This is a genomic window from Curtobacterium sp. MCBD17_003 (genome assembly GCF_003234885.2).
GTDB lineage: Bacteria > Actinomycetota > Actinomycetes > Actinomycetales > Microbacteriaceae > Curtobacterium.
This window is the reverse complement of sequence record NZ_CP126275.1, coordinates 618920-675189: the sequence shown is the minus strand read 5'-3', so window position 1 is coordinate 675189 and position 56270 is coordinate 618920. Positions and strand designations below refer to the sequence as shown.

Sequence of the window (56270 nt, the reverse complement as noted above, 5' to 3'; positions counted from 1 at the left end):
CACGAAGGTCGGTGGCGTCCGCGCGTCGACCCGGGTCTCCATGGACAGCTCGCGCCGGAGCCGCCACGACGGTGCATCGCCGAGCAGGTTCCGCATCGGCCGGGTCCGCGTCGGGTGCTCCATCGAGACGACCGGGTAGTTGAGGACGCAGAACGCGGGCCGGTCGTCGTCGGGGTCATCGATCCCGTTCGCCAGGCACGCGGCGAGGTGCCCGCCGGCGCTCGAACCGACGACACCGACGCGCGCCGGGTCCACGTCGATCGGCGCCGCGCCCGACCGCAGCCAGCGGAACGCCGCCCGTGCCGCGTCCAGGGGTTCGGGGTGCCGGTGCGGGGCGACCGGGTAGCGCAGCACGACCCCGTGCACGCCGATCCCGGCGAACCACTCAGCGAGCAGCTCCGAACTCGGGCGGCCGTGTTCCTCGTACCCACCACCGGGCAGCACGAGGACCGTCGGACGGGGGCCGGGCAGATCCGCGGGTCGGTAGGTGAGCCCGGCGGGTTCGGAGACCATGCGGCGGAGCCTACCTGCGCATGGGCACAGATCGCGGGGCCTCCGTCCACAGGTCGCCCGGAGCTCGATCAGGTCGGAGCGACGGGGAATACCCTGGCCTGATCGTCGCGTTGTCGCCTGAGTTGCGTGACCTGTAACTTTGCACGCGACGCAAACTTCTCGGCAACGGCGGCCCGATCGATTCGAGCACCGAGCGCCGCCGAACATCCCAGACCCCGCACCAGACGGAGAACCAGCACAATGACCCAGACCGCGACGCAACGGGCCGGCACCTCGTCGTCCCCCACCACGTCATCGAACGCGGTGATGTCGCACCGGCAGATCCTGCTCGTGATCTACGGCCTCATGGCCGGCATGTTCCTGGGCGCCCTGGACCAGACGATCGTCGGGACCGCGATCCGCACCATCGGTGACGACCTGCACGGGCTGAACGAGCAGGCGTGGGTGACGACCGCGTACCTCATCGCGTCGACGATCATGACCCCGATCTACGGCAAGCTGTCCGACCTCTTCGGGCGGCGACCGCTGTTCCTCATCGCCATCGCGATCTTCATCATCGGCTCGTTCGCCGCGTCGTTCTCGACGTCGATGGTCATGCTCGCCGCGTTCCGTGGCGTGCAGGGCCTCGGTGCCGGTGGCCTCATGTCGCTGCCGCTCGCGATCATGGGCGACATGTTGGCCCCGCGTCAGCGCGCCAAGTACCAGGGGTACTTCCTCGCGGTGTTCGGCGTCTCGTCGGTCATCGGCCCGCTCGTCGGTGGTCTGTTCTCCGGCGCCGCGCAGATCCTGTTCATCACGGGCTGGCGCTGGGTGTTCCTCATCAACGTGCCGATCGGCATCGCGGCGCTGATCATGGTCATCGTCTTCCTGCATCTGCCGCGGGTCGGTGACAAGCGCAAGGTCCGCATCGACTACTGGGGTGCCGCGCTCGTCGTGGTGACCCTCGCGCCGCTCCTGCTCGTCGCCGAGCAGGGTCGCGACTGGGGTTGGACCTCGGTCGGATCGTGGACCTGCTACGTCATCGGCGGGCTCGGCCTGCTGGCGTTCATCCTCGTCGAGCGCGCGATGCGCGACGACGCGATCATCCCGATGAAGCTGTTCCGCTCGCGGGTGTTCTCGATGTCGACGATCCTGGGTGTCCTCGTGGGGTTCGGCATGTTCGGCGCGCTGCTGACGCTCCCGCTGTACCTGCAGATCGTCAAGGGCCTGACCCCGACCGAGTCCGGGTTCGCCACCCTCCCGATGGTCCTCGGACTGATGATCGCCTCGATCACCTCCGGCCAGATCATCTCGCGGACCGGCAAGTACCGGATCTTCCCGGTGACGGGCACCGCGGTGACCTCGATCGGCTACATCGTCCTGACGTTCATCACCGTCGACAAGCCGCTGTGGTTCCTGCTCATCGCCATGTTCTTCATCGGCCTCGGGCTCGGCCAGCTCATGCAGACCCTGACGCTCGCGTCGCAGAACTCGGTCGGTCCGCGTGACATCGGCGTCGCCACGAGCGCGTCGACGTTCTTCCGGCAGATCGGTGGAACGCTCGGCACGGCGATCCTGCTGTCGGTGCTCTTCGCGAGCATGCCGACGAACATCTCGACCGCCATGGAGAACAAGAGCACCCTGACGAACGGCCTCGACGCAGCCCTCACGCCGTCGGTGGCCAACGCGTCGAAGAACGCCGGCGTCATGAAGCAGATCTGGAACCCGATCGTGACCCCGGTCAAGAAGAAGATCCAGAGCCAGCTCGACCAGGGCGCGACCCAGGCGAAGGGCCAAGCCGACCAGGCCGTCACGAAGCAGGTCACGACGGCCGTCCAGCAGCAGGTCAGCGCCGGCAAGGTCCCGGCGGCCGCCGCGCAGTCGGTGATCCAGCAGCAGGTCGCCGCCGCGCGGCCTGCCGCGGAGCGCAAGGCACTGCGGGCCGCGGCCGCACGGGCGCACGCCTCCGTCCGCAACGGCGGGCTCCGGATCGACTACGCGAACGCCTCGCAGCGGAAGCACATCGTCACCGCGGTCGCGCCGACCATCATCAAGCAGGTCAAGAAGGGCTCGTCGAACGCGAAGAGCACGACGAGTGACACGAGCGACACGTCGTTCCTCAACGGCGCCGACCCGCGCTTGACCAGGGCGTTCCTGACCGGCTTCAACAACTCCGCCGTGCAGATCTACTACGTCGGCCTCGGCGTGCTCCTGCTCGCGTTCATCCTGACGTGGTTCTTCCGCACGCCGCCGCTCCGCAAGGTCTCGGCCCTGCAGGAGCAGGCGAACGACGCTGCGGGGTCCGTGCCGAGTGGCGCTGCCGGACACAACGGCGGGAGCGACGACCTCGACGTCGGCGCTCAGGGTTCGGCCGCGTCGATGGGTTCGCTCGTGTCCCCCGACACCGGCGCGGTCGACACCGTGCCGACCTCACCGGACGTGTCGCTCGACAGCGGTGAGACCCGCGCGCCGCTCGCGGATGCGCCGACGCACGGCGCGCACTCCGCCGCCGCCACGGTCGACTCCCCGAGTCGTGTGCACACCGAGTCGGACGCGCCCAAGCACGCCGCACCGGTCCTCGAGGCCGAGCGGGGCAGGGTAGCCGCCCCCGCCGCCTCGCCGACCGACGGCACCACCGACGTCGGCCACGCCGAGCGGCACGGCAAGCACAGCGCCTGACGTCGCACCTCGACGACCACGAACGCCCCGGAGACCACTCCGGGGCGTTCGTGCGTCTCGGAGCGTTCGTGCGTCTCGGAGCGGAAGCTCCGAGCGGCGCCCGGGATTCGCCGACAACGGGGAACTCCGCGGGGACGCCCGCGGTCAGACGGCCGGGTCCTCGACGTCCGCGGCGGGCGGCTCGGCCGTGGTGAACACCGCCGCGGGCAGACGTCGCCGCATCACGGCGATCGCCTCGGGGTTGTCGTCGACGAGCAGGAACCGCCGTCCGAGCGCCGCCGCGACGGCCCCGGTCGTCCCGCTGCCGGCGAAGAAGTCGAGCACGAGGTCCCCGGGCCGACTCGACGCCTGGACGATCCGGCGGAGCACCCCCTCGGGCTTCTGCGTCGGGTACCCGGTCTTCTCGCGACCCGTCGGCGACACGATCGTGTGCCACCACACGTCGGTGGGGAGCTTGCCGCGTTCGCGCTTCTCGGGCGTGACGAGGCCGGGCGCCATGTAGGGCTCGCGGTCGACCGCCTCGGAGTCGAAGTGGTACCGCTCCGGGTCCTTGACGTAGACGAGGATCGTGTCGTGCTTCGTCGGCCAGCGGGTCCGGGACTTGGCGCCGTAGTCGTAGGCCCAGATGATCTCGTTGAGGAACGCGTCGCGGCCGAACAGCGCGTCGAGCAGGACCTTGGCGTAGTGCGCCTCGCGGTAGTCGAGGTGGACGTACAGCGTGCCGTCGTCGGCGAGCACCCGCCAGGCCTCCGCGAGCCGCGGCTCGAGGAACGACCAGTAGTCCTCGAACCGGTCGTCGTACCGCATGAGGTCACCCCGGACGCGTTCGTACGACCGCCCCTGGAACCCCCGGACGGGGCCGTCGACGGCGCGGACCGCCGTCGACGCACGACGCGTCTGGGTCCGTCCGGTGTTGAACGGCGGGTCCAGGTAGACGAGCGTCGCGAGCCCGTCGGGCAGCGTCGCGAGGACGTCGAGGTTGTCGCCGTGCACCACCCGGTCGGGCTCGACCGCGGGGCGGGGCTCGACGTCGGTGACGGGGACGGGGTGCACCCGCTCATCATGACGCGCTCCGCGGGCCGGGAGGCACGCCCCGCGCCGCTCGCGTGCGTCGCGTCCGGCATAGGCTGACGGGATGCACGGCGAGTACAAGGTCCCCGGAGGCAAGCTCGTCGTCGTCGACCTCGAGGTCGTCGACGGCCGGATCGACGGGTTCCGTCTGGCGGGGGACTTCTTCCTCGAACCGGACGACGCCCTCCCCCGCATCGACGCGGCGGTGAACGGCCTGCCGGTCGAGACCGACGCCGCGGGCATCGCGGCCGCCGTCCGGGCCGCCCTGCCCGAGGGCGCCGTCCTGCTCGGGTTCACCCCGGAGGCGGTGGCCACGGCCGTGCGTCGGTCCCTGGCCCGGGCCTCGACCTGGCAGGACCACGACTGGGAGATCATCCACGAGGGCCCCATCCCGCCGAACGAGCACCTGGCGCTCGACCAGGTCCTCACCGAGGAGGTCGGTGCCGGACGCCGCGGTCCGACCCTGCGGATCTGGGAATGGGACCAGCCCGCCGTCGTGATCGGCAGCTTCCAGTCCCTGCGCAACGAGGTCGACCCGGCCGGCGCGGCGCGGTACGGCGTCGAGGTCGTCCGCCGCATCTCCGGCGGGGGCGCGATGTTCATGGACGCGGGCGCGATCATCAGTTACTCGCTCTACGTGCCGGCGGACCTCGTGCAGGGCATGAGCTTCGCCGACTCCTACGCGTACCTCGACGAGTGGGTGATCGAGGCGCTGAAGTCCCTGGGCATCGAGGCCTGGTACCAGCCCCTCAACGACATCACCTCGGCGAAGGGCAAGATCGGCGGTGCCGCGCAGAAGCGGCTCGGCACGGGCGCGATCCTGCACCACGCGACGATGAGCTACGACATGGACGGCGAGAAGATGGTCCAGGTCCTGCGCATCGGCCGCGAGAAGATGAGCGACAAGGGCACCACGAGCGCTGCGAAGCGGGTCGATCCCCTGCGGTCGCAGACGGGTTTGTCACGCGCCGAGATCATCGACCGACTCATCGCGACGTTCACCCGGCTGTACGGCGCGCACGAGGGCCACGTCACGCCGGAGGAACGTGCCCGCGCCCAGGAGCTCGTCGCGACGAAGTTCGCCACTCGCGAGTGGCTCGAGCGCGTCCCCTGATGCAGGGCGTGGCGTCCGGGAGGAGGGGACTCCCGGACGCCACGCGAGCATCGTCGACGCCGGACCAGAGACGGGGACTCGAGGATCATGAGAATCACCCGCGCGGCTGATCCCCCGCGCGGACGACCCACGTAGCCTCGGTGCTCGTGAACTGGTTGATCGTGCTCGGCGCGATGGCGGCGGCCGTGCTCGCGACGTGGGTCGCGGACCGACTCGGCTGGGTCGACCTGTCGAACAAGGCGAGCCGGGGCGGCTCGTCCGGTGGTGCCATCGCGATGATGGACGAGGTGTTCGCGCCGACCCGTCACGAGACGCAGGCCGAGTTCGATCGGCAGTCGCGCCTCCCGGTCGAGGCGCCGACGCCGGCGGACGACGACCACGACCTGCTGAGCGGCCACGTGCTCATCCGGGTGCCCACGGTCCGTGCGGACCGCGGGCCGGCTCGTGCCGGGGCGCACGAGCGCAGCTTCTAGACCGCCAGGAGCTCCTGGTAGTCCGGGTGCTTCTCGATCCAGGCGTGTACGTAGGAGCACTGCGCGACCACCGACCGGTCGGATCCCGCACGGACGTCGTCGAGCGCTCCGCGGACCAGGATGGACGCATTGCCGCCGCCACGGTGCTCGGGGTCGACCTCGGTGTGCACGAAGCGGATGACGTCGCCGTCGATCTCGTACGCGGCGAAGCCGATGACGGCACCGTCCTCGACGAGTGAGTACTGGTTCTGGTCGGCGTCGTTCCGCACTTCGGTCGTCATCCGGCCGAGGCTACGCCCCCGCCCCGGACGTCCGCAGTGCGGGTGTGAGCGTTCAGCCAGGCGACCAGGTCGGCGATGACCTCGTCCCGGTTCGTCTCGTTGTAGACCTCGTGTCGCGCGCCCTCGTACACGTGCACCCACACGTCGGTGAGGCCGGCGCGGCCACGGTACGCGCGGGCCAGTCGGTGCACGGAGCGCGGGCCGCCGAGCGGGTCGTCGGACCCGACCTGCAGGAGCAGCGGCAGGTCGTGCGGGATCCGACGCCGCGGGACGCCGAGCAGCCGGAGGGTGTCGGCGATCCCGAACAGCCCGATGACGTCCGCCTCGGCCGCGAGCGGGTCACCCGCCATCGCCTCGATGATCGCGCGGTCGCGGGTCAGCCACTCGTACTTCGTCGGCCCGAGGTGCGCGTGCCGCTTGTTGAGGTCGCCGCCGTTCATCCAACCGGGCACACGGTAGGCGGACCCGGACAGCACGAGGCCGTCGTACTCGCCGCTGGCGGTGTTGACGATCTTCTGCGCCATGATCGATCCCCACGAGTGGCCGAGCAGGACGATCGGGAGGCCCGGGTGCGCCTGCCGCGCGACCTGCGTCATCTGCTGGACGGCGGCCACGGCGGCGCGGAGACCGCCGGGTCCGAGCCGGCCGAGCTGCGTCCGGTCGTCACCGTGCTGTCGGAGGCCCGTCCGCCCGTGCCCGCGGTGGTCGTTGACGACGACGGTCCACCCCGCGGCGACGAGGTCCCGGGCGAGCGACGCGTACCGCCCGCCGTGCTCCCCCACCCCGTGGGCGATCTGCACGACGCCGTGCGGGTCCGCCGCGCTCCAGGTGTCGTAGACGACGTCGATCCCCCACGCGTCCCTGAACGTCGCCTCGATCGGCGCGCTCGGACCGGGCGGTGTCGGCTGCGATGCGGTCACCGCACCATCTTGCCGCGCCGACGCCCGAGTTCACCCGCTGTTCACCTCGGCGCGTGCGGCACTCGCCTAGCGTGGCGCCCGTGTCGGCAGTCCCGCTGCCGATGCCCTCACGACAGGAGGCAGCATGGACGTCCTCGTCACCGTGGTCCTCGTGATCGTCGTCGCCCTGGTGTTCGACTTCACGAACGGGTTCCACGACACCGCCAACGCGATGGCCACGTCCGTCGCGACCGGTGCCCTCAGACCGCGCACCGCGGTGCTCATCTCGGCGTCGCTCAACCTCGTCGGCGCGTTCCTGTCCACGGAGGTCGCCTCGACGGTGTCGCAGGGGATCATCAACGAGGGCCAGAGCGGCATCGAGATCACACCCGTCATGATCTTCGCCGGCCTCGTCGGCGCGGTGCTCTGGAACCTCGCCACGTGGTACCTCGGCCTGCCGTCGAGCTCGACCCACGCGTTGTTCGGCGGTCTCATCGGGGCCGCGGTCATCGGCGCCGGGTTCCAGTCGGTGAGCTGGACCACCGTGGTGTCGAAGGTCGTCCTGCCGGCCCTGTTCTCCCCCGTGATCGCGGGCGTCATCGCACTCGTCGCGACGTTCGTGGCCTACCGCTTCACCCGGAACGCGACGACGCACGGTGCTGCGACGGGGTTCCGGCACGGGCAGACGATCTCGGCGTCGCTGGTGTCCCTGGCCCACGGGACGAACGACGCGCAGAAGACGATGGGCGTCATCACGCTCACGCTCATCGCGGCGCACTACCAGGAGTCCGGGACCGGCCCCGAGCTGTGGGTGATCCTCGCCTGCGGCCTGGCGATCGGCCTCGGCACCTACACCGGCGGCTGGCGGATCATGCGGACGGTCGGCAAGCGGATCTGGGACGTCCAGTCGCCCCAGGGGTTCGCCGCCGAGACGAGTTCGGCCGCGACGATCCTCATCTCGAGCCACCTCGGGTTCGCCCTGTCGACGACGCACGTGACGAGCGGGTCCGTCGTCGGGTCGGGCCTCGGCAAGCGGCTCGCCGACGTGCACTGGGGCGTGGTCGGGAGGATCGCCTCGGCCTGGGTGATCACGCTGCCCGCCGCTGCGGTGGCCGGTGGCATCGCGACCTGGATCGCGTCGTCCTCGGCGATCGGGCTCGTCATCGTGGCGTTGCTCGCGGTCGCCGGTGGCGGGACCTTCGTCATGCTCGCCCGACGCAAGCCGATCACCCACGAGAACGTCAACGACGAGCCGGCCCCGGAGCGCGAGCCGGTCGCCGCCGGAGCGGAGGCCTGACATGGGGTCCACCATCGACTGGAGCGCCATCGGCGAGGTGTTCGGCGTCGGGTTCGTCGCCGCGGTGGGCATCGTCGTCGTCTACACCCTGGGCCTCCGCCTGCTCGGGGTCGGCCAGCCGCAGGACCCGCGCGGTGAGGCGACGACCTCCGACCAGGAGGCCCCGCGTTCGGGCCGCACGCCGCCCGCGGCGATCGCCGGTGCGGGACTGTGCTTCGCGGTCGTCGCCGCCGCGGTGCTGTTCGGGATCTGGCTGACCGTCCCCCAGTTCCACTGACGGCCGCCCCGGCCAGGGCTGGCCGGCCCGGCCAGGGCTGGCCAACCCGGCCAGGGCTGGCCGGTCCTCCAGGTCCGGCCGGTCCTCCAGATCCTTCGAGATCGCAGAAGATGCCGCTTTGGCCCCCTCCGAAGCGGCATCTTCTGCGATCTCGACGCAATGGGGGCGACCCCATGGCGACCGGTGGGCGCGGGCGACCGCGCGGGCACGCGGCTGCGCCCTCCGCGGAACCAGTTCGTTCGCCGAACTAATTTGATAGGCTAACGATGTGTCCGTCGAAGTCCCCGCTCGCCCCGACCGGGCGACACCGCACGCATCGCTGAGCAGCGACCTGCGGATGACCGTCAACCGCCTGTCCCGGACCCTCCGCGCCCAGAAGGCCGACGCCTCCGTCCCGGATGCCCAGTTCTCCGCCCTCGCGCAACTGCACCGGAACGGTCCTCGCTCCCTGGCCGACCTCAGCGATGCCGAGGGCATCACGCCCCCCTCGATGACGAAGACCGTGAACGCCCTCATCGAACGTGGGCTGGTCCGGAAGACCGAGGACGCCGTCGACAAGCGCAAGGTCCTGATCAGCGCCACCGATGCCGGTGCCGCCTTCGTCCGGGAGACCCGTCGTCGCCGCGACGCCTGGCTCGCGCCCCGCATCGCCAAGCTCACACCCGCCGAACGGCGCACCCTCGCCGACGCCACCGACATCCTGAGGAGGCTCACCCAGCAGTGACCGCCATGTTCAGTTCCCTCTCGGGACGCAACTACCGCATCTGGTTCTCCGGCGCCCTCGTGTCGAACGTCGGCACGTGGATGCAGCGCACCGCGCAGGACTGGATCGTCCTGACGCAGTTCACCCACGACAGCGCCGTCGCCGTCGGTATCACGATGGCGTTCCAGTTCGGGCCGCAGCTCGTGCTCATGCCGATCACCGGACTCGTCGCCGACCGGTTCGACCGCCGGCGCACCCTGATGGTCACGCAGGCCCTCATGGGAGCGCTCGGTCTCGCACTCGGGATCATGGTGGTCACGGGCGCTGCCTCGCTCCTGTCGGTCTACGGGTTCGCACTCGCGCTCGGCATCGTCGCCGCCTTCGACACCCCCGTGCGCCAGGCCTTCGTGTCGGACGTCGTCCAGGGCGAGAACGTCGCGAACGCCGTCGCACTCAACTCCGCCTCGTTCAACGGTGCCCGACTCATCGGCCCCGCGATCGCCGGCGTGCTCATCACCGCCATCGGTTCCGGTTGGGTGTTCGTGATCAACGCGGCGTCGTTCCTGGCGGTGCTCATCGCGCTGCGGTTCGTCGACCCGGCACAGCTCGCTCGGCGCATCCGGCCGAAGCGCGGCAAGGGTCAGATCCGCGCGGGGTTCACCTACGTCCGCACCCGCCCCGACATCGTCGTGGTGCTCTGCATGATCTTCGTGGTGGGGACGTTCGGCCTCAACTTCCCGATCTTCACGTCCACCATGGCGCGCGTGGAGTTCCACCGCGGCGCGGGCGAGTTCGGCCTGCTCAACTCGGTCATGGCGATCGGTTCGGTGCTCGGTGCACTCCTGTCGGCCCGTCGCGAACGTCCGCGCCTGCGCCTGCTCGTCGTCGCGTCCACGGGATTCGGGCTCGCATGCGCCGTCGCCGCGGTCATGCCCACGTACGCCACGTTCGCGATCCTGCTCGTGTTCGTCGGGCTCTCCGCCATGACGTTCATGACCACCGCCAACGCCCTCGTCCAGACGACGACCGAACCGGCGATGCGCGGCCGGGTGATGGCGCTGTACATGGCGATCTTCGCGGGTGGCACACCCATCGGGGCGCCGATCGTCGGCGCCGTGGCCGACTCCTGGGGTCCCCGGTGGGCGCTCGGCGTCGGGGCCCTGTCGGGGTTCGTCGCCCTCGCGATCGCGCTCGTCTGGTTGTCCCGGTTCCAGCACCTCCGACTCCGGTACGACGCGGACAGTCGGCTCCACCTGGCCGTGACGAGCTCGATCCCGGTGGTCGGCGGGCGTCGGGCGCGCGCGGCGATGCAGGCCGAGTTCGCCTCGGAGGAAGCCGTCGCGAACCGCACCAGCTCCGCCTGAGGTCAGCGGCCTCCGGCCCAGGACGGGGCCGCGTCCGTCGGGAAGTACCGGGCACGGATCGCGTCGGACACCTCCGTCGTCGCCTGCCGCACCTGTTCCATGCGGCTCGGCAGGTCCTCGAGGATCGCGGCCACGGGCGCGGCCTCGAGCGACGACCGGATCCCACCGAGGAGGCGCTGGGCATCGTCCTCCGTACCGGCCCGCTCCGTCGCCGGCTCGACCTCGCGGAGGCACTGCTCGGCGCGGCGCACCGAGAACAGGACGGAGCGCGGGAACGACGGGTCGAGCAGGAGGAACTCGGCAGCAGTCCGCGCCGACGGCACACCGCGGTGCGTGTGCAGGTACGGCTCGTAGGCGCCGCACGAGCGGAGGATCGTGGTCCAGCTCGGCCCGGCGACCTCGGTGAGCATGCGGCTGGCGAGCAAGCGCGCGGTCAGGTCGGCCCGCTCGATCGAGCGTCCGAGGGTGAAGAAGTTCCAGGTCTCGTCGTGGCTCGTGGTGGACTCGATGATCCCCACCGCGAGCGCACTCCGCTCCCGCACCCACCCGAAGAACTCGTGCACCTTGTCGCTCGCGACCTTGCGGGGCATGCGCGCCCGCGTCGTGTTGAGGCACTCCCACAGCTCGGTCGACACGAACTCGCGGGCGCGGCGTGCGTCCTCGCGGGCCGCGCCCAGGGCGCACGCGATCGAGGCGGCGTTGTGCCGGTCGACGGCGAGCATGCCGAGCACGTCCGCACGGGTGAGTCGCTCGTCGTCGGGCACCGATGCCCCCAGGACGCCGAGCAGACTGCGGCAGGCGAGGTCCTCCTCGATCCACGGCTCCTCGTCGAGCAGTTGCAGGTGGACGTCGAGGAGCCGGGCGGTCCCGTCCGCGCGTTCGACGGAGCGGCCGATCCCGAAGACGCTCTCGGCGGTGCGGCTCAGCACGTCGCCTCCTCGGACGTTCCGGACCCGTCGGCCGCAGCGGACGGAGCGGCCATGCCGAGAACATAACGACTCGTGATTGCCGCGGTGTTTCATGCCCGGGTCACGGATGTTGCGGATGCGTGAGCGCGTCCGCGATGTCCGGAGGCGCGCCGGGCAGCAGCGACGTGCACGGACCGGACGCGCCGGTCGCAACGGGAGTGGGCGGGGAATGCTGTGCCGCCTATGAGGGTTACATCGGCACGCGAACAAGGAGCCAAGATGACCACCACGACGACACCGCGACCACGATTGCCGCTCAACACGTTCGGGATCTCGTTCGGCACGGCAGGTATCGCCGGTACCTGGACCACGGCCGGCGACCTGCTCGGAGCGCCGGCCGCCATCGGCGAAGTCCTGTGGGCCGCCGCGGCGGTCGCCTGGGTCGTGACCATCGTCCGGTACCTGCGCCGACCGGGCGGGATCCGAGCCGTCGTCGCCGACCTCCCCCACCCGGTCCTCGGTCCGTTCGCCGCGCTCGTGCCCGCGGTGGGGTCGCTGCTCGCGGTGCACGTGTCGACGTGGGCGCCGACGGTCGGGGCGGTCGGCGTCTGGGCGATGCTCGCGCTGACCACGGCATTCGGTGCGTGGTTCGTGACCGACCTGCTCACCACGCCTCGCGACCCGGGAACGCTCCACGGCGGGTACCTGCTCCCGACCGTCGCCAGCTCGCTGCTCGGCGCGCAGGCGCTCGCGACCATCGGTCACCCGGCACTCGCGACGGGCTTCTTCGCGACCGGCGTGCTGTTCTGGCTCCTCGTCGGCGCCGTGCTCCTCGTTCGGTTCGCGACCGGACCGGCGATCCCGGCCGCACTCCTGCCCACGCTCGCGATCGTCTCCGCACCGCCGGCGGTCGCGGGCAACGCCTGGTGGGTGCTGACGGGAGGCGCCCCGTCCGTCGTGCACACCGCCCTCGCCGGCATCATGGTCGCCTTCCTGCTCCCGCACGCCTTCCTCGTCCGTCGCTACCTCAGGTCCGGGTTCGCGATCGGCTTCTGGGCGATGACCTTCACGACAGCCGCGAGCGCCACCTACGGGATCCGGCTGCTCACGTCCGCGGGCCTCGGGACGCTCGGCATCGCGTCGGCCTGGGTCGTCGTGGCGCTCGCGACGGTGATCGTGGGCAGCATCGCCGTGCGGTCCATGGGGCTGTTCCTCCAGCGACCCCATGATGCAGCTGCAGCTGCGGTGCCCGCGGCCGATCGGCGACCCGGCAAATCCCTCGACTGACTAGCTGCTAGATGATCTAGCATGTCCTCCATGTCCGAGCCAACGACGCAGGCCCGGGGCTTCTGGGACAGTGCCTCCCCGGCATCGGTGACCGACGTCCTCGAGGCGCTCCGTCAGCTCCGCGAGGCCGAGCAGCGCGCCCACCGCCGAGCGTGTGCGTCCCTCCACGTGGGCGAGAACGGCCTGCACGCGTTGCGCTTCCTGCTCGAGGCCGGTGCCGTCGGGCAGGACGTCAACGCGAAGGACCTCGCGGTCCGGCTCGGGGTGACCGCGGCCTCCACCTCGGTGCTGGTCGAGCGCCTCGTCCGGAGCGGGTACGTCGAGCGTCACCCGGACCCACAGGACCGCCGTGGCGTGCTCCTCACGGCCACCGGCCCGGCCGCCCACCGCGCCCGTCGCGTGATCGCGGAACTCGACGCGACACGGGGTCGAGCGGTGGCGGACCTGCCTGCCGGAGCCGCTGACGTGGTCCTGCGGTTCCTCACCGAGATGGCCGATGCGGTGGGCGCCGAAGATTCCGTACCCGCGGGTATGGACAATTCTAGTTAGGCCATCTAGATTGTGACCCGCGAGGCAAGAGGTGCGGCGCCGTTCGGGTCGGAGCCGGACCTCTCTCCTCCCTTGGACGGTGCGGCCTCGTTCGGGTCGATGGCCGCACCGTCCCCCTTCTCCTCGCCGCTCACGGGACTCGGTCCGTCCTGCCACGCTCCCGACCGGTGTCCATCCGCCCGGCGGTATCGTCGGCACATGGGGCACGACCAGGCGGACGAGGGATCGGACCCCGAGCGCGTGCCCGACCCGCATCAGGAGCGGACGGCGGAGCACGAGCGCAGCGTGCACCCCGAGGACACCATGCCCCTCGCCGAGCTCGATGCACACGCCCGCGCCGAGGCGGCACTCCGGCGCATCGCGGCCGGCAGCGACCCGGGGCGCGAGGCCTTCGACCTCGCGAACACCCTCAACGACGAGACCGTCGCGCGCGTGCGCGCTCGACTCACCCGCTGGTTCCGGCGACACTGACGCGGTCACCGCCGCACCGCCGCGAACGGCCTGGGGGCGCGCGCACCGCCGGGCCGACCCCGTCCGGTCCGGTCCGACCCGGCCCGCCGCGTCCTTGTGGGTCGGCGACGCTCGCGATCAGTCGGCCGCGCCCTGCGGCCGGAACCCCGTGACGACGGCGGCGATGTCGTCCCCACCGTGCCCCGCGGCGCTCGCCTGCCCGTAGACGGTCACGAGGGCGTCGAGCAGCGTCGTGCTGACGCCGGACTCGTTCGCCGCGTCGACCATCAGGCCGATGTCCTTCCGGAGTCCGTCGAGCGCGAACTGCGGGTCGAACCGGTCGGCGATCATCGCGGCGCCCTTGGTGTGCGCGTACTGCGAGTCGGAGGCGCTGCCGTCGATCGCCTGCAGGAAGAGGTCGGGGTCGAGTCCGAGTGCGGTGGTGAGCGTGAGCGACTGCGCCGTCGCGGCCGTGATCGAGGCGATCCAGGCGTTCGCGGCGAGCTTCAGTGCGGTCCCGGCCCCGACCGCGTCCCCGGCGACGACGATCTTGACGCTGATGGCCTCGAGCACCGGCCGGACGCGGTCGAGGAACTCCTGCGGACCGGCGGCGAGCATGGTGAGCTTGCCCTGCTCCGCCGGTCCCTTCGTCCCGAGCATCATCGCCTCGACCAGGGTGATCCCGTGCTCGGCGGCGACGCGCACCACGCGCTCCGTGCCCTCGAGGCCGATGGTCGAACTCTGGACCCAGATGGCCGACTCGGGGGCCGCGTCCGCCGCCTGCCCGAGGACCTCGAGCACGGCGTCGATGTCGAACAGCGTCAGCAGGACGACCTGCGCCGATGCCACGGCGTCAGCGGGCGAGGTCGCGACCGTGGCGCCCTGTTCGCCGAGGGGCTGCGCACGCTGGGCGGAACGGTTCCACACGGTCACGTCGTGCCCCTCGCGCAGGAGCGACCCCGCGACGCCGGCACCCATCGCACCCGTCCCCAACACCGTCACCCGCATGCGCGCCTCCTCCGTCCGGTGCCCGGCTCGGTCGCCGCGGCAGCGCCGCCGACGCTACGCCGAGGAGCCCGCGAGGACGGCGAGTCAGGCTGCGTTCGCCACGACCTCGAGCACACCCTGGCCGTAGGCCTCGAGCTTCGCGGCTCCGACGCCGCTGATCTGCGCGAGCTGCTCGAGCGTCGCCGGTCGCGTCGCCGCGATACCGCGCAGGGTGGCGTCGCCGAACACGACGTACGCCGGCACGCCCTGTTCTCGCGCGCGGGTGCTCCGCCACGCGCGCAGGGCCTCGAACAGGCCGGTGGCCTCGCTCGGGAGGTCCGTGGGCGCCGCCCGACGCCGGGTCGCCCGCACGGGACGGGGCTGTTCGCGCCGGAGCCGGACCTGGACACGACCGGCCAGGACGTCGGCGCTCATCGGGGTGAGCACGAGGGTGCCGTACCCGTCGCCCGAGACACCGACGAACCCCTGCGCCAGGAGCTGCCGCACGACGCCGCGCCACTCGCCCTCGGACAGGTCCTGCCCGATCCCGAAGGTCGCGAGGGACTCGTGGCGCAGCTCCTGCACCCGCGGCGACTGCTTGCCGACCAGGATGTCGACGATGTGCCCCGCGCCGTACCGCTGGCCGCGCTCACGGTCGAGCCGGACCACGGTGGACAGGAGCTTCTGCGCGGGCACGGTGCCGTCCCAGGCCTCGGGCGGGGCGATGCACGTGTCGCAGTTGCCGCACGGCGTGGACTCCTGCCCGAAGTACGCCAGGAGTCGCACGCGGCGGCACTCGACCGTCTCGCAGAGGGCGAGCATGGCGTCGAGGTGCATGCTGAGCCGTCGGCGGTGGGCGGCGTCGCCCTCGGACTGGTCGATCATCCGACGCTGCTGCACCACGTCGTTGAGTCCGTACGCCAGCCACGCGGTCGACGGCAGGCCGTCACGTCCGGCACGGCCGGTCTCCTGGTAGTAGCCCTCGAGCGACTTGGGCAGGTCGAGGTGGGCCACGAACCGGACGTCGGGCTTGTCGATGCCCATGCCGAACGCGATCGTCGCGACCATGACGACGCCGTCCTCGCGCAGGAACGTCGCCTGGTTCCGGGCGCGCACCCCGGCGTCGAGTCCGGCGTGGTACGGCAGCGCCGGCACCCCGCGTTCCACGAGCGCTGCGGCGGTCCGCTCCACCGACGCCCGGGACAGGCAGTAGACGATGCCAGCGTCCCCGGCGTGCTCGGTGGTGATGAACTTGAGCAACTGCTGCAACGCGGCTGCCTTGGGCTCGATCCGGTACTGGATGTTCGGGCGGTCGAAGTCCGCCACGAAGTGCGCGGCGTCGTCGAGGCCGAGCCGCGCGGAGATCTCGCGGTGCGTCTGCGGCGTCGCGGTGGCCGTGAGCGCGATCCGGGGCACGCTCGGCCACCGTTCGTGCAGGACGCTGAGTTCGAGGTAATCCGGCCGGAAGTCGTGCCCCCACTGGGCGACACAGTGGGCTTCGTCGATGGCGAAGAGGCTGATCGCCGCGCGGTCGAGCAACGCCCGCGTCGACTCGAGCCGGAGTCGCTCGGGCGCCAGGTAGAGCAGGTCGACCCGACCGTCCACGAGGTCGCGTTCGACCCGGGCACGTTCGTCGGGCGTCTGCGTGGAGTTGAGGAACGCCGCGCGCACGCCGTTCGCGGCGAGGGCGTCGACCTGGTCCTGCATGAGCGCGATGAGCGGGGACACGACGACGCCGACGCCGTCGCGCACGAGGGCGGGCACCTGGTAGCACAGCGACTTGCCGCCGCCGGTCGGCATGAGCACGAGCGCGTCGCCGCCACCGACCACCTGGTCGATGATCGCCGCCTGCTGCCCGCGGAAGGCGTCGTACCCCCAGACGCGCTGCAGGACCTCGAGCGGCGCCGACCGCGCACTCGACGCGTCCCGGGCACCGGAGACCCCGGGCGCGCGGACGGACGAGGGACTGCTCATGCCGGCAGCCTACGGGCGTCCGCCGACACGGTCCTCCCGGTCCGTCCCGGTGTGGGCGATCACGCTCGCGTCCGAGGTGGGGAGGACGTCCGCGGTGGTGGGCACGGCCTCCCAACCGGGCTCGACGGTGCTGCTCCAGATCGGCGTCCGCCCGCGGAACCGCGGACCCTCCGCGCCCGGGCGTCGACGGTCCAGCCGCGACCGCCGCGCGAGCAGCTCGACGAGCAGCGCGTAGATCCCCATGGTGACGATGGTGACGATCGCGCCTCCGGCCGAGCCGTCGGAGGACGCGGTGTCGAGCCGCGACCACCCCGGGGCCTGCAGCAGGAAGATGACCACGTTGTTGAGCGCGTGGGCGAGGATCCCCGACTCGAGGCCACCCGTCCGCCAGGCGAGGATCGCCGCGATGGCGCCGAACGACCCCACGTCGACGATCCCCCACACGTCGTACCCGTTCGGCAGGTGCAGCAGGGCGAAGCAGATCGTCGACACGAGGACGGCCGGGATCGGGTTCCGCACCCACGAGCCGATCGTCTGCATGAGGAACCCGCGGAAGATGTACTCCTCGGCCGCGGCCTGGAACGGCACGAGCACGACGACCATGACCACGGTCACGATGAGCGTCGTCGAGGACACCGTCTGGTGCCCGAGCTGCCGTGTGCCGAAGGTGAGGAAGCCGGCGCCGGGCGTGTGGAACATCGACCAGCCCTGGATGCCGACCGTGAGGACCGCGAGCACGAGGAGCGGGAGCAGACAGCGCGCCATCCACCCCCAGCGCACGCGGAACCGCACCGAGGACAGCTGACCCCACGGTCCGAGCCCGGCGATCCGGACCGCCGCCATGATCGCCGGCAACAGCAACACGAGGGAGGCGAGCGTCAGCCCGAGCACGAGCGGATCCGTCGACGACAGCGCGTCGTGCTGGATCTCGTGCGCGAACCGCTGGAGGCCCGACACACCCGATCGCGCCAGGATCGGCACGAAGAACCCGATCGCGATGAGCACCTGGCTGACGAGGTAGAACCCGAGGAACACGGCGAGCGCCACCAGGGGTCGCCACCACCGCCAGCGCGAGTGGACGCGGAACAGGCGGTGGTAGGGGACGCTCACGCCGGAAGGCTACCGGGCCGACCTCGCCGGACACTCCGCTCCGGCGGCGGGACCCGCGTCCGCGTCCGCCCGGAGCCTGCCGGGAGGCCCGTGGTACGCATGACGTGTGCGTTACGTCATCATCGGGGCCGGATCGATCGGCGGCGCCCTGGCGGCCCGCCTCGCCCGCCACAGCCCGAACCCGCCCGTCCTCGTCGCCCGCGGGGCCCGGGCCGCGGCCCTGCGCGACCGCGGGATCCGGCTGCGGACACCCGACGAGGACGTCACCGTCCGGGTCGCGGTCGTCGAGGCCCCGGACGAGGCCGCGCTCCGCGACGACGACGTGCTCGTCCTGACGACGAAGACGCAGCAGGCGGACGAGGCGCTCCGGACCTGGGCGGACGCGCCCGTGCACGACGCCGGCGGCACGGTCGTCGGTACCGCGGGCGACCTGCTCCCCGTCTGCACCGCACTCAACGGCGTCGAGTCCGAACGCATCGCCCTCCGGTACTTCGAACGCGTGTACGGCGTCTGCGTCTGGCTCCCCGCGGTGAGCCTCGACCCCGCCGAGGTCGTCGTGAGCATCGCGCCGACGATCGGCATCCTCACCATCGGCGCGTACCCGGTCCGCCCGGTCGACGACGACCCGGTCGTGGCGGCGTTCGCGGCGGACTTCCGCGCGAGCGGCGTCGACGTGTACCCGGAGGCCGACGTGATGGGGTGGAAGTACCAGAAGCTGCTGTCGAACCTGGCGAACGGCCTCCAGGCCCTGCTCGGTCCGGACGGGGCGTCCTGGCGGGACCTCGCGTCAGCGCTCCGCGAGGAAGCCCTCGGGGTCTACGCCGCCGCCGGTGTCCAGGCGGTGTCCGACGCGACCGAGAAGGCCCGACGGGGCGACACGTTCCGCTCCCGCCCCGTCCCCGGCGTCGAGCACGAACTCGGCGGGTCGTCCTGGCAATCGCTCGTGCGCGGGTCCGGCTCGATCGAGACCGACTACCTCAACGGCGAGATCGCGCTGCTCGCGCGGTCGGCCGGCACGCACGCACCGCGGAACGCGCTCGTGCAGCACCTGGCACGCGTCGCCGCCCGCGACCACCTCCAGCCCGGAGCCGTCACACCCGACGAGATCCGCAGCCGGTTCGCGACACTGGCGGCGGGGGTGGCGGCGTGAGCGCGCTGGACGGCATCCAGGTCCGGCCCGGCACCGCGATCGAGGCGGACGCGTGCGTCGACCTCTGGTTGGCGGCGCTCACCGATCGCGACGACGAGGACCAGGGCGCGCCCGTGCGGGAACGCGCCCGGTCCAAGTTCGCCCTGCCGGGGGCGGAGCTCCTCGTCGCGACCCGCACCGGTGACGGCGGCGCCGGGTCGGAGATCGTCGGCTTCGCGGTGACGAGTGACCGGGGCGACGCGGTGGTCGGGCTCGAGCTGTTCGCCACGCGGCCGGACGCCAGGGGTCTGGGCGTCGGACGGGCCCTGCTCGAGCGCGTCCTCGCCGAGGCCGAGGCCAGCGGCGCGGTGCTCGTCGAGCTCGAGAGCCGGGTGACCAACGCCCGGGCCATCGCGGTGTACGAGGCAGCGGGGTTCCGGCCGGAGGGCGACCCCGTGCCGCATCCACTCGGGGGCGACCCCGTCGTCCGGTACGCGTTGCCGGTCGTCGGGGCCTGAGCTCCGCGCGGGTCACACCGTCGTCCGCACCGTCGACCCTCCGCCCGGTGCTCGCCGGACCTCGATCCGGTCGGGGATCCGCTGCTTGAGTTCCTCGACGTGGCTGACGATGCCGACCTGGCGTCCGCCGGCCGTCAGACGCGTCAGCTGCCCGACGACGCCGTCGAGCGTCTCCGGGTCGAGCGTGCCGAACCCCTCGTCCACGAACAGGGTGCCGAGCTCGACACCGCCGGCCTCGGCCTGGACGACGTCGGCGAGGCCGAGCGCCAGACACAGCGACGTCGTGAACGTCTCGCCACCCGACAGGCTCCGCGGGTCGCGCGTCCGTCCGGTCTCGTGGTCGCGCACCGCCAGGGCCAGACCCGTGCGACGGGCGCGCGAGGACGTCTCGCGCTCGTCTGAGGCCTCGAGCGCGAACCGGCCCCCGAGCATCGCGCCGAGTCGACTGTTCGCGGCGGCGACGACGTCCTCGAACCGCCGCATGAGCACGTACGTGCCGAGCGTGATGCCCGTCGGGTTGACGCTCGACGCCGCGGTCGCGATGTCGGCGAGGCGGACCACCGCGCGGCTCTCGGCCGAGGTCTCCTGTCGTGCCCGCACCGCCCGGTTGAGGTCGCCGCGTCGAGCCGAGGTCGCGGCCGCACGGGCCTCCGCGGTCGCCGCCGCACCGGTGGCGGCCTGGAGGGCCTCCTCGGCTCCGTCGGCACGCGTCCGGACGGCCTCCAACTCGGCTCCGTCGACGGCGTCGTGCTCGGCCGCGGCGACGTCCGCCTCGGCGAGGCCGGCCTGCACGACCGCGTGCTCGCGTTCGGCTCCCGCGACCTCGGACCGGAGCCGCGCCGCCTCGTCCGGCCCGAGCCCGGCGGCGCGGGCGGCGTCGGCGTCGGCGAACCCCGCGTCCCCCAGCGCGCGCTCGACCTCCGCTGCGCGGGCCAGCACGTCACGGTCGTCGCTCCGCAGGGCGTCGGCCGCGGCGGCGACGGCTGCGCAAGCGGCCGCGTCACGATCGAGCGCGGCGACGGCCTGGTCGAGCGAGCCGGTGCCGACACCGCCGGCGTCGACCACCGAGGCACGGCAGCGCTCCACGGTGGCCTCGTCGGCGGCGAGCGCGGCGGCATCGGCGGCGTGGCCGGCGCGCCCGGCCGCCACCTGCGCGGCCAGCGTGCTGCGTTCCTCGGCCAGGGCGCGGGTGTCGCGGTCGAACGCCTCGAGTCGCTCCTCGGCCCGGGCGACCTCGGCCGCGGCAGCGTGCGCACGCGCGATCCGGTCGCGCAGCGCCGACGCGGTCGCGGCGACGGACTCGGGCGTCGCCGCACCGATGGCGGTGGTGAGCCGGTCGCACTCACGCCGCGCGACGGCCTGCCGAGCGGCGGCGGCGCGTTGGTCGACGTCGGCGGTGGCGCGGGCGTCGGCGGCGGCCTCGATGTCGTCGTCCGTCGGGTGGCCGTCGAGCGGCGCCGCGACCGCCGGGTGGTCGACGGAACCACACACCGGGCAGGGCTCTCCCGGCGTCAGGACGCCGGCGAGCTCACCCGCGAGGCCCGCCGCCCGTCGTGTCCGCAGGTCGGCCTCGTGCGTGATGGCCGCCTGCGCCCGGAGCGACGCGGCGGCGAGGTCGGCGTCGGCGGCGGTCGCGTCGGCCGCGGCGCGGTCCCGGTCGTCGAGCAGGGCCCGCACGGCGTCGAGGTCGGCCAGCGCGCGCTCCGCGACGGGTCCGTCGGCGGCCCGGTCGGCGGCCGCACGGGAGGTCGTGACGAGCGCGAGCCGTTCGGCGGGCCGGGCGTCGAGGAGGGGTTCGAGCGCGGCGCGGCGCTCCTCGGCGCGGGCGAGCTCGGTGCGGGCCGAGGCGAGGGCGGCGCGCCGGGCCGGCAGATCGCGCTCGAGCGCGACGGCGTGCCGCGCGCCCGCGACGACGTCGCGGAGCGCGGCGGCGTGCGCGGCGAGCGCGGTGGTGTCGACCGCCGGCATCGACTCGAGGTCCTCGAACACGCTGCCGCCCGCGTCCAGCGGCGCGCCGCCGGCTCCGGCGCCCACCCCGACGGTGTGTCGTGTGAGGGCGTCCCGGTGCTCGGCGACGACCCGCGCGAGGTCCGCGCCGCGACGCTCCGCACGCGTCCGGGCGGTGTCGAGGCCGACGACCAGGCCGAGCACGCGACCGGCCCGTTCCGCGAGCTCGAGCCGGGCCCGGGCACCGGCGACCTGCTCCGCGCGGTCCGACAGCGCGGCCTGTCGGCGGAGCAGGTCCGCCCGGCGCCGGAGTGACCGCGCCCGGCGTTCCGCGTCCGCCAGGTCGGCGCGAGCGCGCGCGGCGGCACCCGCCGCGGCGTCCCGGGCCGTGGTCGCCTCGTGCGTGGCGGCGGTGACCTCGGCGACCACGGCATCGGCCGCGAGTTCGTCGACGGTCTCGAGGCCCGCCGCCTCGGCGAGGCGGTTGAGCGCGTCGTGCACGGCGGCGTCCGCACGCTCGACCGCCGCGGCGGCCGCACGGCGGCGAGCGACGAGTTCCTCGGTCGTGCGCTCGTACACGTCCGTGCCGAACAGCGACTGCAGCAGTGCACGACGGTCCTCACCGGGAGCGCGCAGGAAGCGGGCGAACTCCCCCTGCGGCAGCACGACGGTCTGCACGAACTGGGCGCGGTCGAGCCCGATGATGCGCTGGACCTCGGCGCCGACCTCTTGCGTCGCGATCGACAGGGGTTCCCCGACGGCGTCCCCGGGCGCGGCCAGCCGCCACAGGCGGGCTGACGCGTTCTGCCGCGTCGTGCCGCCTCCGCTCTTCTTCGGGCGGTCGTGGGCGGGGGTGCGCCGGACCCGGTGGACCCCTGCCGCGGTCTCGAACACGAGCTCGACGAACGGCTCGACCCCGGCGTCGGCGTGGTGGCTGTGGAGGCGGTCCTTGCTCGCACCCTCGCCCGCGAGCGACCCGTAGAGGGCGAACACGACGGCGTCGATGATCGTCGACTTGCCTGCGCCCGTCGGCCCTTCCAGCAGGAACACACCCGAGGCCCCGAGCGCCGCGAAGTCGACGTCGACCGTCTCGGCGTACGGACCGATGGCGGCGAGACGAAGGTGGTGCAGGTACATCAGCGCTCCCCTCCGGCGGCGAGGGCGGCCTCGTACGCGTCGCGCAACACGGCGGTCTCGGCCTCGGTCGCCGGGCCACCGGTCGCGAACGCCACGAAGTCGGCCGCGACCTCGACCGGGTCCGACGCGGCGGTGACGGTCGCGGCGGTGCGATCGGTGGTACCGCCCGCGGGCTCGTGGAGGATCGACAGGGCGTGGGGGAACCGGTCCTTCACCCGCGCGTACATGCGATCCGGATGCACGGTGTCGGTGACGCTCACACGGACCCAGGCATCGGCGTGCTCGGCGGCCGCCCCCTGCTCGATCTCGGCCATCGTCGCCCGGACGTCGACGAGCCGCCGCGGCACGGGTGCGGGGAGCAACTCGACGGACACCCCGCCGTCCGCACCGAGCTCCACGAGGGCCACCGACTTGCGCTGGTGCCGCTCGCCGAACGAGAACGCGAGCGGTGAACCGGCGTACCGGATGCGGTCGCCGTCGCCGACCCGCTGCGGGCCGTGCAGGTGCCCGAGAGCGACGTAGTCGATGCCGTCGAACACGCCCGCGGGCACGCGGTCGACACCGCCCACGCGGATGTCCTGCTCGCTCTCGCTCGGTGCGCCGCCGCCGACGAACGCGTGCGCGACCACGACGCTCCGGACACCGGGACGGCGACCGAGGTCGGCGCGGACCCGGTCGAGTGCGGCACGGACGACGGCCTCGTGCGAGCGCGCGAGCGGCGCGTCGGGATCGGCCGCGAGCGCATGGCGCACCATGTCCGGCGCGAGGTAGGGCACCCCGTAGACGGCGACCGTGCCGTGGTCGTCGTCCAGGAGGACCGGCTCGTGCAGCCGCTCGACCTCGGCGAGGATCCGGACCCGTTCCGCCATCACGCCGGCGCCGAAGCCGAGGCGCACGGCGGAGTCGTGGTTGCCGGGCGTCACGACGACGGGGGCGAGGGCGCTCAGTCGCTCCAGCACGCGGGACAGCATGCGGACGGCCGGTACGGGTGGGACCGCCCGGTCGTAGACGTCGCCCGCGACGACGACCAGGTCCACCGCGTGCTCCTGCACGAGATCGACGAGGTGGTCCAGGAAGGCCGCCTGGTGGTCGAGCAGGTCCGCGCCGAGCAGTGTCCGCCCGAGGTGCCAGTCCCCCGTGTGCAGGATCCGCATGTGCCCCCTCCGCCGCTGCGCCCGGAGCGTCCGGACCAGGTCACGGTAGCGGGCACCGCGGACATCGCCGGCTGCGCCGGGGTGTGGGCCCGCGGTCACGGTGCCGGTCAGGGACACCGCGCACCGCGGGGGTCTGGGAGGATCAGCGGCCGGCGGAGTAGAGCGCGCTGACCTGGGCAGCCGACAGGGCCGAGTTGTAGACCGCGACGTCGTCGAGGTCGCCCTTGTAGTAGTTGCTCGTGGGCGCGTTCTGCCAGCCGCTCAGGTTGTCGTACCCGATACGCCACCAGCCGGAGTCGGGCTCGGCAGCGGTGTTCGTGTTCGTGGCGACGCTGACGCCGTCGACGTAGAGGACCATGCCGCTCGACGACATCGTGCCGACCACGTGGTGCCACCGGCCGTCCGTCACCGTCTTGGTCGACGTGAGCGTGATGTTGCCGCTGTTGTAGACGCTGAACGAGACGTCGCCCGCCGAGTTGATGTACAGCTGTCGGTCGTACGCGCTCGAGCTGCCCGTCTGGCTGTTGCCGAAGCCGATGACCTTGCCCGCGGCGGTGGAGGTCCGGATCCACGCCTCGACCGTGAACACGGAGGGGGCGGTGATCTTGGTGGTGGACGTCGAGGTGACCTGACCGGTCGCGCCGTCGAGCGTGACGTACGGGCTCGAACCGCACGTGCCGGCGACGCGGGTGACACCGCTCGACAGCGTGGCCGTCGTGCCGCTGGAACCGAGGTCGGTCTCGCTCGTGCCCGACGCCGCGTTGAACGCGTAGTCGATCGTCGGCGAGTAGGTCACGGTGCGACCGAGGCAGGAGAACGACGAGGCGGCCCCGAAGGACGCGCTCGTGGAGGTCATGGCGCCGAAGGGCGCGGCCTCGGCCTTGCTCGGCAGGAGCAGTCCGGTCCCGACGGCGGCGAGCGCGACGGCCGAGCCGACGATGAGGGCGAACAGGCGAGCGGGGAGACGGCGACGTCCCTCCCGGCCCTGTGCCGCGGGGGCACCGGACGGCACGTCCGCGTCGTCGTCCTCGTCCTCGTCGACGAGGACGGGGATGAGCAGGTCGTCGACGTCGTCCGGGAGGCCCTCCCCGGCTTCGTCGTCGTCCGTCGCGGCGACGACGGGGCCGCGACGGAGCGGTGCGTCGATCGTGGACAGGAACGCCATGGCCGTGAGCGCGAGGACGAGGATCGCGACCTTCTTCCACTCACCGTCGCGGAGCCACATGACGGGCATCCCGATGTACGGCACGCGGATGAACCCGACACCGTGGACGGCGCTGCGCGTGATCGGCGTGGAGTCCGCCTGCGGGTTGGCGTCGCCCTTGGTGATGATCTGGCCGTCCTCGCCCGCCTTGTGGAAGCGGTGGAGACGGAGCTCGCCCGGCTGGTCGGGGTCGTCGTACAGCAGGACCTGACCGAGGTGGAGGGAGGTCGGCGCGACCGGCTTCGAGACGACGACGTCGCCCGGCTGGAGGCGCGGCTCCATCGAACCCGTCATGACGGTGGTGGGGTGCCAGCCGATGACGGCCGGTGCCACGGCCCAGAGCGCCATGCCGAGGATGGTGGCGATGACGCCGCGTGCGACGGTGGCGATGACCAGGCGGTTCCAGTCGCGCAGGTCACGGAGCCGGTCCACGCGCACCGCGGGCACCGCGGCGGGGGCCGGGATGGCGATGTTGGTCGTGGTCATGACTCGTTCCTCGGGGGCGGCACCGCTGGTGGTGGATCGGGCTGGTGGGTGGTGCTGGGTGGGAGGTCGTGCCTCCCGGTCGACGGTGGTGGTGTCGGCGGGACCGGGCGCAGCGGGGGCGCGCCCGGTCCCGCCGGTCCTGACCGCTCGCCGTCACGGGCGGTCAGGAGGTGGGGGCTCAGCTGTTCTGGGCCTCCCAGGTGAGGCCGAGCGCCGCCGTGCCGGCCTGCGCCGAGTTCGGGGTGGTCGACGAGACCGTGTAGGTGACCTGGTAGACGCGCGACTCCGAGGCGGAGCCGGTCGGGGTCCAGGTGCCGAGGCCGTTGCTGTAGTTCGTGTACGAGGACGCGAAGTTCGCGAGCGTGCCCGTGTAGAGCGTGCCGTTGGTGCTCGAGGGGGTGAAGCCCGTGCAGCTGCCGAAGCCGCCGCCGGTGCCCTGCTGGACCGAGATGTTCACGTAGGACGAGAGCCCGTTCGTGGTGGCCGCGCTCGTGCCGTAGAGCTTGACGGCCGAAGCGAGCGAGCCCGTCGAGGTGACCGTGATGCAGTTCGAGCCGGTCGAACCCGGCTTGAGGTTGGTGGCCGAGAAGAGCGCGGTGTTCGCGTCGTCGTCCGAGAGGGCGACGGTCCCGGCGGTCCAGTTGCTGGTGGGGTTCACCGTCGTGGCGGAGAAGGCCGAGTACGAGGCGGTGGAGACGACGACGCCGGAGGCGATCAAGGCGGCGGGGATGGCGATCCAGGCGGCGACACGGGCGGTGCGGGGGCTGACGCGGGGCATGACGGTACTCCTTGCGATGTGATCTGCGATGCGGGATTTGGTACGACCATCAAGTTACTTTGCCGTCGTGCTGCTTACAAGCCGAGCCATACCCCCACTGCTGGGGGCATGGCTTGATTATCAAGATACTTGCTCATCGAGATGCGCCGGGCGAGGATGGAGTGCCGGCGGGAGCACGCTCGGCGCCGCCGACGATCAGGGACGACATGACGGACACCACCACCACGGCCACGGACAGGGCCCCGGGCACGGACGCGGCGGCACTCTCCCGCGTGCTCAACGCGTACCGCCTCATGCAGGTGCACCACGCCCGCGTGCTGACCCGCGAGAGCGCCGCGCGCGGACTCAACGCCACGGACGCGCGCTTCGTGTTCTTCCTCTCGGTCGCGGAGGCCGGCGTCACCCCGAAGCAGGCGAGCGAGTACCTCGCACTCTCGACCGGTGCCACCACGAACCTCGTCGACCGCCTGGTCGACCGCGGGCACATCGAGCGACGCCCGAACCCGGAGGACCGGCGGAGCGTCCTCCTGCAACTCACGCCGACGGGGGCCGAGACCGCCGAGCAGATCGGGGTCGTCTACCGCGCAGCGTTCGAGTCCGGGATCCCCACCGAGTACCTCGTCCCGCTCGCGCGGGCGTTCGAGCAGGTCGCCGCGCGCCTGGGCGAGTGCGCCAGCGCCGACGGCTGCCCGGACGCGGTCCACGCCGCGGGCTGATCCTCCACAGCGTCCCGGGTCCGCCCGTCCACCGTCGGCGCCCGGGGCTAGCGTGGCGGACATGACACCAGCAGAACTCCTCGCCGAAGCGTTCGCCCGCGTCCCCGAGACCGTCGAGCGCGCCGTCCGGAACCTGTCGGAGGACCAGCTCGCCGCTCGGCCCGCCGCCGGTGCGAACACGCTCGCCTGGCTCGCCTGGCACATCGCCCGCGGGCAGGACGCGCAGATCGCCGACCTCACCGGCAGCGAGCAGGTGTGGACGAGCGACGGCTGGTACGACCGGTTCGGCCTGCCGTTCCCGGCCGACGCGCTCGGGTACGGCATGTCCCGCGACGACGTCGGACGGGTCCGCGCATCGTCCGACCTGCTGCTCGGTTACCTCCGCGCGACCACCGCCCGGACACTCGAGTACGTCCGGGGCCTCGCACCCGAGGACCTCGACGCCGTGGTCGACGAGGCATGGGACCCGCCCGTGACCGCCGGCGTCCGCCTCGTCAGCATCCTCGACGACTGCGTCCAGCACGCTGGACAGGCCGGGTACGTCCGCGGACTCCTCTTCTTCGTGTCCTGACGCGCAGGTGGGGAACGACGGGAGGGACGGCGCGGGTCACCCCGCACCGTCCCTCCCGTCCGTGATCGCGCCCGGCGTCAGCGCTTCGCGAGCTCCGTGACGAGCGCGTCGCCGGGAGCGACGGGCGTCATCGGGGCGTCGATCTCGGCACGCTCGAGCATGCCCTCCATCTTCCGGACGCGGTTCCGCGTGACGAGGGTCACGACGGTGCCCTCCTTGCCGGCACGGCCGGTGCGCCCCGCGCGGTGTGTGTACGTCTTGTACTCGTCCGGCAGGTCCGCCTGGATGACGAGCGAGACGTCGTCGACGTGGATGCCGCGCGCCGCGACGTCCGTGGCGACCAGGACGTTCACCCGGCCGCTCGTCAGGAGCGACAGGTTCCGGGTGCGTCGGGACTGGTTGAGGTCGCCGTGCAGGCTCGTCGCCCGGATGCCGGCGTCCTCGAGCTGGTCGGCCAGACGCTCGGCGTAGGCACGGGTCCGCGCGAACACCACGGTCTTGCCGTCGCCGCTCGCGAGTTCCTCGATGACGCGGTCCTTCTCGCGCTGCTCGACGACGAGGACCTGGTGGTCGATCGTCGAGGACGCCTGGTCCTCGCCGAGGACCTCGTGCACGGACGGCTCGACGAGGAACTCGTCGACCAGCGCGGCGACCTGGGTGTCGAGCGTCGCGCTGAACAGCAGCTTCTGCGCGCGCGCACCGGTCGGCGTGACGTCGGCGGTCGCCTGGAGGATGCGCCGGACGGGCTCGAGGAACCCGAGGTCGCACATGTGGTCGGCTTCGTCGAGCACGGTGACGACGACCTCGCTGAGGTCGAGGCGCCCCTGCTCCATGAGGTCCTCGATGCGACCCGGCGTGCCCACGATGATGTCGACACCGCGCTGCAGCGCGCCCACCTGACGGCCCTGCGGCACCCCGCCGTAGATCTGGGTCGTGAACAGGCCCACCGCACGGGCGATCGGCTGGACGGTGCGGTCGATCTGCAGCGCCAGCTCGCGCGTCGGCGCCAGGATGAGCGCACGGGGGTTGCGGCCCATCCGGCGGTTCTTGCCCCCACCGTTCTCCATGAGCTTCTCGACGAGGGGCGCGCCGAACGCGATCGTCTTGCCGGAGCCCGTGCGGCCTCGACCGAGCACGTCCTTGCCGGCGAGGACGTCCGGGATCGTCGCGGCCTGGATCGGGAACGGACGATCCGCGCCGAGCTCCGCGAGCACCCGCACGATGTTGGAGCCGATGCCGAGGTCGCCGAAGGTCACGCCCTCGACGTCCGCGGCGACGGTGGCCTCGGCCTGGAGCTTCTCGAGCTTGACGTCGTCCGCGGGCACGTAAGCGGGACGGTCCTCACGGGCGTCGCCGAAGTGGCGGCCCGAGCGCTCTGCGGCGCGCGGGGTGCGACCGGTCCGGTCATCGCGGTCGAACGAACGCTGCGGCCGGTCGTTCCGGTCGTTCCGGTCGTACGAGCGCTGCGGCCGGTCGTTCCGGTCGAACGAACGCTGCGGCCGATCGTCCCGGTCGTTCCGGTCGAACGAACGCTGCGGCCGGTCGTTCCGGTCGAACGAACGCTGCGGCCGGTCGCTCCGGTCGAACGAACGCCCACCACGGTCATTACGGTCATACGAACGCTGCGGCCGGTCGCTCCGGTCGTTCCGGTCGAACGAGCGCTGCGGCCGATCGCTCCGGTCGCTCCGGTCGAACGAACGCCCACCACGGTCATCACGGTCATACGAACGCTGCGGCCGGTCGCTCCGGTCGTACGAGCGGCCGCCACGGTCGACCGAACGCTGCGGCCGGTCGCTCCGGTCGAACGAACGCCCACCACGGTCATCACGGTCATACGAACGCTGCGGCCGCTCGCTGCGATCGAACGAACGCCCACCACGGTCATCTCGGTCGAACGAACGCTGCGGCCGGTCGCTCCGGTCGTACGGCCGGCCGCCCCGGTCGTCCCGGCCGGACGAACGGCCGCCGCGGTCGTCCCGGTCGGACGACCGCGCACCGCGCCGGTCGTCGCGCGGGAACCGCCCGCGGCTGCGGTCGTCGTCGTTGCTGCGCGGCTCCCAGTTCGGGCGGCCGGAGCGCTCTCCGGACGCGGCGCGGTCGCGGCGCTCCGCCGCGTCCCAACGCGCCTTCTGGCGACCAGCGGACGGCTCCTCGGCACGGTAGCCGCGGTGCTTCGGGCTCCGCGAGGCAGGGGTGCCGTTCGCGTGGCGGGCGGTGTTGTCGGCGCGCGAGGGCGCGCCCTTCTTGAAGGGGGACATGCGAGTTCTTTCCGGCGTGCAGACATGCCGCAGGACCCGAGGCGCCGTCGGCCGGATCGAAGTGCGGGGAGGGGGTCCGTCCCGTCGTGATCGACGTGACTCCAGCCCTCGAGACACACACACCCGTCGCGGCCACATGCCGCGCTGTCGAGAGCTGACCTACCTACATTAGTCGCGAACCCGGAGGGACGCCAGCCCCGTACGGATGCTCCCGATAGGTTGGGCGCGATGCCGTCTCCCGTCCGTCAGCGCCGTCACGCCCGCGGTGTCGCACGCGTCGGGGACCACCGACGGCTCCCTGCCCTCACCACGGTCGTGCTCGCGCTCGTGCTCGTGCTCACCGGATGCGTCCAGGGCCCCACCGGCGACACGAACGCCACGGTCGACGCGGGACCGGTGATCTACCCGCTGTCGCTGCGGTACCCGGACGTCCGGACCGTGTCCGACGTCGCGTACGGCGAGGACCGGCTGCAGCGCCTCGACGTCTGCCTGCCCGCCGGGCACGAGGCCGCCGCGGCGACCGCGACCGCGACCGCTGCTCCCCTGCCGGGTGGCGGGGTCGGCGCGCAGGCGGGACAGGGCACCACCGACCGCCCTGCCGTCATGATGATTCACGGCGGCAGCTGGTCACACGGTGACAAGGCGACCGCGGCCTACCACGCGGTGTGCGAGTACTTCGCGTCCCAGGGCTTCGTGGTGTTCGACATCGACTACCGCCTGGCGCCGACGGACCCGTTCCCCGCCGGACTCGACGACGTCCGGCGCGCCCTCGACTGGGTGTTCCGCACGGCGACGCTCACCCGGTTCCGCGTGGACCGGGAACGCGTGGGGGTGTTCGGCGGGAGCGCCGGCGGGAACCTCGCCGCGATGCTCGCGGTGCAGGACCACGCGTCGACCGCGTACGCGAACGGGGACCGGATCCGGGCCGTCGCGGAGCTGAGCGGGCCCTCGGACCTGACCGCGGCCTCCACGGACGCCGGCGGCGTGACGCCGTCGTTCGCTCGGAAGCAGCTGCTCTACCTGGGATGCACCCGCTACGCCGACTGTCCGGCGGCGCGGCGGGCCTCCCCCGTCGACGACGTCACCGCGCAGACCCCGCCCTTCTTCATCGGGCACAGCACCCACGAGTTCATCCCGCTGTGGGAGTCGCAGCACCTGGCGCGCGCCCTGCGACGGCACGGCGTCCCCGTGACCCTCGTCGAGGTCCGCGGCACCGCGCACTCGATCGCGCAGCTCGACCGCGCGATGAGCGAACGGGTCGTCGCGTACTTCCGTCACCGACTCGGCTGACGCCCGACAGGGCGCGGGGCGGGGGACATGACGACGGCCCCGCTCCTCCCGGGGAGGAACGGGGCCGCTTCCGTGGGAAGGTGTCAGTCCCAGCCGCGCGGGTCCTCGTCGGTCGCGGTGACCCAGTCGAGGAGCACGGCGGCGAGGGAGCAGATGAACGCGATCGCCGCGACCTCCGCGACGATCGAGCGGTGGTGCTCGACCACACCGAGCGCGGCGAACACCACGGTGACGATGAACGAGATGCCGAGCAGCAGCTCCGCACCGGTGTGGATGTACGTCATCCCGGACCACTCGGTGGTCGCGCGCTGGGCTCTCGGGACGTCGCGGATGGTCACGACCACCAGTGTCGGCGGTGGGAGCACCCTGTGACAGTCCCGAGAGCGGGTGCCGCTCGATCGGGGGTCAGTGCCGCGGGTGGTGGGCCTCCCGCGCACCGGGGACCGACACGGGCACGCTCGTCCGCACGTCCGTGAACCGTTCCCGCCGACGCTCGACCACGTAGTAGAGCGCCGGGAGGACCACGAGGGTCAGGAGCGTCGACGACACGAGGCCTCCGATCACGACGAGCGCGAGCGGCTGCGAGATGAACCCGTTGTGTCCGGTGATGCCCACCGCCATCGGCACGAGCGCGAAGATCGTGGCGAGTGCCGTCATCAGGATCGGTCGGAGACGTCGGGCCGCGCCCTCCACGAGCGCCTCGCGGACGCGCAACCCCCGTCGCCGGTACTGGTTGACGAGGTCGATGAGCACGATCGCGTTCGTCACGACGATGCCGACGAGCATGAGCACGCCGATGAGCGACGCGACGCCGATCGGGATCCCCGACGCCACCTGCAGCAGGATCGCGCCGGTCGCCGCGAACGGGATCGACACGAGCAGGAGGAGCGGCTGGAGCAGGCTGCGGAAGGTCGCCACCATCACGACGTAGACGATGAGGATCGCGATGAGCGCGGCGAGGAGCAGCTGTCGGAACGCCGACGACTGGCTCGATGCGACACCGCCGATGGAGGCCTCAGCGCCCTTCGACAGGTGGAGGCCGTCCACGGCGTCGGTCACGGACTGCGTCGCGGCGCCGAGGTTCGTCGCCGACGGCGTGACCGTGATCGTCGCCGTGCGCACCGCGTTCGAGGTCGTGACCGTGGTCGGCCCGTTCGACTGGTCGACCGTGGCGACGGACGACAGCGGCACGGCACCTGCGGCGGTCGGGATCGACAGGTCGCGCAGGGCCTGCGCGCTGGTCGGTGGGTGCGGGTTCTCGATGTACACGTCGAGCGTCTGGTCGCCGAACTCGACCGTCCCCTTGTCCTGCGGCGACACCGATGCCGCGACGATCCCGCCGACCTGGGTCTCGGTGAGGCCCGCCGCGGCCGCCTTCGCGCGGTCGACACGGACGGCCAGGTAGGGCTGCGCGGCGGACAGGTTGCTCGACGCACCCGTGGTGTTCGGCACGTCCTGCATGGCGTGGAGCACCTGCTCGGCCGCCGACCGGAGCCGCGCCTGCGTCGGGGCGGTCACGTCGACGTCGATGTCCGACGTCGACCCGAAGCCCGAGGTCGAGGCGAGCGAGACCGTCCCGACGCCGGAGAGCGCCCGGAGCCGGGCACGCGCCCGGGACTGCAGGGCCGTCTGGTCCGCGCTGTCGTCCGTGGTGACGGAGTACGTGATCGACGCGCTCCCCCCGCCGCCGAAGGCCGACTGGATGGAGTTGCCGCTCGAGCCGATGGTCACCTGGACGGTGTCGACGCCGTCCACGTCACGCAGCGCGCGCTCCACCCGGCGGGCCGAGCGGGACTGCTCCGCGAGGCTCGTGGCCGGTGCGAGCGTCTGGCTCACCGTGAAGGTGTTCTGCCCGGAGTCGCCGAGGTAGTTGGTCTTGACGAACGGGAGCGCAGCCGCGGTGCCACCGAGGACGAGCACGGCGAGGACGAGGACGAGCGCCGGGAACCGCAGCACCCAGTCGAGCACGGGCAGGTAGCCCCGGCGCAGGCGGTCGCGGTGCCCGGCGTCGTGCAGGTCCGCGGCGCTGCCGAGCGTCGTGTCGACGGACGAGGCCCCCGCGGCGAACCGGGACTCGGCCGCCACCAGTTCGGCGGGCGCCGCGCGGTGTGCTCCGACGGGGTCGACCGGGGCCGTGTCGGCGGTCGCGGACTGGTACTGCCCGGATCCCCGTCCGGGCCGGAGCCACCAGTACGCGAGCACCGGCACGATCGTCAGCGCGACGAGCAGCGACGCGGCGAGCGCGATCGACACGGTGAGCGCGAACGGCCGGAACAGCTCGCCGACGAGCTCCTGCACGAACGCGACCGGCAGGAACACCACGACCGTGGTCAGTGTCGACGCGGTCACGGCACCGGCGACCTCGCGGACGCCGTCGAGCACCGCGCGCAGCCGGTCGACGCCCGGTTGCATGTGCCGCTTGATGTTCTCGATGACGACGATCGAGTCGTCGACCACGCGGCCGATCGCGATCGTCAGGCCGGCGAGGGTGATGATGTTGAGCGTGTACCCGGCGGCCTCCATGCCGATCGCGGTGAGCAGCACGCTCGTCGGGATCGAGATCGCGGTGACCAGGGTCGAGCGCCACGACAGCAGGAACACGAGGATCACGACGACCGCGAACCCGAGTCCGAGCAGGCCCTCCTCCGCCAGCGAGTCGATGGACTGCTCGATGTAGGGCGCCTGGTCGAACACGACGGTGAACCGCGGCGAGCCGTCGACCTTCGCCTCGATGCCGGGGAGCGCGTCCTGCACGGTGCGGGAGACGTCGACGGTGTTGGCCTCTTGCGTCTTCGTGATGGCGATGGTGAGCGCGGGCTTGCCGTTCACCCGGCTGATCGACGTGCGCGGGGACTCGACGAGCCTCACCTCGGCGACGTCGCCGATCGTGGTCGCGACGCGGGCGCCGGCCAACGGGAGGTCGCGGATGTCACCGACCGACCCGAGGCTCGACCCGGTCTGCACCGACAGGGTCCGGCCGTGCTCGGTGATCGTGCCGCCCGGGACGAGTGTGCCGTTGTCGTCGAGGGCGTCACTGATCGCGGTCTGGGCGACGCCGCGCTCGGCGAGTTCCGTCTGGTTCGGCGTGATGACGATGCGGCGTCCGGGGTTGCCGTAGACGTCGGCCTCACGCACCCCGTCGAGCTTCTCGAGGTCCGGCACCGCGGTCTTGTTCAACCGCCCGACCAGGGTCTCCTCGCTCGTGCCGGGTTCGGAGACCGCGAGCTGGAGGACCGGGATGTCGTCGAACGACCCCGTGACGATCTGGGTCTGGACGCTGTCGGGCAGGTCGAGGGCGTTGACGACCGTCTGGATCTTGTCCTCGGCGCTGGCGAGGTTCGACCCGTACTGGAACTCGGCCGACACGACGCTCTGGCTCGTCGACGACGTCGCGGTGGTGTCCTTGAGGTCGGGGACGGCCTGGATCCCCTGCTCGATCTTGGTCGACACGTCGTTCGACACGACCTCGGGCGTCGCGCCGGGGTAAGTGCTGACGATCGCGACCTGGGGGAACTCGACGCTCGGGATCAGCTCCTGCTTGAGGCTCGTGAGGGCGACCCCACCGAAGATCGCGACGACGATGGTGACCAGCGCGATGAGGGCGCGGTTGCGCAGGCTGAGGACCGAGAGGAGGTGCACCGGTCGATCCTCCCAGCGGGGCCTGACACCGCGCCCGGCCGGACGTGCCCCGCGGGTCGACCGCCGGTCAGACCACGAGGAGCGCGCCGAGCACGCCGGCGGCCCCGACCACGCCCGTCCCGAGCGCGACGACGCGGCCGATCGGGCTGCGACCGGCGACGACCGCGGCGACGACGCAGAGGACGCCGCCGACGACCTCGGAGGTCCAGGCCGTGCTGCTCGTCGTCGCCGCGACGACCAGGAGTCCCCGGATCCCCTCACCCACGAGGACGGCGCCGACCACGCCGGCCGACGCACCGCGGACCCGGCCGTCACGGGACACGACGCCGACGGCGACGAGTCCGGCGAGGACGCCCGCGGGGACCCCGAGGAGTTCCCATGTCCCGAACGGGGACAGCGCGTCGGGTCGACCGGCGAGCACGGTCGCGGCCCAGTAGCCGACGCGCATGAGTTCGAGACACACGACCCCGAGCGCCGCCGCCCAACGCGCGCCGGGTCGGACCACGAGCACCAGGAGGACCGCGGCGACGAACCAGGGGCCGGCTGCGTTCGACAACGTGGCGACGAACGCCGACCCGCTCTGGCCGATGCTCGTGAGCATCCCGACGAGCAGGGCTCCGGCGAGCGCGACGACGACCCTGGCGGGACGCGGGAGCGCGCCGGATCGCGGGGGGACGACGACGCGACGGGGCAGGACCGGTGCTTCCATGCCTCCAGGATCGGCGAGGGCGGCTCGCTCGGCATCCGCCGGACGGATGACCCTTGATCGCCCCGTCCCACGGGCGTACGGTTGCCGGCACGACAACGCGATACATCGCGAGATCGGAGTGCACCATGGCGCAGGAGAAGTGGCTCGTCGACGAGCCGAAGGTCATCGACACCGGGGTGGTCCGGCAGCTCAAGGTCGGCCTCGTCGGGGGTCAGGTCGACGTCGTCGCGCACGACGAACCCACGGCGCGGGTCGAGGTCCACGCCGTCTCGGGGCGGCCGCTGCGGGTCGAGATGGACGCGGGCGTGCTCACCGTGGACCACGCCCAGGTCCGCTGGGACGACCCGCTCGGCTTCCTCCGGGCCTTCCGCGGTCAGGAGTCCGCGGACGTCAGCATCCTCGTCCCGCGGCAGGTGGCACTGACGCTCGGGGTCGTCTCGGCCGGCGCACTCGTCTCGGGGCTGACGCACGACGCGGCGCTCCACGCGGTGTCCGGCGACCTCGTCGTCGACCGGGTGAGCGGCGACCTCCAGGTCAACAGCGTCTCGGGCACCGTGACCGTCCGCGAGCACGCGGGCGCCCTCGCCGTGCGGACGGTCTCCGGCGACGTCGCCGCCACCGGCGCGGTCACCCGGCTCACGGCGGACGGCATCTCGGCCGACGTCCTGCTCGACCTGCAGGGGGTCCCGGACGGCGTCCGGGTCAGCACGGTCTCGGGCGCGGTGAGCCTCCGGCTCGCGGACGGCGTGGGGTACGCGTGCTCCGTGACCACGGCGACCGGACGCCTCCAGTTCGACGACGACGAGGTGCGGGGTGTGCACGGCCCGTACACCCGCCGGTCCGGCACGCTCGAGGGGCGCTGGGCCGACGTGCGCGTGGCCACGGTGTCCGGCCGGTTCGCGCTGTTCCACGCGGACCCGGAGCCGAGCGCCGCGAGCCCGACGGCGGGCGCGACGGCGGGCGCGACGGCGGGCGCGACGGCCACGGACGACACCGACGGCACGTGGACGACGGACGGCACCGAGGGGCTCGGCGCATGAGCCCGGTGTTCGCCCACGGACAGCTCCGCCTGTACCTGCTCGTGCTGCTCGCGGAGCGCCCGATGCACGGCTACGAACTCATCCAGGCGCTCGGCACCCGGTTCGGCGGCGTGTACGTCCCGAGCGCCGGCACCGTGTACCCCCGTCTCGGCAAGCTGCAGGAGGACGGCCTCGTGACCAGCGAGGCCGACGGCCGCAAGACCGTCTACGCGATCACCGAGGCCGGCCGCGACGAGTTGGCCGCGCGCCAGGACGAGGTCGCCGACCTCGAGTCCGGCGTCACCGACTCGGTGCGCTCCCTCGCGGACGGCGTGCGCGCCTCGGTCGGCGAGGCGATGCGGTCGCTCCGCGCCGACCTCGCCGCGTCCGCTCGACCGGCCGCCCCGCACCGATCGGGTCCCCACCCGGCGGGGGCGCCGACCTCGACGCCGAACGAGGGCGCCCGGTCCCTCCGCGAGGTCGAACTGCTCCTCGCGACGTTCCGGCAGGAGGTCCGGGCCGAGGCCCGCCGACGCGCGACCCGGGGCACGCTCACGCCCGAGGTCGTCGCCGCCCTCCGCCGAGGACTCGACGGGATCCGGTCGACACTCCGGGACTGATCGGGAACAACGGGGACGGGTGCCGTGTTGACAGCCCCTCCATCCTGAGTAGGTTGTCCCCTCGTGACGAACGAGATCCGGTCGCTCAAGGCCCGGTTGATCGGGGATCCACTGCCCTCGCAGCAGCTCGAGGGTCAGCTCCTCCCGAAGCACCTCGCGCTCCCGATCTTCGCGAGTGACCCGCTGTCGAGTGTCGCCTACGCGCCGCAGGAGCTCCTCATGATCCTGCTGCTCGGCGGGATGTCATTCCTGACCTTCGCGCCGTGGGTCGCGGCCCTGGTCGTGCTCCTGCTCGTCGTCGTCGTGGCGTCCTACCGACAGCTCATCAAGGCGTACCCGTCGGGCGGCGGGGACTACGAGGTCGCGCACCGGAACCTCGGCGAGAAGGCCGGGCTCGTCGTGGCCTCCGCCCTGCTCGTCGACTACGTGATGACCGTCGCCGTGTCGGTCGCCTCGGGCGTGGACAACATCATCTCGGCGCTGCCGATGCTCGACGAGTTCCGCGTCGAGCTCGCGCTCGTGTTCGTCGTCCTGCTCGCCGCCGTGAACCTGCGCGGGGTGCGCGAGTCGAGCAAGGCGTTCGCGATCCCGACCTACCTGTTCGTGGCGAGTGTGTTCGTCATGGTCGTCACGGGCCTGGTCCGCACGGCCCTGGGGCACGCCCCGGTCGCCGAGAGCGCCGGGTACACGATCGCGAACACCGAGAGCGTGACGCGCGCCGCGTTCGTGCTGCTGCTCCTCCGCTCGTTCGCGTCGGGGTGCTCCGCCCTCACCGGCGTCGAGGCCATCGCCAACGGGGTGCAGGCGTTCCGCCGCCCGAAGATCCGCAACGCCCAGACGACGCTCGTGTTCATGGGCGGCATCGCGATCGTCCTGTTCGTCGGCCTCGTCGCGCTCTCGCTCATCGCGCACGTGCACTACGCCGAGAGCGCGTGCGACCTCCGGGGCTTCGCGCACTGCACGACGACACCCCAGCGGTCCCTCATCGCGCAGATCGCCGCGGCGACGTTCGGTGGGGGCAGTGTCCTGTTCTTCGTGATCCAGGCGACCACCGCGGCCGTGCTGCTCCTGGCGGCGAACACCGCGTTCAACGGGTTCCCGCTGCTCGGGTCGATCCTCGCCCGCGACTCGTACGCCCCGAAGGCCCTGTCGACCCGGGGCGACCGGCTCATCTACTCGAACGGCGTGATCGTCCTGGCGCTCGTCGCCGCGGCACTCCTCATCGTCTACCGGGCGAACGTCACGGCGCTCATCCAGCTGTACATCATCGGCGTATTCGTGTCGTTCACATGCGGGCAGACGGGCATGGTCCGGCACTGGCTCCGGCTGCTCGCGACGGACCCGCCGAACCGCGGGCAGATCTGGCGCAGCCTGTCGATCAACGCCACGGGTGCGTCGTTCACCTTCGTGGTGCTCGTCGTCGTCACCATCACGAAGTTCACGCACGGCGCCTGGCTCGTGTTCGTCATCATGCCGGTGCTGTTCCTGCTCATGCTCGGCGTGAACCGGTACTACCGCGACGTCTCGCACGAGATCGCCGCCGACGACGAGACCCGGTTCGGCGCCACGGGCGACCACGCGATCGTCCTCGTCAACAAGCTGCAGAAGCCGGTGATCAAGGCCCTCGACTACGCGATCGCGGCCAAGCACGCGTCGTTCGAGGCCGTGCACGTCGCCATCGACGAGGCCGACGCCGCGACCCTGCAGCAGCAGTGGCGCGACTACGGCATCACGTGCCCGCTCACCATCGTGCCGAGCCCGTACCGCGACATCTCGATGCCGCTCATCAAGCACATCAAGGCGCACCGGCAGGAGCACGGCGCCGAGGTCGTGACCGTCTACACGCCCGTCTTCGTCGTCGGACACTGGTGGGAGGCCCTGCTCCACAACCACCGCGGGCGCCGGATCCGCAAGAAGTTGCTCCTCGTGCACGGCGTCACGGTCGCCCTCGTCCCGTGGCTGCTCGACTCCTCGGAGCTGCTGTACGGCCGCCGCTCGCGGCCGCTGCCCGGCCAGGAGCGACGCGGCGAGCCGATCCGGCCGCAGGTGCACCGCGGCGCCGAGCAGACGAACCGCGGCACGGAGGACCTCCTCCGGACCGACCGGCTGCTCCGCTCGGACCAGCGGAACAGCGTGCACGTCCGCCGCGCGACGCGACCGGCGGGCCCCGCCGAGGGCGTGGACCCGGCGGGCGACTGCGGCGAGCTGCCCGCGCTCGTCCCCGCCGCGCACGGCCGCACCCCCGCTTCGCACGACTGACCGGGTCCGACCCGGACCCGGACCCGGGCCGGACCCGGACCCGGACCCGGACCCGGACCCGGACGTAGGATGGCCGACCATGACCGACTGGACCACGAGCGCGCCGGAGGCGCTCCGGACCTACGCGACGCTCGACAGCCACGGCGGCAAGGTCTCCAAGCGGGTCGAGGTGCTGACGGACGTGCCGTCCTCGGCCGCTGACGGGCGCCACGACGGCATGGTCGCCGTCCGCGGCCCCTGGCCCACGGGCGCGCTCGACGAACACGCCGAGGACGGCGCCGAACTCGTCCGCGGCACACCGACCGTCGGCTGGGTCGACCCCGCGACGCTCCGCGACTGGTACCGGCCGGACCTGGTGATCGTGCCCCTCTCCGAAGCGCACGGTGCCGGACTGCGCCCCGGGCTCTTCGCGGACACCCGCACGCGCGGTCGCGTCCGCATCGACGACCGGGAGGGTCACGTCGGCCCCGACGGTCGGCCCGCGTTCCGCGCGTTGGCCGGGTCGCCCGGGGACCTCCGGCTCGACGCTCCCCTGCCGCGGGACGAGGTCGTCCGCGTCGTCGAGGTGCGCGACGACGCCCGGACCGAGGACGGTGCATCGGCCGTCGCGGTGCTCACCACGCCCGTGTTGCCCGTGCTCGCGCCCGGGGTCTACCCCGACCACGCTGGCGACCGCGCGGGTCTGCCGCCCGCGCCCGCACCCGGGTCGGTCCGTGTCCGTGCCTTCTGGGTCGAGCAGGGCGAGCGGGCCGAGATCGTCCGCCTCGACGCCCCCGCGAACACCATGTGGGTCGACCGCGGCCAGCGGGGTCCGGTGCCCGTGGCGGTCTCCGGCGTCGGGCCCGACCTGGTCCGGTACGTCACCGAGGCCGTCGCCGCGTAGGCGTACCCCGCTCGGTCCCGGCCGTCGAGGTGCGTGTCGGGGGTGCGGCGTAGCCTCCCGGGCATGAGCAACGCAGACGACCACGCCGGCGAGACCCTCGGCGGCCCCCGCCCCGACCCCTCGACCACCGCGAGCAAGGACCCGTCGGACTGGGTCACCGGTGACGAGCCGATGACCGGCCCGCAGCGCAGCTACCTGGACACGCTCGCGCGTGAGGCCGGTGAGGAACTCCCCGCCGACCTGACCAAGGCCGAGGCGTCCGAGAACATCGACCGGCTGCAGCAGGAGACCGGGCGCGGGCAGGACTGACGCCGCTGACGGTGCCGGTGCTGGTGCCGTGTCTCCGGCTCAGGACGCCCCGCGCTCGAGCCGGGCGAGCACGCGCCGCGCGATGGACCGCCCCGCACGATCGGCCCCGAGCGTCGACGCCTGCGGCCCGTACCCCGCCAGGAACACCCTCGGGTCGCGGATCGCCTCGCCCTCGGCCACCTCGATCCCGCCCGCCGGGGTCCGCAGCCCGAGCGGACCGAGGTGCCGGACGTCCGGCCGGAACCCCGTGGCCCAGATGATCGCGTCGGCGTGGTGGAACGACCCATCGGCGAGCCGCACGCCGTCGGGCTCGATGCGCTCGGGGACCGGGCGCGGGACGAGCACGCCACGATCCAGGCCACTCCGGATCCGCGGTGACACCGGCACGGCCGTCCCGTGGACGATGCTCGGCAGGACCGAACCCGCCCGGGCAGCTGCGTCCTGCTCGGCCACGGCGGCCACGGCGGACTCCACGCCGAGCGTCGACTCGTCCCGCCAGTCGACCGGACGGCGGGTGCACCACGTGACCGAGGCCGCCACGCCGTCGAGCTCGAGCACGAAGCCGATCGCACTCGTGCCGCCGCCGACCACGACCACGTCCTGGCCCCGGAACTCCTCGGCGCTGCGGTAGCCCGTGGTGTCGAGCTGCCGACCGGCGAACCGGTCGCGGCCCGGGTACCACGGCACGAAGGGCGTGCCCCACGTGCCGCTGGCGTTCACGAGCACGGCGGTCCTGAGTTCGCCCGAGGCGCCGTCAGCTGCTCGGAGGGTCGCCACGAGGTCACCCGCCCACCCGCGGTCCCCGCCGACCTGGTCCCCGCCGACCTGGTCCCCGCCGCCGCGGTCCCCGCCGTCGTCCGCGCCGCCGTCGTCCGCGCCGCCGCCGTCCCCGCCGCCGCGGTTCCCGCCGCCGGCGTCCGCGCCGCCGTCCCGGCCGCCGTCGGCCACACGGACCACCTCCACCGGGCGGTCCACGTGGATCCCGTGGTGCGCTTCGTAGCGGCCGTAGTACTCCGCGACGACGTCCCGGGCAGGACGCTCCGGGTCGGCGTCGGCGAAGTGCAGGCCCATGGCCCCCATGCCCGGCAGCTCGTGCACCCGGTGCGCCGCGCCGAGCCGCAGGGCTTCCCACCGGAACTGCCACGCGCCTCCCGGCCCGGGTGCCCGGTCGACGACGACCACCTCGTGCAGGCCGACGGTGCCCGCGGAGGACGCCGGATCGGCGGTCCGGAGCCCGAGCCGGCCGAGATGGTAGGCGACCGCGAGCCCGGCCTGACCCGCACCGACGACGAGCACGCGCGTGCGTCCGGTCGGCAGGGTGGCGTGCATCCCCTCGATTCTCCTGTGGACGCCCCCCGACGACCATGAGCGGATCGGGGTACATGGTAAAGTGACCGCTAGATTTCGAAACCACGCACCGTTCGGCTGCCCGGGTTCGACCCGGAGAGACGGGCCCGAGCCGGATGCCGGGCCGATCACACGAGGGGGTCACGCATGGGGCGCGGCCGTCAGAAGGCGAAGCACACCAAGGTCGCTCGGGAGCTGAAGTACTTCAGCCCCGAGACGAATTACGGTGCGCTCGAACGCGAGCTGTCCGCAGGGCATGAGTCCTCGGACGACTACGTCGACAAGTGGGCAGATCAGTACGCCGACGATGACGACGAGGTCGAGCAGGAGCAGGACCAGCACGACCGGTCCGCCTGACCTCGTCGTCCGGCCCGGGCGTCGTCCCGGATCGGGATCGGCATCGTCGGGAGCAGCGCCGCGCGGAGGACCGCGCGGCGCTTCGCTGTGTCCGCAGGCTTCGTGCGCGGTCAGCGACCGGGCGCCCCGACGACGAGTGCGCCGTCGCCTGATCGCGCCGTTGTCGCCCGCACGCGCAGTCGGCGCGCGGCCGCAACGGGCGCGCGCCGAGGACACACGGGCGCCGTCGCCCGGGCGCGCAGGTGTCGTCCGGGCGCGCAGCAGCGTGCAGGCCCGATCGCGCAGCGGCGTGGAGGCCCGATCGCGCAGCGGCGTGCAGGCCCGATCGCGTCAGTCCGCGTAGCGTCCGACCAGCCGGACCCCGCCCCCGTCGACGCCCTTGGCGCCCTGCTCGAACCCGTCGAGGTCGTGCTCGGCGGTCGAGACCTCGCCGACCTGCCAGGCGGCGAGCCCGGAGGCCCCGAGCGCGGCGACGATCTGCGGGGCGGCGGACCGCGCGACGACGGCGATCATCCCGACGCCGAGGTTCCAGGTGCCCTCGGTCGACTCGACGCTCATGTCGCCCATGTCGGCGAGCACGCGGAAGACCGGGAGGGGCGCCCACGTCGTGCGGTCGACCTCGGCCCAGGCACCGCGCGGCAGGACCCGGGCGAGGTTCGCCGCGATGCCCCCGCCCGTGACGTGGCTCAGCGCGTGCACGGTGCCGGCGAACACGGGGTCGCCGAGCAGGTCGAGCAGCGGCGCGGTGTAGAGCCGGGTCGGCTCGAGCAGGACCTCGCCCACGGTGCCGCCGAGGTCGTCCGAGTGGTCGGTGTACCCGACGCCCCGCGCGGCCAGGACGTGCCGGACGAGCGAGTAGCCGTTCGAGTGCAGGCCGGACGACGCGATCGCGATGACGGCGTCCCCGTCCTGCACGAGCTGCGGGCCGAGGGCCAGATCGGCCTCGACGACGCCGACGGCGGCACCGGCGACGTCGTAGTCGTCCGGACCGAGCAGCCCGGGGTGCTCCGCGGTCTCGCCGCCGACGAGCGACGTGCCCGTGGCCGAGCAGCCGCGGGCGATGCCGGCGACGATGTCCGCGATGCGACCGGGCACGACCCGGCCGCAGGCGATGTAGTCCGTCATGAACAGCGGCCGCGCGCCGACCACGACGATGTCGTCGACGACCATGCCGACGAGGTCCTGGCCGATCGTGTCGTGCTTGTCGATCGTCTGCGCGATGGCCACCTTGGTGCCCACGCCGTCGGTCGAGGTCGCGAGCAACGGACGGCTGAAGTCCCGCAGGAACGAGACGTCGAAGAGCCCGGCGAACCCACCGACGCCCCCGAGCACGGACGCGGAGTGCGTCGCCGCCACCGCGGTCTTCATGAGCTCGACGGCGAGGTCGCCCGCCGCCGTGTCCACACCGGCCTCGGCGTAGGGATTCGCCATTCGTTCATCCTCCGAGGGCGTGGCAGACTTGTTCGGTACCCCCCACTCTACGGTCTGGAGTCCGCTGCGCATGTGCGGCATCGTCGGTCTCGTCTCCCAGGGACCAGCCAACCAATCCATCTACGACGCACTCCTCCTCCTGCAGCACCGCGGGCAGGACTCGACCGGTATCGCCACCGCCGAGGGGCACGTCTTCCACTCCCACAAGACCCGCGGACACGTGCGCGAGGCCTTCCGCACGCGCGACATGCGCGCACTCCTCGGCACGATGGGCCTCGGCCACGTCCGGTACGCCACGAAGGGTGCCGCGAGCAACGAGGAAGAGGCCCAGCCCTTCTACGTGAACGCCCCCTACGGCATCGTGCTCGTCCACAACGGGAACCTGACGAACACGCGTGAGCTCACGCGCGAGCTGTTCGACATCGACCGCCGGCACCTCAACACGTCGTCGGACACGGAGCTGCTCGTCAACGTCCTGGCGCACGAACTGCAGGCCCAGGTCCGCGGCACCGACCTCGACCCCGACCAGGTGTTCGACGCCGTCGCACGCGTGCACGAGCGGGTCGAGGGCTCCTACGCCGCGATCGCGCTCATCGCCGGGCAGGGCGTCCTGGCCTTCCGCGACCCCTACGGCATCCGGCCGCTCATCCTCGGGCACCGGTTCGACGACGCGGGGTCGAGCGAGTGGATCGTGGCGAGCGAGTCGCTCGTGCTCGAGTCCGGCGGGTACGACATCGTGCGCGACGTCGCCCCGGGCGAGGCCGTGTTCATCTCGGTCGACGGGCAGATGGTCTCGCGCCAGTGCGCCGTCGAGCCGCGTCTGGTCCCCTGCTCGTTCGAGTACGTCTACCTCGCTCGTCCGGACTCGATCATGAACGGCATCTCGGTGTACGAGGCCCGGCTCCGCCTCGGCGAGCGCCTGGCGGACACCGTCGCCAAGTACGCGCCGGCGGGCGACATCGACGTCGTCATGCCGATCCCGGACTCGTCACGGCCCGCGGCGATGCAGGTCGCGCGGAAGCTCGGCATCGAGTACCGCGAGGGCTTCTACAAGAACCGGTACGTCGGCCGCACGTTCATCATGCCGGGGCAGGCGGAGCGCAAGCGATCGGTGCGCCAGAAGCTCAACGCGATGTCGAGCGAGTTCAAGGGCAAGAACATCCTCATCGTCGACGACTCGATCGTCCGGGGCACCACGAGTCGCGAGATCGTCGAGATGGCCCGCGCGGCGGGGGCGAACAACGTGACGTTCACGTCAGCCGCGCCGCCGGTCCGCTACCCGCACGTCTACGGGATCAACATGCCGACCCGCGCGGAGCTCATCGCGCACGGCCGCCGGATCCCGGAGATCAACGCCGTGCTCGGGAGCGACCACCTCATCTACCAGGAGGTCGCGGACATGGAGCAGGCGATCATCGAGGGCTCGGACGTCACCGAACTCGAGATGAGCTGTTTCACGGGCGAGTACGTGACGGGCACCGTCACGCCGGAGTACCTCGCCTGGGTCGAGGCGAACCAGCTCAGCTGACGCCCGACGCACGGGTGCGTGACGGCCGGGAGGCCCGCCTCCCGGCCGTCACGCGTGTCCGGCCCGTCGGACCAGGCGTGGTGCTCGGACCGGAGGGAGGGCGCCCGCGGCGCCCGCGGTCGCACTCAGCGCCCGCGGTCGGGTTCAGCGCCCGCGGTCGTCCTCGACGACGCCGTCGACCGTCTCGGTCGGCGATGTGATGCCGAGGTGCTCGGCGGTCAGCCGTCGGGCCTGCTTCGAGAACCGGTGGTCGAGCACGATCGCGACGATCGCGCCGATGACGCCGCCCGCCGTCACACCGTAGAACGAGAAGTACCCGACGAGACCCCAGAACCCGACGTCGGACCCGCGGCTCGTGCCGGTCGTGGCGACGGACGCGCCGTCGGCGAGGTGCTGCGTGGCGAGCACGACGAAGAAGGTCACGACGAATCCGAGTAGGCCGCCGCCGACGATGAACACGCCGAACTTCGGAGCACGCCGGATCGAGACCTCACGACGCGACGCCACTTCGGACGGGGCGGGGACGGACGCGTCGACGGTCCGCGGTTCGTCGGGGGTCCCGCGGTCTGGGGGCGGCTCGGTGGTGCTCACCGGACCATTGTCCCCCACTGTGGGACATCCGCGGCCTGGCCATGGGTCCCCCGGACCGAGGACAATGGGGGACGACGAAGTCCCGACATGCGAGGAGCGACGGCCGTGGTGGAGCCGGAGGACGACACGCGCCGACGGGTTTCCCGTCCCGGTGCCCGTCTGCCGTGGCCACTCGTCCCCCGGCGCGAGGAGGACCGCGCCGTCACCGTGCTCGCCGACGACGGCTGGAGTGTCGCCATCGTCGGCGCGGCGGGACTCGGCAAGAGCGTCGTGGCCGCGCGCGTCACGGACCGCGTGGCGCAGCGCAGCACCGGGGACGTCCGGGTCATCCCGATCACGGCCTCACCGCACGAGACGGCCAAGCCGTTCGCGGCCGCCATCGCCCGGTTCGGGGACCTGCCGGCCGCGGCGCTCACCGACGAGCTCGAGGCCGAGCACACCCTCCGCGTCGCGGCGGACCTCGTCGACCGCGACGTCGTCCTGCGCATCGACGACGCCGACCACCTCGACCCGATCACCGCGCGGTACGTCGCCTGGCTCGTCCGGCACGCGCACGCACGGCTCGTGCTGACGTGCCGCGACTTCACCGGGCTCGAGGAGCCCCTGCGCCGCCTGTGGCAGGACGACCTGCTCGAACGCATCGACCTGACGCCGCTCGACCTCCGCGAGACCGAGCGGCTGCTCGAGCGGGCGCTCTCCGGTCCGCTCGAGCACGCCAGCGTGGAACGAGTGCACCGTGCGACCCGCGGCAACCCCCTGCACCTGCGCGAGGTCGTCCGCGCGGCGGTGGCGTCCGGCGCCCTCGAGCGGACCGCGTCGGGGTGGTACTGGCCCGGGCGGATCACCGCGTCGAACAGCCTGGCGGACATGTACCGATCGGAACTCGCGGGCCTCGAACCGGCCCTCCGGGACGTCGTGGACATCGTGGCGTTGGCGGACCCGATCCCGTTGTCGCGGCTGCTGGCCCTGGTGGACGACGCCGATGTCGACCGCGTCGCGTCGCTCGGTCTCGTGTCCGTCGACTCCGACATGACGGCGGACGGCACACCGGTGGTCCGGCCCGCCCACCCGCTCGTCGGCGAGGTCGTCCGGTCCCTCGTCCCAGTGGCACGTCGGGCCCGGTTGTTCGCGCGGGCGAACGCGTTCCGCGCTGACCCGGTCGGCGGGGACGCCCCACCGGCCGCGCGCCTCCGTGCCGCGTTGTGGGCGCTCGAGTGCGGCGTCGTGCCGTCGGCCGACCAGCTGCTCGACGCCGCCGGGGTGGCGGTACGACTGCAGGAGTACGAGAGCGCGACGGCGCTCGCCTCCTCAGCGTTGTCGGCCGACGACACGACGTTGGCGGTGTCGGTGGCCGCGCTGTGCCTCCGCGCGACGGCCCGCACCTACGGGGTCGGGCGTGAGGCCGCGCGCCACGACGCCGAACGTGCCTGGCTGCTCGCCCGCTCCGACCCGACCGCCCTGCCCGGGGACCTGCTCGTCGAGGCCGTGGAGGTCCTGGCGAACCTCCGGCAGTTCCACGACGACGACGTCGACGCCGCGGTCGCCCTGGTCGAGGAGGCCGCGACGCTCGTGGACGACGCGTCCCGGGAGCGTCTCCGGGTCCTCCGGCTGACGCATCTCGGCTGGGGCGGCCGGTTCGCCGAGGTGCTCGCCGAGGTCGAGCGCAGCGGCGTGCTGCACGCGCCCGTGATCCCGTTCGGGTTCCTGGCGATCGCACCGTGCGCCGTGGTGGCACTGGCGACGACCGGCCGGATCGGCGAGGCCCTGCGGCTGTGCCGGACGTCACTCGAGGTCGCCGCCGCGAACATCGAGGTCGCGCCGTGGAGCCTCGGCGAGCTGTACTCGGTGCTGCACCAGGTCCAGCTCTGGGCGGGCGACGTCAGCGGCCTGACCGTGCAGGTCGACCGTCGGTGGAGCCCGTTCTTCAAGTACGACTTCACGCTCGAGCTCCTCGGCGCCGGCAACCAGGCGCTCGCGGAGCGCCGCTGGGACGACGCGATCACCGCGTTCTCCGGCGCGTGCGAGCGGTTCGCGGTGCTCGACCACGGCGGGTTCGCCGGATACGCCTGGGCGAAGCTCGCGTTCGCGCAGGCCGTCGCGGGGCGGACGCGCGAGGCCGTGGTGTCGGCGGAACGCGCCCGTGCGACGCCGCTCCGTGGGATGCGCATCACGGGCGAGGAGATCCCGCTGAGCCTGACGTTCACGGACTCGGTGCTCGGGCGACCCGCCGCGATGGCGGACGCCATGACGATCGCGCAGCGGTCGGAGCGCTCGGGCGCGTGGATGCCGGCGATGCTCGCGCGCAACGTCCAGTTCGTGCTGCTGTTCGCGCAGGGGGCGGACACCCGGGGCGCCCTGGCCCGGCTCCGCGCCGCCGCCGAGCACGTCGAGGGTGCCCTCGCGCCGGCGATCGTCGGCCACGCAGCGGCGCTCGCGAGCGGGGACGAGCGGGTCATCGCCGAGGCACGTGCGACCCTGGCGGCCGCGGGCGTGATGATCCGCGTCGGCCAGAAGGGCCCCCCGTTGACCCGTCGCGAGTACGAGATCGCGGAGCTCGCCGGGCAGGGGCTGAGCAACCGACAGATCGCCGAGCAGCTCGGTCGGAGCGTTCGCACGATCGACGCGCACATCGCGCGGATCTTCGCCAAGTGGGACATCCACTCGCGGTCGGAACTCGTCGATCGACTCTGATCGTCGAGTCCGCCGCACACCACGTGCGCCGTGATCACGGCCATGGCACCCACACGAACGCTGTTCGGGCAGCGTCGTGTGGGTGTCGTCGGGGTCGGGCCCGTTCGGGTCGGGCCCGCCTCCCGGTGGCTCCACCAACGCTAACGAGGGGACCCACCGGTCGGCATCGGTAAGCAGGTACCTAAATCTGTCACCCGCCCGAGGGACACGGGGGACAACCGGACCGATCGAGCGCGGTCAGGCGCGCGGCAGGCGGACCGGGAGGAACGGGGCCAGGTCGGCGCGTGATCCCGACGCCGTCACGCGCGCGGCTCCGACCGCCTCGGCCCAGGAGATCGCCCCCGTGGCGAGGGCGATCCAGGTCGCGGCATCGGTCTCGACCACGTTCGGCGGCGTGCCGCGCGTGTGGCGCGGTCCCGGAACGGCCTGGACGGCTCCGTACGGGGGGACACGGACCTCGACGCTGTTGCCCGGCACGGTGTCGGCGAGTTCCTGGAGCGTCCACCGCACGGCGGTCGCGGTGGACGTGCGATCGGTGGCTCCGCCCTGCACGGCGGCGAGCGCGGCGGCGCCCTCGGCGGCGTCGATGGTCCTGCGGGGCACGGCGTCAGCGTACCGCCCGGGCCGGCGGTCGACCGGCGCTCGGTAGGCTGTGGCCGTGCGCATCCTCGTCCTCGGTTCCGGTGCCCGTGAGCACGCGATCATCGCCGCGCTCCTCGCGGAGGACGCCGGCCACGTCATCACCGCAGCCCCGGGCAACACCGGCATCGCCGCCGACGTCGAGACGGTCGGGCTCGACGCGACGAACCGCGGGCTCGTGACGGAGTACGCGATCGAGAACGGCATCGAACTCGTCGTGATCGGCCCGGAGGCCCCGCTCGTCGAGGGCGTCGCGGACGCGCTCCGGACGCGCGGCATCGCGGTGTTCGGGCCGGGCAAGGCCGCGGCGCGGATCGAGGGCTCCAAGGCGTTCGCCAAGCGGATCATGGCCGAGGCCGGGGTCCCGACGGGCGAGGCCGCCCACGTGGGAACAGCGGACGAGGTCGAGGCCGCCCTGGACCGCCTCGGCGCGCCGTACGTCGTCAAGGCGGACGGGCTGGCGGCCGGCAAGGGCGTGCTCGTGACCGAGGACCGCCAGGCCGCCGTCGAGCACGCGACCTACTGGCTCCAGTACGGCCACGTCGTCATCGAGGAGTTCCTCGACGGCGAGGAGGTCTCGCTCTTCTTCTTCAGCGACGGCCACGACGTGCTGCCGATGACCCCCGCGCAGGACTACAAGCGGCTCGGGGACGGCGACGTCGGGCCGAACACCGGCGGCATGGGGGCGTACTCGCGCCTGCCGTGGCTCGACGAACGCTGGGGCTCCGAGCGGGCCTTCGTCGACGAGGTCACCGAACTCGTGGCGCTGCCGACGGTCCGCCGGCTCGAGCACGAGGGCACCCCGTTCATCGGGCTCCTCTACTGCGGCCTCATCGTCACCGAGCAGGGCGTCCGCGTCATCGAGTTCAACGCGCGGTTCGGCGATCCGGAGACCCAGGTGGTGCTCCCCCGCCTCGTGACGCCGCTCAGCGCGCTCATGCTCGCCGCCGCGACCGGACGGCTCGGCCAGACCCCGCGTCCGGAGTTCGCGCCCGGTGCCGCCGTCACCGTCGTGCTCGCGAGCCAGGGCTACCCCGACAACCCCGTCACCGGTCGGCCGATCACCGGACTCGACGACGCCGCGGCACTCGAGGGCGTGACCGTCCTGCACGCCGCGACGGGGATGCTCGAGGGACAGCTCATCGCCACGGGCGGCCGGGTGCTCAACGTCGTCGCGATCGGTGACTCGTTCGAACAGGCGCGGGCCCGGGCCTACGCCGGCCTGTCCCGGATCCACCTCGAGGGCGCGCAGTACCGCACCGACATCGCGGCGCGGGTGGCACGGTGACCGCCGCGGAGACGGGGGGCGTGCGCCCCGCGACCGCAGCGGAGCTCGAAGGCTGGCGGCACGTCGCGACCGGCAAGGTCCGTGACCTGTACGTGCCGACGAGCGCGGCCTCCCCGGCGACCGCGACCGAGCTCCTGCTCGTCGCGAGCGACCGCGTCAGCGCGTTCGACCACGCGCTCGAACCGCCGATCCCCGGCAAGGGCGAGCTGCTCACGCGGCTCTCGCGGTTCTGGTTCGCGCAGCTCGGGGACGTCCCGAACCACCTGCTCGGCGAGACCCACCAGGGCACGCCCGTACCGGAGGCCGTGGCGGCACGGTCGATGCGCGTCCGGCCGCTCACGATGTTCCCGATCGAGTGCGTCGTGCGTGGGTACCTCGTCGGCAGCGGCTGGGCGGAGTACCAGGAGACCGGGAGCGTGTGCGGAGTCGCCCTGCCCACGGGACTGTCGAACGGCGACCGCCTGCCCGAGCCGATCTACACCCCCGCGTACAAGGCCCCGCAGGGCGCCCACGACGAGAACATCACCTACGAGCGGACGGTCGAGCTCGTCGGGCCGGACGTCGCCGCCGCGCTCCGCGACATGTCCCTGCACGTGTACGAGTCCGCGGCCGCGATCGCCCTGCAGCGCGGGGTCGTCATCGCGGACACGAAGTTCGAGTTCGGCCACGACGCCGCCGGGCAGATCCGGATCGCGGACGAGGTCCTGACGAGCGACTCGAGCCGCTACTGGGACGCCGAGGCCCACGAGGGCGGCGACCGCACCGCGTCGTTCGACAAGCAGATCGTGCGGAACTGGCTCACCGAGCACTGGGACGGGCAGGGCACCCCGCCCGTGCTGCCCGACGAGATCGTCGAGCGGACCGCAGCGCGGTACCGGGAGCTCATCGAACGCCTCGGCGCCTGACCCGCCGCGTCGCAGCACGGCACCGGCCGGTCACGCTCCGAGCACCGGTCCGGGAGGCGCGACGTACGCTGGATCCGTGCCTCGCGTCCTGTGCTCCATCGCTCTGGCCGCAGGCCTCGTCACCGGCCTGGCCGGCTGCTCCGTCCACGACAGCACGGGTCGGGTGAGCGTCGACGTGAGCACCGACGCCGCGCAGGGACACCGCTACAACGTGCAGGTGCTCGACGCCGACGGGCAGCTCGTCGAGCACCAGTCGATGCTCCCCGGGCAGTCGTCCGACTTCGCCGGGGTGCCGCTCGGGCGCATCACGGTCCGCGCGTCGGGGCTCTGCACGCTGCGCACGACGCTGCACGTCGACGAGGTCGTCCACGTCCGGCTCGGCACCGGGGGCTGCCACCGCTGATCTCCGTTCCGGCGTGTGCAGCCCGTCGACGATCATCAGCGAGGCCATGATGTCCGAGGCGGACGAGACAGCCGACGGGGAGGACGACGACGTGGTCGACCGAGGGACATCAGCGCGACCGGTCGCGCTCGTGACGGGGGTCGGGCGCCGCGCGGGCATCGCGGCGGCGCTCGCGGAACGGCTGGCGGCGGACGGCTGGGACCTCGCCTTCAGCTGGTGGGGTCCGTACGACGAGCGCGTGTACGGCGCACCGGACCCCGAGGGGGTCGACGCGGTGGTCGAGGCCTGCGCCGCTGCCGGTGCCCGAGTGGCGCGCCTCCCGGTCGACCTGGCGGAGGCGGACCAGGCGGCGGGACTCGTGCCCGCGGCGGCGGCGGCGCTCGACGCACCGGTGGCGGCGCTCGTGCTGTCGCACGCCGAGTCGGTCGACTCGTCGATCGCGACCACGACGGTCGAGGCCTTCGACCGGCACGTCGCGGTGAACGCCCGGGCCACGTTCCTGATGATCCAGGCGTACGCCGAGGCACTGCGGGGCCCGGCCGCCGGCGTCCCGCGGGAGCGGCGCCGGATCGTCGCGCTGACGAGCGACCACACCGCGTTCAACCTGGCGTACGGCATGAGCAAGGGCGCGCTCGACCGGATCGTCCTGGCCGCCGCCAAGGAGCTCGCCGACCTCGGTGTCGCGGCGAACCTCGTGAACCCCGGACCGAACGACACCGGGTGGATGACGCCCGAGGTCGTCGAGATGGTGCTCGGGCGGACCCCGGGCGGTCGACTCGGCACCCCCGCGGACACGGCCGCGCTCGTCGGGTTCCTCTGCTCGCCCGAGGGCGGCTGGGTGAACGGGCAGCTGCTGAAGTCCGACGGCGGGTTCTCGCTCGAGGTCTGAGCCGGGGCAGGATGGAGCGATGACCGAGCCCGCACCCGAGTGGACCGTCGTCCGCGAGGGCGACCTCACCCTCACCGACCACGAGGCCATCGCGGCGATGCTCGCGCAGGCGTTCCCGGACTGGGACCACTGGTACGTCGGCGGGCGGAGCTGGAGCGGGATGCAGCCCGAACGGCGGGTGATCGCGACCGTGGACGACGTCGTCGTCGCGCACGTCGGGATCCGGCGGATGTTCGTGACCGTCGGCGGACGCGACCAGCTCGTCGGGGCGGTCGGGCTCGTCGGGGTGACCCCGCGCCTCCAGGGCCGGGGGCTCGGTGGCGAGCTCCTGGCGCGGACCGCGGCGGTGCTCGACGAGCTCGCGGTCCCCTTCGGCCTGCTCGGGACGGGTGAGGACCGCGTGCCGTTCTACGGCTCGGCCGGCTGGCGACTGCTCTCCGACACCGCGGGCTGGTACTCGGCCTTCACCGCCGACGGGGCGGGCCTCACCGTCGTCGACGACGAGGGGTGGCTCGTGCTGCCCGTCCGCGCGACGCTCGAGGACTGGCCGGGCGGCGAACTGCACTGGGACGCGCAGCTGGTCTGAGCCGGATGCCGGTCCGCCGCGACGGCACCCGGTGCGGAGCACAGCGGGGCTGAGCCGAATCTCACCGAGGCGGAGCGTGCCGGACGGTCGCCGTGGACCGACAATGGAACCTCCACCGCCGCGGCTCCCGCGCGAGCCGCGGCCCCGCACGCCAGGAGGCACCCCACGCCCACGCCCGCCGTCTTCTGGAGCACCTGGCACCTCGACCCGCTCGCGGCCGTGATGCTCGTCGTCGCTGCGGTGGCGTACGGGCGGTGGCTCGTCATCGCACGTCGCCGCGGACACCAGTGGTCGGCAGCGCGGGTGCTCGGCTTCGTCGCGGCCCTCGTGCTGTTCGCGGTCCTGCAGTTCGGGATCACCGGCGTGTACGACCGGGAACTCCGCTGGGCGTTCGTCCTCCGGCTCGCGCTGCTGCTCATCGCCGTGCCGACCTTCGCCGCGCTCGGCGGCCCGCTCACGCTCGTCCGTCTGGCGGGCTCCGAGCGGAGCGTCCGCGTCGTCGACGGTTTGCTGCACTCGCGGGCGGTCCGGCTGCTCGGCAACGCGATCGTGTCGCCGCTCGTCGCGCTCGCGGTGTTCGCGGTGCTCCTCACTCCGCTCGCGGCGACGATCCGCACGTCGGGCGTGTGGGAGGTCGTCATCACCGTGTTCGTCCCGATGCTCGGGTTCGCGCTCGTCGCGCCGATCTCGGAGCCGGGCGTGCTGCGCTCCACGACGTTCCTCACGGCAGAGTTCCTGCTCGCGTTCGTGGAGCTGCTGCTCGACGCCGTGCCCGGGGTCGTCATGCGGATCACGAACCACGTCATGGACCACGCGGGCGTCGGGCTCGTCGGGCCGTCGTGGGCGCCGTCCGCCCTGCAGGACCAGCACCTGGCGGCGGACCTGCTCTGGTTCATCGCCGAGGTCGGGGACATCCCGATCCTCATCGCGCTGTTCATCCGGTGGCAGCGGACCGACCGCCGCGAGGCCCGCAGCATCGACGAGCTGTCCGACGAGGAGGTCGAGGCCATGACGCGGGAACACCTCGACCGGTTCCGCCGCCAGGCCTGACCCGCCGTCCCCCCTCCGGGGCCCCGCTTCCGCCCGTTCCCGACACTCCCGCGGTCGAACGACGGCGGCCCCGTCGCCACATGCAGGTGCATGGGACGGCGGGGCCGGGAGGCCGGGCGCGGCTACTCGAGGATGGTCGGCGTCGCGTCCGTGGTCGGGCCGACGGTGGCCGGGACAGCGGTCGCACCGGCCTCCGCCCCTGCGTCAGCCCCCGCCGGAGCACCGGCACCGGCACCCGCACCAGCACCGGCACCGGCACCGGCACCGGCACCGGCACCGGCACCGACCGGAGTACCCGCCGCCGCGGCAGGGGCACCGGCCTGCGCCGAGGCACCCGCACCCGCAGCCGGACGACCGGCCCCGCCCCACGCCGCGGCCTTCGGCTTCGCGAAGAACAGCGCGGCGACGATCGCCACGATCAGCACGGCCGCGGGGAGCACGAGCGCCTGCCCCATCGCGGTGCTGAACGGCAGCTTGAGGAACGACGGGAGCACCCCGATCGCGGAGGAGGCGCTGCCGGAGTTCCCCGCGCCTCCCGAGTGGGGGAACTCGGCGGAGATCCGCGACTCCATGAGCGCGGCGATGCCGGCGGAACCGAGCACGGCGCCGATCTGCCGTGTCGTGTTGTAGACGCCGGAGCCGGCGCCGGCGAGGCGCGGCGGCAGGTTCCGGGTGGCGGTGACGGACAGCGGCCCCCACATGCAGGCGTTGCCGAGGCCGAGCAGCAGCGCGGGGAGCAGGATCCAACCCCAGGCCGCGTTGCCGGCGATGAGGGAGCCGATCCAGAACAGCCCGGCCGAGGTGCAGGCGAGCCCGAACGCCCCGATCCACTTCGGGTTGACGCGGTGCATGTTGCGTCCGACGAACGGCGCGAGCCCCGCGGAGAGCACGGCCATGGGCGTGAGGAGGAGCGCGGCCTGCGTCGGCGAGAACGCCGTGACGTCCTGCGCCCAGAGCGTCACCGGCAGCGCGAAGGACGAGATCGAGACGCCGACGGCCGTGATGGCCAGGTTGGCGAGCGAGAAGTTGCGGTCCGCGAACAGGCCGAGCGGGAGGAGCGGCTCACCCTTCTGCACGCCCTGCCACACCACGAACGCGGCGAGCACGACGATGCCGGCGATGATGAGCGACCAGACGGAGATCGGGCCCGTGATGGTGCCCCAGTCGTAGGTCCCGCCCTCCTGGATGCCGAAGACGAGCAGGAACAGCCCGGCGGCGCTGAGCACGATGCCGAGGACGTCGAACGAGTGCGCGTGCGTGTCGAACGTGGGGACGAGCCGCTGCGCGAGCACGAAGGCGACGACGCCGACGGGCACGTTCACGAAGAAGATCCACTGCCAGCCGAGGCCGTCGACGAGCAGGCCGCCCGCGATCGGTCCGACGAGGGTCGCGACGCCGGCCGTGGCACCCCAGAGGCCCATGGCGGCACCACGGCGCTCGGGCGGGAACATCCGCGTGATGGTCGCCATGGTCTGCGGGGTCATCATCGCGGCACCGAGGCCCTGCACGACGCGGGCGACGATGAGCATGCCGATCGAGCCGGACAGCCCGCACCAGAGACTGGACAGGGTGAAGACGACGAGCCCGATCTGGTACATCGTCTTCGGGCCGAAGCGGTCACCGAGGCGACCGGTGATGAGGAGCGGCACGGCGTACGCGAGCAGGTAGGCGCTCGTCACCCAGATGACGGAGTCGATGTCGGCGTCGAGCTTCCGCTCGATGGTGGGGGTCGCGACGGACACGATGGTCGAGTCGACGAGGATCATGAAGAAGCCGATGACGAGGGCCCAGAGGGCCGGCCAGGGCTTGCGTTCGGTGGTCATGCGTTCGGTTCTGCTTCCTTGTGGTGGTCAGTCGCGTGGTACGCGAGGGCGTCGGGGTGGTCGTCCGCGCCCTCCCAGTCGAGGTCGCCCGTGGTGAGGCGGTCGACGACCTGCTCGACCGCCGCGAGTTCGGCGGCGAGCACGGTGCGCTGGTACGCCAGGTCGAGCCAGTAGCGCTCGGGGAGGTGCTTCGAGGTGACG

General features: G+C 72.7%; 51 protein-coding genes (2 of these 51 running past the window's edge). 29 read left to right on the top strand and 22 right to left on the bottom strand.

Going from position 1 to position 56270, the window contains the following annotated elements; genetic code table 11:
* Positions 1–513, bottom strand: partial view of an alpha/beta hydrolase gene (locus DEI88_RS03320; protein ID WP_181435056.1) — the 5' portion only. Its footprint begins 201 nt before the window's first position; 513 of the gene's 714 nt are visible here — the first part of the coding sequence; it begins with the start codon at positions 511–513; its stop codon lies off the left edge, out of view.
* 240 nt (positions 514–753) lie between these two features.
* Here DEI88_RS03320 and DEI88_RS03315 point away from each other — a divergent pair, with 240 nt between their 5' ends.
* Positions 754–3171, top strand: a complete 2418-nt coding sequence (locus DEI88_RS03315) for an MDR family MFS transporter (RefSeq protein WP_502866974.1) — start codon at positions 754–756, stop codon at positions 3169–3171.
* A gap of 144 nt (positions 3172–3315) precedes the next feature.
* On the opposite strand, the gene DEI88_RS03310 is transcribed toward DEI88_RS03315, so the two are convergent.
* Positions 3316–4167: a DNA-methyltransferase gene (locus DEI88_RS03310; RefSeq protein ID WP_375334603.1), complete on the bottom strand. Its 852-nt coding sequence runs from the start codon at positions 4165–4167 to the stop codon at positions 3316–3318.
* A 139-nt stretch (positions 4168–4306) separates the two neighbouring features.
* Here DEI88_RS03310 and lplAB point away from each other — a divergent pair, with 139 nt between their 5' ends.
* Together lplAB and DEI88_RS03300 are read left to right on the top strand one after the other, a co-directional pair.
* The gene (gene lplAB / locus DEI88_RS03305) at positions 4307–5356 is read left to right on the top strand and encodes a lipoate-protein ligase LplAB (RefSeq protein ID WP_111010142.1); all 1050 of its coding nucleotides are present in this window, start codon (positions 4307–4309) and stop codon (positions 5354–5356) included.
* A 146-nt stretch (positions 5357–5502) separates the two neighbouring features.
* Complete coding sequence (locus DEI88_RS03300) at positions 5503–5829, top strand: hypothetical protein (protein ID WP_146246081.1); 327 nt, start codon at positions 5503–5505, stop codon at positions 5827–5829.
* Here DEI88_RS03300 and DEI88_RS03295 read toward each other — a convergent pair.
* Entirely contained in the window at positions 5826–6110 is a 285-nt protein-coding gene (locus tag DEI88_RS03295; RefSeq protein WP_111010146.1) for a GNAT family N-acetyltransferase, read from the bottom strand. The two genes, DEI88_RS03300 and DEI88_RS03295, sit on opposite strands and share 4 nt — an antisense overlap.
* Positions 6107–7030 (bottom strand): alpha/beta fold hydrolase, encoded by a 924-nt coding sequence (locus tag DEI88_RS03290; RefSeq protein WP_258375121.1) that lies wholly within the window; start codon positions 7028–7030, stop codon positions 6107–6109. Before DEI88_RS03290 ends, DEI88_RS03295 begins: the two co-directional genes overlap by 4 nt.
* Before the next feature lie 124 nt (positions 7031–7154).
* Here DEI88_RS03290 and DEI88_RS03285 point away from each other — a divergent pair, with 124 nt between their 5' ends.
* From DEI88_RS03285 to DEI88_RS03270, 4 genes are all read left to right on the top strand, one after another.
* The gene (locus DEI88_RS03285) at positions 7155–8306 is read left to right on the top strand and encodes an inorganic phosphate transporter (RefSeq protein WP_111072286.1); all 1152 of its coding nucleotides are present in this window, start codon (positions 7155–7157) and stop codon (positions 8304–8306) included.
* 1 nt (position 8307) lies between these two features.
* Positions 8308–8583 carry a hypothetical protein gene (locus DEI88_RS03280; protein WP_111072287.1) on the top strand — a complete coding sequence of 92 codons (276 nt, stop codon included), beginning with the start codon at positions 8308–8310 and terminating at the stop codon, positions 8581–8583.
* A gap of 268 nt (positions 8584–8851) precedes the next feature.
* Positions 8852–9307 (top strand): MarR family winged helix-turn-helix transcriptional regulator, encoded by a 456-nt coding sequence (locus DEI88_RS03275; RefSeq protein ID WP_220037213.1) that lies wholly within the window; start codon positions 8852–8854, stop codon positions 9305–9307.
* Complete coding sequence (locus DEI88_RS03270; RefSeq protein WP_502866973.1) at positions 9304–10650, top strand: MFS transporter; 1347 nt, start codon at positions 9304–9306, stop codon at positions 10648–10650. The genes DEI88_RS03275 and DEI88_RS03270 overlap by 4 nt, the downstream gene beginning before the upstream one ends.
* Before the next feature lie 2 nt (positions 10651–10652).
* Here DEI88_RS03270 and DEI88_RS03265 read toward each other — a convergent pair whose 3' ends face one another.
* The gene (locus DEI88_RS03265; RefSeq protein ID WP_111035514.1) at positions 10653–11579 is read right to left on the bottom strand and encodes an alpha-E domain-containing protein; all 927 of its coding nucleotides are present in this window, start codon (positions 11577–11579) and stop codon (positions 10653–10655) included.
* 258 nt (positions 11580–11837) lie between these two features.
* On the opposite strand from DEI88_RS03265, the gene DEI88_RS03260 reads away from it, so the two are divergent.
* From DEI88_RS03260 to DEI88_RS03250, 3 genes are all read left to right on the top strand, one after another.
* Positions 11838–12845, top strand: a complete 1008-nt coding sequence (locus DEI88_RS03260) for an SLAC1 family transporter (protein WP_111072288.1) — start codon at positions 11838–11840, stop codon at positions 12843–12845.
* Between the two features lie 30 nt (positions 12846–12875).
* A complete protein-coding gene (locus tag DEI88_RS03255) occupies positions 12876–13394 on the top strand; it encodes a MarR family winged helix-turn-helix transcriptional regulator (RefSeq protein ID WP_181435055.1) in 519 nt (172 codons plus the stop codon).
* Between the two features lie 198 nt (positions 13395–13592).
* On the top strand, positions 13593–13865 hold the full coding sequence (locus DEI88_RS03250; protein WP_111010159.1) for a hypothetical protein: 273 nt from the start codon (positions 13593–13595) through the stop codon (positions 13863–13865).
* Positions 13866–13982: 117 nt separating this feature from the next.
* Here the strand turns inward: DEI88_RS03250 and DEI88_RS03245 are convergent, their stop codons facing one another.
* The 3 genes from DEI88_RS03245 to DEI88_RS03235 form a co-directional block, all read right to left on the bottom strand.
* Positions 13983–14852 (bottom strand): NAD(P)-dependent oxidoreductase, encoded by an 870-nt coding sequence (locus DEI88_RS03245; RefSeq protein WP_181435054.1) that lies wholly within the window; start codon positions 14850–14852, stop codon positions 13983–13985.
* Positions 14853–14936: 84 nt separating this feature from the next.
* Positions 14937–16805, bottom strand: coding sequence for a DNA helicase RecQ (gene recQ / locus DEI88_RS03240; protein WP_111035512.1), 1869 nt, complete (start codon positions 16803–16805; stop codon positions 14937–14939).
* 9 nt (positions 16806–16814) lie between these two features.
* A complete protein-coding gene (locus DEI88_RS03235; RefSeq protein WP_111012335.1) occupies positions 16815–17915 on the bottom strand; it encodes a CPBP family intramembrane glutamic endopeptidase in 1101 nt (366 codons plus the stop codon).
* Between the two features lie 106 nt (positions 17916–18021).
* Between DEI88_RS03235 and DEI88_RS03230 the strand changes: the two genes are divergently transcribed.
* The gene (locus tag DEI88_RS03230) at positions 18022–19065 is read left to right on the top strand and encodes a ketopantoate reductase family protein (RefSeq protein WP_111072289.1); all 1044 of its coding nucleotides are present in this window, start codon (positions 18022–18024) and stop codon (positions 19063–19065) included.
* Complete coding sequence (locus tag DEI88_RS03225; protein ID WP_111072290.1) at positions 19062–19562, top strand: GNAT family N-acetyltransferase; 501 nt, start codon at positions 19062–19064, stop codon at positions 19560–19562. Before DEI88_RS03230 ends, DEI88_RS03225 begins: the two co-directional genes overlap by 4 nt.
* Before the next feature lie 12 nt (positions 19563–19574).
* Here DEI88_RS03225 and DEI88_RS03220 read toward each other — a convergent pair whose 3' ends face one another.
* The 4 genes from DEI88_RS03220 to DEI88_RS03205 all read right to left on the bottom strand — a co-directional run bounded on the left by DEI88_RS03220 (position 19575) and on the right by DEI88_RS03205 (position 26268).
* Positions 19575–22646: an AAA family ATPase gene (locus DEI88_RS03220; protein ID WP_111072291.1), complete on the bottom strand. Its 3072-nt coding sequence runs from the start codon at positions 22644–22646 to the stop codon at positions 19575–19577.
* On the bottom strand, positions 22646–23800 hold the full coding sequence (locus DEI88_RS03215; RefSeq protein ID WP_111072292.1) for an exonuclease SbcCD subunit D: 1155 nt from the start codon (positions 23798–23800) through the stop codon (positions 22646–22648). The genes DEI88_RS03220 and DEI88_RS03215 overlap by 1 nt, the downstream gene beginning before the upstream one ends.
* A 142-nt stretch (positions 23801–23942) precedes the next feature.
* On the bottom strand, positions 23943–25490 hold the full coding sequence (locus DEI88_RS03210) for a signal peptidase I (RefSeq protein WP_111072293.1): 1548 nt from the start codon (positions 25488–25490) through the stop codon (positions 23943–23945).
* A 178-nt stretch (positions 25491–25668) separates the two neighbouring features.
* Positions 25669–26268, bottom strand: a complete 600-nt coding sequence (locus tag DEI88_RS03205; RefSeq protein ID WP_111010174.1) for a M73 family metallopeptidase — start codon at positions 26266–26268, stop codon at positions 25669–25671.
* A gap of 206 nt (positions 26269–26474) precedes the next feature.
* On the opposite strand from DEI88_RS03205, the gene DEI88_RS03200 reads away from it, so the two are divergent.
* Together DEI88_RS03200 and DEI88_RS03195 are read left to right on the top strand one after the other, a co-directional pair.
* Positions 26475–26984 (top strand): MarR family transcriptional regulator, encoded by a 510-nt coding sequence (locus DEI88_RS03200; RefSeq protein WP_111049505.1) that lies wholly within the window; start codon positions 26475–26477, stop codon positions 26982–26984.
* A 61-nt stretch (positions 26985–27045) separates the two neighbouring features.
* A complete protein-coding gene (locus DEI88_RS03195) occupies positions 27046–27555 on the top strand; it encodes a mycothiol transferase (protein ID WP_111010178.1) in 510 nt (169 codons plus the stop codon).
* A 77-nt stretch (positions 27556–27632) separates the two neighbouring features.
* Here the strand turns inward: DEI88_RS03195 and DEI88_RS03190 are convergent, their stop codons facing one another.
* Positions 27633–29813, bottom strand: coding sequence for a DEAD/DEAH box helicase (locus tag DEI88_RS03190; protein WP_111072294.1), 2181 nt, complete (start codon positions 29811–29813; stop codon positions 27633–27635).
* A gap of 228 nt (positions 29814–30041) precedes the next feature.
* On the opposite strand from DEI88_RS03190, the gene DEI88_RS03185 reads away from it, so the two are divergent.
* Positions 30042–31103, top strand: coding sequence for an alpha/beta hydrolase (locus DEI88_RS03185; RefSeq protein ID WP_111072295.1), 1062 nt, complete (start codon positions 30042–30044; stop codon positions 31101–31103).
* Positions 31104–31186: 83 nt separating this feature from the next.
* Here the strand turns inward: DEI88_RS03185 and DEI88_RS03180 are convergent, their stop codons facing one another.
* The 3 genes from DEI88_RS03180 to DEI88_RS03170 form a co-directional block, all read right to left on the bottom strand.
* The gene (locus tag DEI88_RS03180) at positions 31187–31441 is read right to left on the bottom strand and encodes a hypothetical protein (RefSeq protein ID WP_146242790.1); all 255 of its coding nucleotides are present in this window, start codon (positions 31439–31441) and stop codon (positions 31187–31189) included.
* A gap of 67 nt (positions 31442–31508) precedes the next feature.
* Positions 31509–34742 (bottom strand): efflux RND transporter permease subunit, encoded by a 3234-nt coding sequence (locus DEI88_RS03175; protein WP_111072296.1) that lies wholly within the window; start codon positions 34740–34742, stop codon positions 31509–31511.
* A gap of 67 nt (positions 34743–34809) precedes the next feature.
* Complete coding sequence (locus DEI88_RS03170) at positions 34810–35451, bottom strand: DUF6518 family protein (RefSeq protein ID WP_111072297.1); 642 nt, start codon at positions 35449–35451, stop codon at positions 34810–34812.
* Between the two features lie 125 nt (positions 35452–35576).
* Between DEI88_RS03170 and DEI88_RS03165 the strand changes: the two genes are divergently transcribed.
* The 5 genes from DEI88_RS03165 (at position 35577) to DEI88_RS03145 (ending at position 40541) form a co-directional block, all read left to right on the top strand.
* The gene (locus tag DEI88_RS03165; protein ID WP_111072298.1) at positions 35577–36491 is read left to right on the top strand and encodes a DUF4097 family beta strand repeat-containing protein; all 915 of its coding nucleotides are present in this window, start codon (positions 35577–35579) and stop codon (positions 36489–36491) included.
* Positions 36488–37090, top strand: a complete 603-nt coding sequence (locus DEI88_RS03160; RefSeq protein WP_111026518.1) for a PadR family transcriptional regulator — start codon at positions 36488–36490, stop codon at positions 37088–37090. Before DEI88_RS03165 ends, DEI88_RS03160 begins: the two co-directional genes overlap by 4 nt.
* 63 nt (positions 37091–37153) lie before the next feature.
* Complete coding sequence (locus DEI88_RS03155; protein WP_258375124.1) at positions 37154–39349, top strand: APC family permease; 2196 nt, start codon at positions 37154–37156, stop codon at positions 39347–39349.
* Between the two features lie 79 nt (positions 39350–39428).
* Positions 39429–40232: a hypothetical protein gene (locus DEI88_RS03150; protein WP_111072299.1), complete on the top strand. Its 804-nt coding sequence runs from the start codon at positions 39429–39431 to the stop codon at positions 40230–40232.
* A 63-nt stretch (positions 40233–40295) separates the two neighbouring features.
* A complete protein-coding gene (locus tag DEI88_RS03145; RefSeq protein ID WP_111010194.1) occupies positions 40296–40541 on the top strand; it encodes a DUF3072 domain-containing protein in 246 nt (81 codons plus the stop codon).
* 39 nt (positions 40542–40580) lie between these two features.
* Here DEI88_RS03145 and DEI88_RS03140 read toward each other — a convergent pair whose 3' ends face one another.
* Positions 40581–41870 (bottom strand): pyridine nucleotide-disulfide oxidoreductase, encoded by a 1290-nt coding sequence (locus DEI88_RS03140; protein WP_284183587.1) that lies wholly within the window; start codon positions 41868–41870, stop codon positions 40581–40583.
* 165 nt (positions 41871–42035) lie between these two features.
* Between DEI88_RS03140 and DEI88_RS03135 the strand changes: the two genes are divergently transcribed.
* On the top strand, positions 42036–42245 hold the full coding sequence (locus DEI88_RS03135) for a DUF3073 domain-containing protein (RefSeq protein ID WP_111011543.1): 210 nt from the start codon (positions 42036–42038) through the stop codon (positions 42243–42245).
* A gap of 330 nt (positions 42246–42575) precedes the next feature.
* Here the strand turns inward: DEI88_RS03135 and purM are convergent, their stop codons facing one another.
* Positions 42576–43676 (bottom strand): phosphoribosylformylglycinamidine cyclo-ligase, encoded by a 1101-nt coding sequence (gene purM, locus DEI88_RS03130; protein ID WP_111072814.1) that lies wholly within the window; start codon positions 43674–43676, stop codon positions 42576–42578.
* 70 nt (positions 43677–43746) lie between these two features.
* Here purM and purF point away from each other — a divergent pair, with 70 nt between their 5' ends.
* The gene (gene purF, locus DEI88_RS03125; protein WP_111011545.1) at positions 43747–45204 is read left to right on the top strand and encodes an amidophosphoribosyltransferase; all 1458 of its coding nucleotides are present in this window, start codon (positions 43747–43749) and stop codon (positions 45202–45204) included.
* 144 nt (positions 45205–45348) lie between these two features.
* On the opposite strand, the gene DEI88_RS03120 is transcribed toward purF, so the two are convergent.
* On the bottom strand, positions 45349–45795 hold the full coding sequence (locus DEI88_RS03120) for a hypothetical protein (RefSeq protein ID WP_111012319.1): 447 nt from the start codon (positions 45793–45795) through the stop codon (positions 45349–45351).
* Between the two features lie 87 nt (positions 45796–45882).
* On the opposite strand from DEI88_RS03120, the gene DEI88_RS03115 reads away from it, so the two are divergent.
* Entirely contained in the window at positions 45883–48486 is a 2604-nt protein-coding gene (locus DEI88_RS03115) for a LuxR C-terminal-related transcriptional regulator (protein WP_111035497.1), read from the top strand.
* Positions 48487–48723: 237 nt separating this feature from the next.
* Here the strand turns inward: DEI88_RS03115 and DEI88_RS03110 are convergent, their stop codons facing one another.
* The gene (locus DEI88_RS03110) at positions 48724–49089 is read right to left on the bottom strand and encodes a sterol carrier family protein (RefSeq protein WP_111011548.1); all 366 of its coding nucleotides are present in this window, start codon (positions 49087–49089) and stop codon (positions 48724–48726) included.
* Positions 49090–49144: 55 nt separating this feature from the next.
* On the opposite strand from DEI88_RS03110, the gene purD reads away from it, so the two are divergent.
* The 6 genes from purD (at position 49145) to DEI88_RS03080 (ending at position 54246) form a co-directional block, all read left to right on the top strand.
* On the top strand, positions 49145–50413 hold the full coding sequence (purD, locus tag DEI88_RS03105; protein WP_111011562.1) for a phosphoribosylamine--glycine ligase: 1269 nt from the start codon (positions 49145–49147) through the stop codon (positions 50411–50413).
* A gap of 20 nt (positions 50414–50433) precedes the next feature.
* Positions 50434–51318, top strand: coding sequence for a phosphoribosylaminoimidazolesuccinocarboxamide synthase (locus DEI88_RS03100; protein WP_111072821.1), 885 nt, complete (start codon positions 50434–50436; stop codon positions 51316–51318).
* A gap of 76 nt (positions 51319–51394) precedes the next feature.
* Entirely contained in the window at positions 51395–51721 is a 327-nt protein-coding gene (locus DEI88_RS03095) for a hypothetical protein (protein WP_111027219.1), read from the top strand.
* 13 nt (positions 51722–51734) lie between these two features.
* Positions 51735–52610, top strand: coding sequence for an SDR family oxidoreductase (locus DEI88_RS03090; protein ID WP_258375182.1), 876 nt, complete (start codon positions 51735–51737; stop codon positions 52608–52610).
* A gap of 19 nt (positions 52611–52629) precedes the next feature.
* A complete protein-coding gene (locus DEI88_RS03085; RefSeq protein ID WP_111011550.1) occupies positions 52630–53196 on the top strand; it encodes a GNAT family N-acetyltransferase in 567 nt (188 codons plus the stop codon).
* Between the two features lie 222 nt (positions 53197–53418).
* Positions 53419–54246 carry a cytochrome c oxidase assembly protein gene (locus DEI88_RS03080; RefSeq protein ID WP_111012428.1) on the top strand — a complete coding sequence of 276 codons (828 nt, stop codon included), beginning with the start codon at positions 53419–53421 and terminating at the stop codon, positions 54244–54246.
* A gap of 122 nt (positions 54247–54368) precedes the next feature.
* Here the strand turns inward: DEI88_RS03080 and DEI88_RS03075 are convergent, their stop codons facing one another.
* The gene (locus tag DEI88_RS03075; RefSeq protein ID WP_111072815.1) at positions 54369–56069 is read right to left on the bottom strand and encodes a DHA2 family efflux MFS transporter permease subunit; all 1701 of its coding nucleotides are present in this window, start codon (positions 56067–56069) and stop codon (positions 54369–54371) included.
* Positions 56066–56270, bottom strand: partial view of a PadR family transcriptional regulator gene (locus tag DEI88_RS03070; RefSeq protein ID WP_111012314.1) — the 3' portion only. It continues 425 nt past the right edge of the window; the window shows 205 of its 630 coding nt (coding positions 426–630); its start codon lies off the right edge, out of view — the gene reads right to left on this strand; its stop codon occupies positions 56066–56068. The genes DEI88_RS03075 and DEI88_RS03070 overlap by 4 nt, the downstream gene beginning before the upstream one ends.

What these genes read in the sequence shown, in the direction of transcription:
- DEI88_RS03245 (WP_181435054.1), bottom strand. Translation starts at nt 14,852, where the DNA reads ATGCGGGTGACGGTGTTGGGGACGGGTGCGATGGGTGCCGGCGTCGCG.
- DEI88_RS03295 (WP_111010146.1), bottom strand. Translation starts at nt 6,110, where the DNA reads ATGACGACCGAAGTGCGGAACGACGCCGACCAGAACCAGTACTCACTC.
- DEI88_RS03210 (WP_111072293.1), bottom strand. Translation starts at nt 25,490, where the DNA reads ATGACCACGACCAACATCGCCATCCCGGCCCCCGCCGCGGTGCCCGCG.
- DEI88_RS03165 (WP_111072298.1), top strand. Translation starts at nt 35,577, where the DNA reads ATGGCGCAGGAGAAGTGGCTCGTCGACGAGCCGAAGGTCATCGACACC.
- DEI88_RS03150 (WP_111072299.1), top strand. Translation starts at nt 39,429, where the DNA reads ATGACCGACTGGACCACGAGCGCGCCGGAGGCGCTCCGGACCTACGCG.
- DEI88_RS03250 (WP_111010159.1), top strand. Translation starts at nt 13,593, where the DNA reads ATGGGGCACGACCAGGCGGACGAGGGATCGGACCCCGAGCGCGTGCCC.
- lplAB (WP_111010142.1), top strand. Translation starts at nt 4,307, where the DNA reads ATGCACGGCGAGTACAAGGTCCCCGGAGGCAAGCTCGTCGTCGTCGAC.
- purF (WP_111011545.1), top strand. Translation starts at nt 43,747, where the DNA reads ATGTGCGGCATCGTCGGTCTCGTCTCCCAGGGACCAGCCAACCAATCC.
- DEI88_RS03205 (WP_111010174.1), bottom strand. Translation starts at nt 26,268, where the DNA reads ATGCCCCGCGTCAGCCCCCGCACCGCCCGTGTCGCCGCCTGGATCGCC.
- DEI88_RS03190 (WP_111072294.1), bottom strand. Translation starts at nt 29,813, where the DNA reads ATGTCCCCCTTCAAGAAGGGCGCGCCCTCGCGCGCCGACAACACCGCC.
- recQ (WP_111035512.1), bottom strand. Translation starts at nt 16,805, where the DNA reads ATGAGCAGTCCCTCGTCCGTCCGCGCGCCCGGGGTCTCCGGTGCCCGG.
- DEI88_RS03280 (WP_111072287.1), top strand. Translation starts at nt 8,308, where the DNA reads ATGGGGTCCACCATCGACTGGAGCGCCATCGGCGAGGTGTTCGGCGTC.
- DEI88_RS03080 (WP_111012428.1), top strand. Translation starts at nt 53,419, where the DNA reads ATGCTCGTCGTCGCTGCGGTGGCGTACGGGCGGTGGCTCGTCATCGCA.
- DEI88_RS03195 (WP_111010178.1), top strand. Translation starts at nt 27,046, where the DNA reads ATGACACCAGCAGAACTCCTCGCCGAAGCGTTCGCCCGCGTCCCCGAG.
- DEI88_RS03160 (WP_111026518.1), top strand. Translation starts at nt 36,488, where the DNA reads ATGAGCCCGGTGTTCGCCCACGGACAGCTCCGCCTGTACCTGCTCGTG.
- DEI88_RS03145 (WP_111010194.1), top strand. Translation starts at nt 40,296, where the DNA reads ATGAGCAACGCAGACGACCACGCCGGCGAGACCCTCGGCGGCCCCCGC.
- purM (WP_111072814.1), bottom strand. Translation starts at nt 43,676, where the DNA reads ATGGCGAATCCCTACGCCGAGGCCGGTGTGGACACGGCGGCGGGCGAC.
- DEI88_RS03260 (WP_111072288.1), top strand. Translation starts at nt 11,838, where the DNA reads ATGACCACCACGACGACACCGCGACCACGATTGCCGCTCAACACGTTC.
- DEI88_RS03315 (WP_502866974.1), top strand. Translation starts at nt 754, where the DNA reads ATGACCCAGACCGCGACGCAACGGGCCGGCACCTCGTCGTCCCCCACC.
- DEI88_RS03200 (WP_111049505.1), top strand. Translation starts at nt 26,475, where the DNA reads ATGACGGACACCACCACCACGGCCACGGACAGGGCCCCGGGCACGGAC.
- DEI88_RS03285 (WP_111072286.1), top strand. Translation starts at nt 7,155, where the DNA reads ATGGACGTCCTCGTCACCGTGGTCCTCGTGATCGTCGTCGCCCTGGTG.
- DEI88_RS03085 (WP_111011550.1), top strand. Translation starts at nt 52,630, where the DNA reads ATGACCGAGCCCGCACCCGAGTGGACCGTCGTCCGCGAGGGCGACCTC.
- DEI88_RS03255 (WP_181435055.1), top strand. Translation starts at nt 12,876, where the DNA reads ATGTCCGAGCCAACGACGCAGGCCCGGGGCTTCTGGGACAGTGCCTCC.
- DEI88_RS03220 (WP_111072291.1), bottom strand. Translation starts at nt 22,646, where the DNA reads ATGTACCTGCACCACCTTCGTCTCGCCGCCATCGGTCCGTACGCCGAG.
- DEI88_RS03075 (WP_111072815.1), bottom strand. Translation starts at nt 56,069, where the DNA reads ATGACCACCGAACGCAAGCCCTGGCCGGCCCTCTGGGCCCTCGTCATC.
- DEI88_RS03135 (WP_111011543.1), top strand. Translation starts at nt 42,036, where the DNA reads ATGGGGCGCGGCCGTCAGAAGGCGAAGCACACCAAGGTCGCTCGGGAG.
- DEI88_RS03140 (WP_284183587.1), bottom strand. Translation starts at nt 41,870, where the DNA reads ATGCACGCCACCCTGCCGACCGGACGCACGCGCGTGCTCGTCGTCGGT.
- DEI88_RS03215 (WP_111072292.1), bottom strand. Translation starts at nt 23,800, where the DNA reads ATGCGGATCCTGCACACGGGGGACTGGCACCTCGGGCGGACACTGCTC.
- DEI88_RS03170 (WP_111072297.1), bottom strand. Translation starts at nt 35,451, where the DNA reads ATGGAAGCACCGGTCCTGCCCCGTCGCGTCGTCGTCCCCCCGCGATCC.
- DEI88_RS03115 (WP_111035497.1), top strand. Translation starts at nt 45,883, where the DNA reads ATGCGAGGAGCGACGGCCGTGGTGGAGCCGGAGGACGACACGCGCCGA.
- DEI88_RS03185 (WP_111072295.1), top strand. Translation starts at nt 30,042, where the DNA reads ATGCCGTCTCCCGTCCGTCAGCGCCGTCACGCCCGCGGTGTCGCACGC.